Below are 57,671 nucleotides of genomic sequence, written 5' to 3' on the forward strand. Positions count from 1 at the left end.
TTTCTTCAAGATTGCGCACAATAGTCGAAAGCGTGTTGTAATGCGGTTGTTCTTCAGTGATTTCAGCCTGAATTTCTTTTACAAAAGCTTTTTTAAGCTTCCATAAAATATGCATTATTTCTTCTTCTTTGTTGGTTAACTTTTGCATTATTTTGGTTTTGGCTGTTAATTAATGGGTTAGATGTATTTATTTTTTTGTTTCTATAATAACAACACCGTCTTTCGCTTCTTCTCCGTATTTTTTTATGGCATTTTTCCCAGTCAATACTGTTACAGTTTCCATCTTTAACTTATTCATATCATCAATCGTAACTATATTTTTTGTTATAGTTCCATCAACAATTACTAATGGTGGTAAGTTATTAGAAACATTTGTGCCATTTCTTAAAATCATAATACTGCTATTTGACTTACCGTCACTATTTGTGCTTACGCTGACAGATGTATTAGTATTAGCGTTAACATTTACATTTATATTATCGCTAGTATTTGTGCTACTACTTGTAGTAACGCTTGTATGAGTATTATCAGTAGTTTTAACATCAGAGTTTATTTTAGAATTTTCAACACTTTTTACTTTAACTTTTCTTTCTTTATTGACAACTTTTATCTGATTTTCTAAATTTTCAGAAACAAAATCAATTTTTATAGATCCGTCATCTTCTGTTGTAACAATAATTTGGCAATCTTTAATGGCTTTGCTTCCATTAACCATAAAAGTTTGGTTTTGTTCAGAGCCTTTTTTTACTGCAACTCTAATAGCAGTAATTTCGTTATTTGAGTTTCTTTCAACATCAGAGATAGAAGCTACAACATCATATTTTTTCTTTAAATTTTCCGCAATTTCTTTTAATTCTTGATCTGTAGTTGTTTTGGTAATTTTATAAGTGTCTACAGATTTGCTTTCCTTTAGAACTTCTTTTTTGCTGACTTGCCTTTCTTTTGCAATTACTTCGACTTGAAATAACAAAACAAAAGCGGCAAGTGCTGGAATTACAACATAGTATTTCCAAGAATTCCTTTTTCGTGATTGATTCTTGTTTAACATAACAATTCGTTTTTTGATTAATGATTGATAAAAATGATTGGTGATTGCAATACAGCTTTCGTGAGTTGTGATTTTCAAAAGCGTGTATTGATACGCTCTTTTGTCTGATAATTTTTTTGCAGCTTCTTTGTCGGCAATGAATTCCAGATTTTGAGCGATTGCTTTTTTGTAAAGCCAGATAACTGGATTAAACCAAAACAGCAGACAAAAAATGCGGGCTACCAAAATATCTGCAGTATGATTTTGATCGCTGTGCACTTTTTCGTGCTCGATAATATTCTCTAATTCTGATGAAGTGTACATTGATGAGTTGTAAACTATATATTCAAAATAGGAGAAAGGAGCAATATTTTCGTTGGTATCAATAAATTTGAAATCAGCTTGTTGTTGGATTTTTTTTCCTTTTAAAACAGATTGCAGACTGTAAAAGTCTAAGGCAAATTTTATTAATAAGATAAAAAAACCGAGGCCATAAACTGCTAGAAGAACGTAATTCCAATTGATTTCAAAAGTTTCATTTGGAATGTTTTGAGAAAGAGGCACTTTAATTTGACTTAGATTAAAGTTCGAAACTGGAGTAGGGTTGACCAAAATTGTTTTGGTATAAAATAAAAACGGCAATAAAGCTGACGTTCCCAGACCTGCCAGTAAAAACCATCTATTGGTATTGAAAAATGTTTCTTTGCGAAGTAAAAAATGATAAACACAATAAAACATTACAACTAAACCTGCTGATTTTGCTATATATATGAAAAGTGCTTCCATAAATGACTATTTTTCTTCTTTCGGATTTTCTATCATAGCCAGGATTTCACGTAATTCTGCTGCCGAAATTTTTTCCTCTTTAGCAAAAAACGAAACCATATTTTTATAAGAACTATTGAAATAATTATCAATAGCGGTTTTCATATACTTTTTGCTGTACGCCTCTAAAGTGATTACTGGATAGTATTGATGCGTATTTCCAAAAGCATTGTGCGCTACAAAACCTTTTTCCTCAAGATTGCGAACAATAGTCGAAAGTGTATTGTAATGCGGCTGGTCTTCAGTAATTTCTGCCTGAATCTCTTTTACAAAAGCTTTTTTAAGCTTCCATAAAATCTGCATAATTTCTTCTTCTTTATTTGTTAACTTTTGCATGTCTCCTAATTTTAATTCAAACCTACAACTATTTTTGTAGTTACGCAACTATAAATATAGTTATTTAACTATTTTTTAAGTTTGAATTACCATTTAGGCGCGTGAAATTATTTCAATTTAAAATTAATAAATTGAATTTAAACGAGTTAAGTAAAAATAAACTTTATGATTTTTTTTTGGTATGTACCAATTTATTAAGCCAAAAACAGCAAAGTAATGCTAGTAAACCCAGTGTCCCCATAATCAACCAATTGATTTGGTAGTTATAATGCGCAATAATTTCCAGTCCCGTTTTAGAACTGACAATATGAGCCAGACTGAAACTCATGGTGTAAAAACCCATATATTGGCCTTCTTGACCTTTTGGTGCGCGACTTAATGCTACTGCATTCACAAACGGGAAAGAGAAAATCTCTCCAAATGTGAGTAATACAATGCTGATTACAAGAATTCCAACCCAGGAATCAAACAGTAAAATAAAGTAGCCAGCGGCAATAAAAAAACAACCGTAAGCAATATTTTTAATTTTATTTACTCCTTTTCGCTCCAGAGTACTTACAATGGGCATTTCTAATAGAAATACTAATAAACCATTTATAGATAAAAGCATACCAGTTTGAAATTCGCTAAGTCCAAACTTTTCATTATGATATAAAGGCAAAGTTGAAAATATTTGCAGAAAAACCATAAATGTAACAAAACTGATAAAAAGCAGTAACCAAAAAGGTTTGTCTTTATAGATGGATTTTGGCAAATCTGATAAAACGATATTTTCTTTATTTATTGATGTTTTCTTTTTTTCCTTAATATAAAATGCGAAAATTGAAATGGCAATCATACAAGTAATACCGTCAACCCAAAATAGGCCTTGATATCCCATTCCTATAATTATTAATCCGCCTAATGCAGGACCAGCAGTGAAGCCAAGATTTACTGCTAAGCGTACTAAAGACAATGCACGAACTCTGTTTTCTGGTTTTGCGTATACACTTAGTGACACAAACATGGCAGGACGAAACATATCTGAAATTGCCATTATTATAAACATGGCAAAACATAATCCCCAAAATGTTGTGACAAATTGTAATAAGATAAAGAGAATTCCGCTAGTAAAAAGACTGAAAATCATGATTTTATAAAATCCAATTTTATCACTCAATTTTCCTCCCAGCCAGGAACCTAACATAGAACCTAATCCAAAGGAAACCATAATCCAGCCCACTTCGCCATAAGTAAATTGTAAATCCTCTTTTAAATATTTAGATAAAAAGGGCAAAACCATTGTTCCTGCTCTATTGATAAAAGTAATTAATGCAAGAATCCAAACTTCGTCAGTGAAACCCTTAAAATTATTAATGTAGCGACCTAAGGCAGTTTTAAGCATTGTAGAATTATTCTTATTTGCAACAAAGTTAGGAAACTTTGTCACGTATTGCGGTTGTTGCTTTGTTACTTTTAAACTATTTTTGCATAAAATTTCTAACTATGAAAAAAGCGATTATTCTTATTGTCTGGATGATTTTTAGTTTTGGCTATAGCCAAAAAAAGTTTAGTTACGGTCAAGTTGCAAATTTCCAGACGACGATCAATTCTGAATATGCTGACGCTAAGACTAGTCCATTGATGGAAGAGGATTTGAAGACTTTTAAATCTTTAGATTTTTATCCGATTAATGGGAAATATTTTGTGGTTGCAAAATTTGAAAAAGCAAAAAATGAGAAAGTTTTCGAAATGAAAACTACAGGAACCCGAACTCCAAAATATATAAAATACGGAACGCTGTCTTTTACTTTAGAAGGAAAAGCACTGAAATTGAATGTTTACAGAAGTATTGATCTTTCGAAACAAGAACAATATAAGGACCATTTATTTTTGCCTTTTTCAGATTTAACGTGTGGAAAAGAAAGCTATATCGGCGGAAGATATATTGATTTGAAAATCCCGAAAGGAAACACAATTGCAATCGATTTTAATCAGGCATATAATCCGTATTGTGCTTACAATCACAAATATTCTTGCCCGCTTGTTCCTCTAGAGAACGATTTAAATATAGAGATTAAAGCGGGAGTGAAAACGTTTCATTAATGGATTTCTTTAACTTTCATACACATCAGTTTACGAATCAATCCAATGTTTTGGAATTGGTAAATCAATATCCTCATGAATTTGATACTTCAATTCCGTTTTATTCTATCGGGATTCATCCTTGGTACATTTCAGAAGAAAGACTAGAAACAGATTTGAAAATTATTGAAGAAAAACTACAAACAGAAAATTGTTTGGCAATTGGCGAATGCGGATTAGATAAACGAATTGAACAACCTTTTGAAATTCAGATTTCAGTTTTTGAAAAACAATTGGCTTTGGCCGAAAAATATAAAAAGCCAGTCGTAATTCATTGCGTTGCGGCTTTTCAAGAAGTGATAGAAATCAAAAAGAAATTGAAAATTTCGGTTCCAATGATTATTCACGGATTTTCAAAAAACAGTCAGCTTGCGAATCAGTTAATTGCAGCAGGATTTTATATTTCATTTGGCAAATATTTGTTAAGAAATCCAGAATTAAAAACTGTTTTTCAGAATGTTCCAAATGAAAAATTTCTGTTAGAAACGGATACAATTGAAGAAAATATTCAACAGGTTTATGGTTTGGCATCAGAATATAAAGGGTTAGATATAAAAGAATTACAAAGTATTATTTTAAGTAATTATAGAGATATATTTGAGAAGTAATAAGTTAAATCTCAAATAAGAAAACAAAAAAATAAACAAAAGATTATATATGGCAGAGTGGACAGAAAGAGCCGAGCTTTTATTTACAAAAGAAGGATTAGAGAATTTGCAGAATGCAAATGTATTAGTAGTTGGATTAGGCGGAGTTGGATCATTTGCAGCTGAATTTTTAGCGAGAGCAGGAGTAGGCAGTATGACAATTGTTGACGGCGATGTGGTTGATATTACAAATATTAACAGACAATTGCCAGCTTTGCATTCTACTGTAGGTGAACCAAAAATTACAATTGTTGGTGATCGTTTGATGGATATTAATCCAGAATTGAAATTAACTCGTGTAAAAGAATTTTTATCGCCAGAACGTGCTTTTGAAATCGTTTCCCCAGAATTTGATTATGTTTTAGATTGCATCGATAGTATTACTCCAAAATTGAATTTGATTATTGCGGCAAAACGCAAAAGAGTTAAAATCATAAGCAGCATGGGTGCAGGAGGAAAGATGTTGGCATCTAAAGTAAAAGTTGCAGATATTTCGAAAACAATCAACTGTTATTTTTCAAAAACAATCCGTAAGCGATTAAAAGCAGCCAAAATCAATAAATTAAAAGTGGTTTTCTCATCTGAAATTCAAGATGAAAAAAGCTTAAAACTAACTGACGGAAAAAATTTCAAAAAATCTTTCTACGGAACAAACAGCTACATGCCAGGATTATTTGGACTTCATGCAGCTGAAACAGTAATTCGTTATTTGATTGCAAATAAAAAAGAATAAAAAAGGTACTAAGATGCTAAGTTTCTAAGGTTCTAAGATTAAAAAAACAGAACTTTAAAAGATTAGCCTCTTAAAAACCTTAGAACCTTAGTCCCTCAGAACCTTAGCACCTTTAAAAAAAATGATTAAAACAGTAATTTTTGATATGGACGGCGTGATTGTCGATACAGAACCCGTTCATCGTTATGCATATTACAAACAATTTTCGGAATTAAATATTGAAGTTCCAGAGGAAATGTACACTTCATTTACAGGATTTTCAACCCGAAATACGTTTCAGACGCTGAAAGGACATTTCCCTGTAATTGAACATGAAGTAGAAGATTTGATTCAAAGAAAAAGAAATATTTTTAATGATGCTTTTGATACAAAAGAAGATTTATTTTTATTGGAGGGAGTTGAAGATTTGATTAAAGATTTATATGCTAACGGAATTCAGATTATTTTGGCTTCATCTGCATCAAAAGTTACAATCGAGCGTGTTTTTACAAGATTCAACTTGCATCAATATTTTTCGCATATCGTGAGCGGCGAAGATTTTCCACAATCAAAACCAAATCCGGCAATTTTTATTCATGCAGCTTCTTTGTCAATTGCTCCAAAAGAGCAATGTATTATTATTGAAGACAGTACAAATGGCGTAAAAGCAGCAAAAGCAGCTGGGATTTATTGTGTTGGTTACAGAAGCGAGAACTCTAATTTGCAAGATCTTTCAGATGCCGATTTAATAATTAATCATTTCAACGAATTAAACGCACAAAAAATATCACAGATAGCTGTCTGAATTAAGTTAAATTTAACATTTGTTAGCTGATTGAATTTGTAAATTTGAACAAAAACAAATAAAACTCTAAAATGAAAAAAATACTTATTGCATTTGCTATTTTATTAGCGCCTTTTGCTTCTGAAGCACAGATAAGAACACCACAAGCAAGTCCAAAAGCATACATCAAACAAACTGTTGGTTTAACTGATGTTGAAGTGACATACTCAAGACCAGGTGCAAGAGGAAGAGCAGTTTTTGGAAATTTAGTTCCGTTTGGGAAATTATGGAGAACAGGAGCTAACGAAAATACGATTATCAATTTTAGTGATGATGTTGTAATTGATGGAAAAACTTTGAAAAAAGGAAAATACTCAATTTATACGATTCCTAAAATTGAAAGCTGGGAGATTATTTTTTACTTGTCTACAGATAATTGGGGATTGCCAGAAAATTGGAGTGATGCTTATGTTGCCTTGAGAACTACAGTAAAAGAAGAAGCATTGCCAACTCCGGTTGAAACTTTTACAATTGGTATTAATGGTTTAGATCCAAATTTCGCTTATTTGGAAATGGCTTGGGAAAATTCTCATGTAGCGCTTAAATTTGAAGTTCCAACTGCAAAAGCTGCAACTGCAAGTATCGAAAAAACTTTGGCGGGACCAACATCAAACGATTATTATGCAGCAGCTCAATATTTATTTTCATCAAATGGAAATATCGAAACAGCAAGAACTTATGTTGACAAATCGTTGGATATGGTAACAGAGAAACCTTATTTTATCTTAAGACTTAAATCAATTATTCAGGCAAAACAAGGTGATAAAAAAGGAGCAATTGAGACAGCAAAAGCTTCATTGGCAGCAGCTGAAACAGCTAACAATCAAGATTACGTAAAAATGAACAAAGACAGTATCGCTGAGTGGAGCAGATAATTTGTTTAAAATTCTAAATATTAAAAATCCAAAGCTTTTGTTTTGGATTTTTTTTTGCGCTTTATTTAACCGCAAAGAACGCAAAGTATAGTTCTTAATAATAGCGCAAAGAACGCAAAGCGTTATGAAATACTCTTTGCGTTCTTTGCGTAAATCTTTGCGTACTTTGCGGTTACATTCTCATTTCAACCTAAAATCTAAAACCTGAAACTTGAAACCTGAAACAAAAACAACTTAATTCATACTAGGCGGTTCAGGAATTTTGATATTTCTTTTTGGTTTCTTTACAATCAGCAAATAAAACGTAATTCCACCAAGAATTATAAGAAGCGCTATTTCAAGCTGTCCCAAACTATTATTATCATTATACATAGCATTTGCACTTGCTAATTTTGCTTTCCCTTCTTTAATCTGAATTTGGGATAAAGATTCTAATGTTTTCAAAGCCTGTTCGCTCGCATAGGCGATTTTGCTCCAATTTTTATTTTCAACCTGATTATTTATTTCTTTACATGAAGCAAGGAAAGCATCAAAATGCTCTTTTTCCTTGTTTGTTAAAACTGTTTTTGCATAGAGATCATCAATATTGTGAATAATATCAAGTGTATGAATAATTTCATCTTTTTTAATAGTATCACTCAAATCCAGTTTTTCAGCTTCCGCTTTTATAAAATGCAGTTCTTTAGAATATTGAAAAATATAATGTGCCACAACCAATCGATCATTGTAAATCGCATTAATATTTTCATTCACTTTTTTAGAATTTTGAAGCGTGTTGAAATTGTTCAAAATAATAATCAGCATCACAATCAGCAAAATAAATGCAGCTTTAGCTTTGTTGCTATATTTTTTCAAATCTTTCATAATGATGTATTATAAAGAAACAACCCTTTGTTTACCATTTTATTATCTATAAGTTCAATACTTTTAACAGCTCCCAAAGGCGTTATTTTTATGGTTTTGCTTCCTTTAGCAGTATAAAAATAATAAAGACTGTTGGTGTTGATTAAAAAGATTTCTTCAGATTCGCCACTACTATAATTGATTTTATAATTGTACTTCTCTTTATGGTCTCTAATTTTTTTTGAAGTACCATAACCGCCTGCTAGCCCGTAACCAAAGAAAAATGAACAAAGTATCACGGCAAGCATTTTTACTGAAATACTATTAAGATAACTTTTAGTTTCTGCCGGAGATAGACCTTTAATATTTTTTAGTTCAAATGTTCTTATGATAAATTTCCTATCTCTATATTTTGCTATCAACGACGGTAAATTATAGTGAAATATAAATAGTGAAAGTATAAAAATTAAAACTATTGGATTTGAAGTAAAAGTAGCAATCGGACTAATTAATATGTCCATGATTGTAGAATATTTCAATATATTTATTCCTAATTGATAATGAAAAAAGCACTCTTTTACAATTCCCATTATAACAAGAAAAAGGTAACCAAAGGGAAGCAATTTTTGAATATCGTCTGAAATTTTCATTCGCAGTTTTTTAGTTTGTTTTTTGATGGCTTTTAAACTTACTAAAATAACATTTTTTACTTACAAATGCAGAAGAATTGAATTAGGAATAAAGTGTTTGTAATTTTTAGAAGCTATTTCCTGCTGTCCGCTATATCTTTTTTATGGCAGAAAAAGCCATAAAAAAGGATGCCGCTTCCATCAGGGCTAGGGCATCCTCGTTCTAAGAAGTATAAATTATTTGTTTTAAGCCTTAGTTTTTTTAGCAAGTAATAAAAATGCAATAAAAACAATATTCAAAACAGGAATAAAATTAAAAATAAGAAATGCAGGATTTGTATTTAAATCTCTCAATCTTCTAGCTGTAACGGCCTGCATCGGAACGAATGTAAATAAAACAATAAAACAGCTGTAGAAGAAATGCAAAATAGTTTCATTATTTAGATCAATCGTTTGATATAAATGCAAAGCAAACATCTGCATCAGAATTGTAAAAAATGCATAAATTCCATATTCAACTCTTCCTGATTTTTCTAAAAAGGAAGAATAAAAGAAAAGCATATTTCTAAAATATTTCATCTAGATTTTATTCCAAAATTACATTATCAGAATTCGGTTTTCCTTTAAAAAATAAAAATTGAAGGATAAGTGATAATGCAACGGTAAGATTTGCTCCAATAAAATTCAGCCATAAGTATCCTAGTTTTTCCTGATCGCTCGGATAAATGTAAATCATAAAATAATAAATGATAAAAATAGTCACCTGACTTATGATTGCGCTGTAAAACATTGGCTTTGCCTGAACTCGTTTTAAGTAAAATCCAACAAGGAAAATTCCTAAAACAGTTCCGTAAAAAATAGAACCAATAATATTTACAAGCTGAATCAAATTCTCAAACAAAGTTCCTACACAAGCAAAAAGAATAGCTACAACTCCCCAAAAAAGCGTGAAAAACTTCGTTGCCATCAAAAAATGTTTTTCTGATTTTTCACCTTTTACATTTCGTTTGTAAATATCAATTGCCGTTGTCGATGCCAAAGCATTTAATCCCGAAGCAGTTGACGACATTGCTGCAGAAATAATAACGGCAAGCAATAAACCAATAAGTCCTTTTGGTAAATAATGCAAAATGAAATGGAAGAAAACATAATCCTTATCATTTGTTTCACTATTGCTATCTGCTTTCGAAATGATTTCTTTTGCTTTATCGCGCAAATCTTTTTCTTTGTTGGATAAGGCAACCAATTCTTTTCGTAAAATAGGATTGTCATAATCCTGATTCAGCTGATCGATATATAATAGGTTTATTACTTTTTTATCTTCAGAAAGTTTATCTAATTTCTTTTCAAGCGTATGATATTCTTCTTTAAAAGCCGATTTTTCAATGACAATTTTATTGTTCGGATTAAAATTTAACGGGACCGGATTGAATTGGAAAAAAACAAAAACCATAACTCCGGTCAGTAAAATAAAAAACTGCATCGGAACTTTTAAAAGTCCGTTCATGATTAATCCCATCTGACTCTCCTTAACCGATTTTCCAGATAAATAACGACCAACCTGTGATTGATCTGTACCAAAATAAGAGAGTGCAAGGAAAAATCCACCGGTAATTCCGCTCCAAAAAGTATATTTTTCTTCTGGATCAAAAGAGAAATTTACAATATTCATTTTGTCATTTGCGCCTGCAATGTGCATGGCACTTGTAAAAGTCATATCGTTTGGCAAATAATGCAAAATCAGAAAAAAAGTAATAAACATTCCCGAAATAATCACAAACATCTGCTGTTTCTGTGTAACGTTCACTGCTTTTGTTCCTCCGGAAAACGTATAAATAATTACCATTACACCAATTATGATATTCATTACGGTTAGATTCCATCCCAATAAGGCCGATAAAATAATAGCTGGTGCATAAATCGTAAGTCCGGTTCCTAAACCTCTTTGCACTAAAAATAAGATTGCCGCAAGCGAACGTGTTTTTACATCAAATCGTTTTTCAAGAAATTCGTAAGCGGTAAAAACTTTATTTTTATGATAAAGCGGAATAAAAGTCACACAAATGACAATCATAGCGATTGGCAATCCAAAGTAAAACTGCACAAATCCCATTCCGTCATGATACGCTTGTCCTGGCGTTGATAGGAACGTAATTGCACTTGCTTGAGTTGCCATTACTGAAAGTCCAACAGTGTACCACGGCGTTTCGTTGTTTCCTAAAATGAAATCTTCAACATTCTTGCTTCCTTTGGTTTTCCATGAACCATATCCAACAATGAATAAAAGTGTAACAATAAGTACGATCCAGTCAAATAGTTGCATAGGTTATGAGTATAATTGCATGATTAAGAGAAAAATAAGAATATAAATAGCATTAGCCACCAAAACATAGGTGTAGCTTTTTTTCCATTTTTTTGTTTTTTTGGCTTCCATTTTACGAATGTATTATTGCTTTAATTCTTGTTTAGGAGCTTCTATTGGCTGTTTCAGCGAAATGATATTAGATAACAATCGGTAAGCGCCGGCTACGCCTTCTGGTAATTCTCTAAAAAAGCTTAACCCAGTGTAAATATAGTATCCTTTTCCGTATGGCGCTACTAACAATGCACCATCTTTTGGAGATTCACCTTTATCATGCGATGAAATAATAGGAGTGAAGGCAGCGTCATATTGATCTGGATAATACAAACCTTGTTCCTGAGTCCAACCCTGAAAATCCTTTTCAGTAATTTTATTTGGAGTATTCAAAACAGGATGATTTGGTGCTAAAAATGTGATTTTAGCATTTTCCTCAGTTACGCGATCATTTGAAACTTTTAACGGATACGGCGCAATTTGGTCGGTAACCATTTTGCCATATGTATTGTATTGTACAATCATGTTTTTGCCATTTTTTACAAAATCAAAAAGTATTTTTTGTTTGTGTGCCAAAGCATTTACAGTATTGTAAGCGCGAATTCCGGTAATAACTGTACTAAATGAATCCAAACGTTCTGGTGTAATTTCTTCTGGTTTTAGAATAGTAACTTTATATCCCATTTGCGCTAAACTTTCTGGGACTTCGTCGCCAGCGCCCATAATATAAGCAATAACATCGCCAGAAGTTTTTAAGTCGATTCTGATACATTTTGATTCAGCTGATTTTAAAACCATTTGTTTAGTAATATGACTGTAATCAATAATTGTTTCATCTTTGTCAAAACGCTTATTATCTGTGATTGCAACTGCTTTTGCAACAGCTTCTTCTGGATTTACAGGAGGCGTAACTTCAAAATAAAAAGTTTGTTCACTTCCTTTTTTATCTAAAGAAAACGGAATCTGTTTTGGTGAAATTACCCAGCTTTTTGGCAATTCTAATTGAAGATTTCCTTTTATTCCATCTTTTCCGGCACGAACTTTTACCGGAATCATTTTGCTTTTGGTATCTTTAAAAATCAATACTTTTTCAAGGATTGAAGTCGTAACTTCAGGTACGATATCTAGGAAATTATACATTTCGCCTTTAACGCCGTCATTGTATTTGTAAACAACAGTACGCTCAAACGGAATTTCAACACCATTTATTTTTACATTAAAAACAACTTTTACTTCTCTGATAATATCTGGGATGCCAATGTTTTCCTGATTTGAAACCGTGTACATTCCAACAGTTGCTTTCTCTTTTAACCAATATGGTTGGGTATATTCTATATTTTCAGGAAGCTGTAATTGAAGACTGATTTTTTGATCATTGTTATTCTTCAAAATACTATTCTGAGCCGTTGTTTTATTGTCTGGTAATGTTGTTACACTAACTAATTGCATTTCAACAGCACATCTGTTAATAGCTTCAAGGTTTAATTTAATAGTACTTCCCGGAGTAGCTTCTTGTTCGGAGGCAACTGCTTCTAAATATAAACCTGAGCAAGATGCTATAATGCTTTTAATTGCATTGGCTTTTAATGGTTTCCAATGATCATCTTCTAAAGCTTCAATCATTGTGTATGCTTTTATCAAATCAGGAATACTTGCCGACGGATTGCTGAAATCGTATTTTGAAATGATTTTTGAAATTAATTCACCAATTGGCTTTCCGTTTTTAACTCGGTTCCATGAAGTATCGATTCCATCAAATAAATTGTCTCTTTCTTTAGGAGTTTCGCCATTAATAAGTTCCAGATATTCAGTTTCTTCACCACGTGCGCCTGTACTTCCAAAACCTTGTGATTGATGACGGCTTCGGCTCAACGCAGCAATTTCCTGATTTGATTTCCCAATTCCGGTGTAATAAACCCCAGTTTCTAGTTTGGTGAATTTTGATTTATTGGCAGCGTCAAATTTTTCCTGGCTTCCGTAAAACCACCAAGATGGATTAAAAAACTGGCGTTTTACCTGCCAAGGCGTAACAAATTTTAATTGTTCCGGGTATATTTTTGGATCATTTGTCAATTTATAACTTTCAACACTCAACATTGCTGATGACGTATGATGTCCATGCGTTGTTCCAGGCGAACGATGATCAAAACGGTTTATAATTACGTCGGGTTGAAATTTTCTAATGGTCCAAACAACATCGGCAAGAACTTTGTCTTTATCCCAGATTTCTAAAGTTTCACTTGGATTTTTTGAAAAACCGAAATCATTCGCACGAGAAAAAAACTGTTCGCCACCGTCAATTTTTCGGGCTTCAATTAATTCCTGAGTTCTTATTACACCTAACAATTCACGCAATTGTGGACCAATTAAGTTTTGCCCGCCATCACCGCGTGTCAAAGACAAATACCCAGTTCTTGCATTCATTTCGTTTGCCATATAAGAAATCAAACGAGTGTTTTCGTCATCAGGATGTGCGGCAACATATAAGACCGAACCTAAAAAATTTAATTTCTTGATTTGATTATAAATTTCTACAGAACTTGGTTTTTGTGGCTGTTGTGCAAAAGAAATTGAAATCCCGGTTAAAAAAAATGAAAGAATTAGTAATTGAATTTTTCGCATAGCGTGGTTTGATGTTTTTGAAAGTGCTTCAAAAATAGTAATTATATTTTTGAAGACTATTTAAATGAATTGTTAATGTTTGGTTATTGATTTCCTTTTTTAAGAAAAACTACTCCACAAAAAAAATGCCATCAGATTGTCTCCGACAGCATTTTTTTTTAAGAATTGATTTAATAAATTAAATCAGGTGGTATTTCTTAGGATTACAGAAAATTATTTCAATTTGTTTTCTGTGTCTTTGTACGTTCCAGTAATGGTAACGCCACTATTTTTAGTCACTTTTCCGTAAATCGTAATCGACGAATTGTTTCCAATAAAATTAATTTTTGCACCGCTGTTCAATCTTAGGTCGCCCCAGATTACTACAGAACCTTCAATTTGTAATAAAGCATTGCTGTTGATAATAAGTTCTGTTGGGTTTGATTGCTGGTATTTTCCTTGCGCCAAAGTTCCAGTCATATTAAAAGTTCCGCCGCTGTTTAAAATTAAAGTATTTTGTACAGAAATTGATCCACAGTGTGTTAACACGCCACCAGAATTTACAATTATAGAATTGATAGCTGTTGAACCATTATATGATTTTACTTCGTTTGAATTCAAAATCAAATCTTTACCTTGATTGTAAACTCCGTAAGAAGAACAATTTGCGAAAGTTGCATTTGGTTTTTCCATCTTAATGATTTTCAAACCACCTTTTCCGCTAGCAACATAAATATAGTCTCCGCTAGATTTTACATAGTTTGATGAACCTGTAATTCCAACAGTTCCAACTAAACTAAGAGGAGTTCCAGATTTGTAAACATTTAATCCTGCAGCACCGTTTGCAACAAAAGCATATCCGTCGTTTACAGAAACCGCATTGGTTACATTATCTCCTCCTGCAGAAGCCAATCCAATTGTTTGCAATTTTGATCCGCTGTTGATATCATAAACTCCTAATCCATTGTATCCTTCAGAAACTAATAATTTTGTTCCGTCAAAATCGATTGTTCTTTTTGCAGCGCTCACATCAGTGCTTGTTGCAAAAGATTTTTGAAGCGCAAGAGTTGATTCACTATAAATATTTACACCTTTCTTTCCGCTTAAAGTAACAATTTTGTCGCCAGTAAGAGCTACAGTACGTAAATCTTCTACAGCCACTTTTGAAGTTACTGCTTTTGTAGAATTGTTAATTTTAAACAAACTTCCTGTATCTCCAGTTACAGCAAAATAAGAAGATGAATTTGCCGCGACATCAGTTGTTGCATGGCTTTCAAGTTTTGTTACTGTATATTTATCTGTCAGCATTCCAGAGCTTAATTGCATATTGATTACAATTGCTGGATTTGTCAAAGTTGCATCTTTGTCAATATCTTTTGCTCCGGCAATAATTAAATTTCCGTTAGAGTAAGTAAGAGAAGTAATATCTGTATTAGCAATTAATGCAGATGTAAGCAATTTTGGCTTGTAAGGATCTGTAACATCAATAACATCAATCGCTCCAGAATAAGCTTCACCCATCATTGTATAGGCTACATAAGCATAATTTCCATTTACAGCAACATGATTTGCTTGCAAAGTTCTACCATTACTATCTGTTGGAGGATTAATTTCTGCAATTTGAACCATTGGCAAATCAGTTGTTGACTGAGTTGCTAGTCCTTTTGCAGTTGAAGTGTTAGTGATTGAGATAACTCCAGAATTAGTGTAATCAAGTCTTTGATTCAAAGAAGTGGCATCAGAATTAATAGTAATACCATTTCCAGCAGATTGGTCACTAGAATTATCATCATTGTTGTCACACGAAATAAAAAGTGACATAGTTAAAAAGGCGAATAGATAGAGATTGTTTCTCATAAACAACTGAAATTTAAAATATTGTGCAAATATAAGTTACAATTATAATAGGATAAGACAATTATTATAAATATAATTGATTTTGAGATTATTTTTAAATATTACGCAACAAATTAACAAATTCAGATTCTACTATGCACGCATAAAAAAAGAGTATCAATATTTTTGATACTCTTTTGTGTTGAAAATTAGATATTTAGCAATTATCTTCTTCCGTGTCCACGATGATCATCATGGTCATCATGGTCGTGACGATCATGTTTATCATGGTGTTTGTCATAATGTTTGTCATAATGTTTGTAGTCTCTGTGATCGTGACGATCATTATATCCATAAACCGGTCTTGGTTTGTATGGTCTTTGAGGTGCTCCATGATACCCTCTGTAATATTTCACTCTATGACGATCAAAATAGGTGTATGGAGTTCTTCCGTGGTAATCAGTTAAAACTACTTTATAACCTCCGTATAAATCATAATTTCTGTATTGTCTTGGCAAATAAGTGGTTCTAACCCATCTTCCGCCTCCAAAATAAATAAACTGTGAAGCTCTAACATCATAATAAGCTTCAATGTCTGGCAAATAATAATATTCCATTTCAGAATATCCTGCAGGTCCCCAAGCTGGTGGTGTTCCTATATTTACATTAATTGATACTTGGGCTTGCGTGGCATTTGCAACCAAAAGGAATAATCCGGCGATTGCTATTTTTAACGTTTTCATTTTTTCTAAAGTTTTAATGTTACTCTTGCTAAGTAATATTCATATACTGTGCCAAAAATAAAAACCAAATGTATTTCGTCGGATAAAATTAGCAGTTCACCGAGTGTGAAAGCGCTATGTACATTGTAATGTTTTGATTTTCAAAATGTTTTGCAAACTTTAAAAAAAGATAAAAAAAGCAAAAAAAAACTTTTTATTTATAATCTACAATTCTTGGTTTTGACAGCTCAAAATTCATTAATCCAAAATCTGTTGTTTCAAAAGTATTGGTTTTGAAAACATTATCTCCTTCAAATGGAATAGTAGGGTAGTATGACAAGGACAATTGAAAAGAACTGAATACTAAATAATCATTACTTACTATTACACCGAGCGTAAATTTTGAATAGGCTTTGTTTCTACCCATCGCATTATTCGGACTTCCTAAAACGGCTATTGAATAGTTAAAAAATGGATTTAAACGAAAACCCAAAAGCGCATTTGGCGAATAAGTCTGGGTCTGCAATGATAAAATCATTTTGTTGGTTCCGTAAATGGCGCTGTTGAAACCCGCCAAACCATTATCTTCATTTATATTCAATTTATCTCCAATTATGTCTTCACGGTTGATACCAATTACCATTTTTGGATTCACAAATTGTCTTAATTTCCAAGTTCCAATGCTGTAAAGCTTCGTAAAATAATTGGTTTCTACTGAAAATGCGGTTTCATAGGTTTTTGAATCATGAAAGAAGGTTCCGCCTTCAAAATTAGCACTCAAAAATCCTAACCTATAATAATTACCAAATGAAAACTGACCGCCAACATAAGGCCTCCACATTTGATTTTTATATTGATAGCCTAAAGTAACGCCATAAATTCGGCCAATAGGAACGTCTTCGGTCTGGCCATTTCTAAAAATATAATTGTCTTTGATGAATTTTCGCGTATTGATTCCAATTCCGGATAAAATAAGTTTTTGATCAGAATAGAAATGTGCTGGATCGTATAAATCTGTTGGCGTTTCGCTATAATTTACATTCAGAAACCGGCCAGAAACAATAAGATTGGTAATTCCTTTGTCTTCGTCTTCAAAAACTTTAGAAGCTTTTCCTGCCCAAAAATCCTGAAAATTATATTTGAAAGGCTGATAAGCATAAGACATATCAGGAGCCTGTAAAGTATCTTTCCTGAAGTTCTGTCCAACATAAATTCCGCCAGCCCATTTGGTTAAAGGCGAATAAAACAATCGCTCGATATTGATGCTTTTGGTGTAATTGTTATCAAGATCCATTTTATAATTCAACGTTGTTCCGATATAAGTATTTTTAATATTTGGAACCGTATAAGTAACATCATTACCATTTGCGCCATCGCTAAAACGATTAGTAAAGCGATATTCGAGCTGCTGGCCAGATCCAAAGAAATCTTTTTCCTTAAATCCAATAGAAACTTGATTACTGGAAATTGAAAATCGCGGAATAGTACTCCAGGAATCCAAAACTCTGATAGTAACATCGACAGAATCTGATGCCGCTCCGGCTAATTGATGTGTGATTCGAACTGCCGTTACATACTTTTGTGATCGAATTAAACGTTCGGTTTCTTGTACTTTATAACTGTCATAAACACTATTCCTTTTGAATAAAAGTAAATTGTAAATGGCGATTTTTTTGGTTTTTAAATGAAGTCGGTTTCCTGTTCGTTCTCCCCAATTTTTTGGCGCTTGCGTTGTATCTACAACAGAATGTCCAAATGGATCTAACGTAACGATGTTTATTTTCCGAATGATTTTGCCATCATAATTTGATGTGTCGCTCGGTATTAGGAGTTCTTCTTTCTTTTTTGGTTTATTGGTTCTAAAAAAGAGTTTGTGCATGGCTTTTGTGAAATTGTTCTTTTCCGAATAATTTCGGATTTTGTCATAAACCTGAGTTGAATCTTTTTTTACTGTAGGATCTTTTTTTGTTTTATCTGACTGTCCGTGAATGCTTTGTAAACAAAAGCAAAACAAAATAAAAACGACTATTTTTTTGTTTAGAAACATTCAGATTCTTTTCTCTTATTTAAACACGATTTATAATATGAATATAGGCTAAATATCAGTGCTAATTTTAAAATTAACTGTTTTTTAGCTTTCAATTTTAGCTTTTCGAACCCTCCAGGTAAATTTTCTTGGAACATGATTGCCCATCAAATAACCCCAGGCTTCCATTGATTCTATTCGGTCAAAAATTATTTTTAACATTGCCAAAAGTGGAATTGCTAAAAACATTCCCGAAATCCCTGCAGCCGCACCACCAATGATAATTCCGATGATGGAAACAAAAGCATTAATTTCAACTTTAGAATTTATAATTAACGGAACTAATAAGTTGTTGTCAATTAGCTGAACAATAATATTCACGATTAAAATTCCCAATATAATTGACGTTTCTCCAGTTCCTGTTAATGAGGCCAAAACTGTTATTATTCCTGCAATAAATATTCCGATGTAGGGAATAAGATTTAAAATTCCGGTTATCAATCCCAATAAAATGAAATATTTTACTCCAATGATCCAAAGCCCCAAACTTGTTAAAACGGCTACTGTAGTCATTTCTAATAAAAGCCCGACAATGTAATTATTTATAGAAACTTTAATTTGCGATAAAATATCTTTTAAAGCCGAATGGTTTTCTTTGTTAATCAATTTGGCTAAAAAAAGAATAAAATGATCTTTATAAATTAAAAATAGAAAAGTATAAATTGGAATTATAGTGCAGTCTAAAAGTAAATCGGTTATGGAAATCAGTGCCGAACCTATTGTTGCATTTCCATTTTTGACCGAATCTTTAGTTACATTATCTATGTATTTTTTTTGTTCTCCAATGCTGACATTAAAATTATCTTTAATGAATTTATGAATATCGGCAATAAAGGCATTTGCATTTTTTTTGATGGTTTCAAAATCATTAGCCATATCTGTTACTTCATAAGAGATAAAAACTAAAATCCCAATAATAAAAGCAGCAAACGTCAAAACACAAATAATCGCAGCAAGATGTCTTGGAAATTTTAATCTTACATTAAAAAAAGTAAAAATCGGCAGTAATAAAACAGCAAATAAAAAAGCCATTAGCACTGGTGTAATGACATCTTTTGCAATGCAGAAAATATAGGCAAACGAAATTAAACTGATTAATATGCAGGCAAGTTTTGCATAAAAAGGTAATTTTATAGGCTGAGTCATTTTTGTGAATTTTGAATAAACGTAAATTGGCTAAACAAATATTACACTTAAAATCAGTAATTCTGTTTTAGGTTTTTTAATTTACGTTATAAAATTCCCATTCAAAATTTAGTCAAAAAACTCTTTTTCTTCGTATTGTACCGGCATTATTGAAATTCCTTTTTGAAGCAAAAGATTATTTGGAAAAATAATTCGCTCGCCTTCTTTGGTTTTTAAATTCACATGAAAAGCGCTGATGTCTTCAATTTCAGCTTCAATAGGAAAATCTTTATCATGGATTTTTATAGTATCTCCGATTCTAAAAGGAAATGAAAAAAACAAAATCATTCCAGAAGTTATATTACTCAAAATAGACCACTGCGCAAACATAGCCACGCCAATTACAGTTGCGATAGAAGAAACAGTGATAAAAATATCCTTAGTGTCGACGCCCCAAATTACAATTAGACTAATAGTTACCAATATATTCATTAAAATATGAACATATTTAATAACCAAATTGGTTCTGTGTTCTAATAATTGACTGCTGCTGGCATAGCGTCTGATTAGTTTCGCAACGATTATTCTTAAAGCAACTAAAATTAATAGGAGAATAAGGGTAGCAAATATTTCCTGGCTATATTCTTTAAAAGAAAACATAAGATAATTTTTATACTAAAGTACTCAAATATTCGTAAACTTTAGCAGTCGGGAGCCCCATAACATTGGTGTAAGAACCTTCAACTTTTGCAACAGCCATAAAACCAAACCATTCCTGAATACCATAAGCTCCAGCTTTATCATAAGGTTTGTAATTTTCAATATAATACAAAATGGCTTCGTCTGATAAATCGTTAAATGTCACTTTTGTTACATCGTTTATCACGGTAGAAGTATTTTCTGTTCTAAAACAAACAGATGTAAATACTTCATGTGTTGCATTAGACATCGATTTAATCATTTCAAAAGCTTCTTCGGCATTTTTAGGTTTTCCTAAAGCTTTATTTTGATGCCAAACGATTGTGTCGCTAGTGATCAATATTTCATTTTCTTTTAATTCACCATCAAATGCACTGGCTTTCAATGCTGCCAGATAATCTGTAATTTCAGCAGCTTCTAATTCAGGCGGATAGACTTCTTCAATATCTTTTAATCGGATTTCAAAATCAAGATCCAAATCCTTAAAAAATTGTTGTCTTCTTGGTGATCCTGAAGCCAGAATCAAAGTATATTTTTTTAGTTTTTCTTTAAGCATTGTACTTGATGTTTAATGTAATTACAAGAATTGATAAAATTCCGAAAAGCAAAATTAGCTTTAAAACGGTACTCAAATGATGGAATTCTTTTTGAGTTTTTGCTGTAAAAATTTTTACAATAAAATATAATAGGGGAGCAAGAACAAAGGCGAAACTATATAAAGTGGCAATATAAAGTTTGTTCTGCATGAAATAAGTATTAATATAAAGCAAAGACAATATAAATGGAATTATAGCAAATCCTAAAGCGATTTTTGCAGCTCTGCTAATTCCAATTGCAATTGGTAAAGTATTCATTCCTTGATTGTAATCGCCATTTACATCTTCAATATCTTTAACTATTTCTCTAATAAAATTGATCATAAAAGCAAAAAGTGCATAATCAATCAAAATCGAAAAAAGACTTGCCATTTGCGCCTGATTCTCAGCGTTTGTTGCAGGAAATAAATCAAATATTCCAATTATAATGACGCTTAAAGCCAATAAAAGAGCTACAATAAAGTTCCCTAAAATCATGATTTGCTTTAAACTTGTAGAATAAAAATAAAGCAAAGACGCAATCAAAATAAAAACTGTTGCAAAACTCGGTCTCAAAATGACATTTGATAAATAAAAACCAATAGCAACGCCAGTAATATTTAATCCAATATAAATATTATAGGCTCTGGCTTCAGAAATTCCTTTGCCAATAATAACGTTATTTGGCTTGTTGATTGAATCTGTTGCTACATCAAAAATATCGTTGATTACATAACCTGCAGCCGCTAATAAAACAGTGCTTAAAATCAATAATCCGTATTGCCAATCGGCTAGAGCCAATGGAATATTTTGCTGTTTTAAAAAAGCATAACGAAATAAAACCTGCATAAAAGCAAGCATCAATAAGTTTTGATATCGAACGAGTTTTAAGTATTTCATTTTTTCAAAGGTTCTAAGTAGCTTGGGGCTAAGTTGCTAAGTTTTTTATATAATTAATAATTATTTAATCGTGTTTTCCATTAAAATATTCCATCCATTTTCCTTGTACTTTCATTACTTGCTCAATAACGTCACGTGCTGCACCGCGTCCGCCTTTTACGTGCGAGATATATCGGCAAATGTTTTTGATTTCTGGGCTTGCGTCTTGTGGGCAAGTTGGTAATCCTACTAATTTCATTACATGAAAATCAGGAATATCATCTCCCATGTAAAGCACTTGTTCTGGTTTAATAGTATTACTATTTGTATAATCCTTAAAAGTCTGAACTTTATCAGGAGTTCCCAAATGAACATCTTTAACACCTAAATTGTTTAAACGAATACGAACGCCTTCATTGCTTCCGCCAGAAATAATACAGACATTATAACCGCTTTCAATCGCAGCTTTCATTGCATAACCGTCACGAATGTTCATTGTTCGAAGCATTTCGCCTTCATTGGTTACAAAAACCGAACTGTCTGTAAGTACGCCATCAACATCAAAAACAAATGTTGTGATGTCATTCATTATTTCTTTATAACTTTTTGCCATTATTTTGAATAGATTGTGTGAGTATATTATAAATATTTTTTTGATTTTCGTTGGTTAAAAACGCTAAATGCGTTTTTATAGTATTAGAATCGTTTCGCTTTGCTGGTCCGGTTTGTGCATCGATTGGATCCAATGTATTGATTTTTTCAGCAGTTTCCTGAATCAAAGGTTTTAATACTTCAAAAGGAACACGGTGTTCATCACAGATTTCTTGTCCAATTTGATACAAATGATTTGTAAAGTTATTTACAAAAACGGCTGCGACATGCAATGCTTTTCGTTGTTCCGAATCAATTGCAAAAACAGCATTTGAAATGGTTTTTGCAGTTTTTTCCAACAAATCAAAATCGGCACTATTTTCTGCTTCCAAACACATTGGAATTACTGAAAAATCTACGGCTTTGTTTTTAGAAAAAGACTGAAGCGGATAAAAAACACCTCGTCTGTTTTTGGATTCTAAAGTATCAAGCGGCGCGGCACCAGAAGTATGAACTACAAGTTGATTTTGAAAAGATAATTGTTGTGAGACTTCACCAATTGCATTATCAGAAACTGCGATGATATATAAATCTACTGGTTTTAAGTCAGTTAAATCAGTTGTGATTTTGTCTTCATTAATAAGAGAAACTAAAACTTCTTTTTTTCTCGAAAATACCTGCACAATTTCGACAGTTTCACTTTTTGTGAAAGCCTTAATTAAATGTTGTGCAACATTTCCAGAACCAATTATCGATAGTCGAATCATAGCACAAAATTAACATTATTTTTTTGAAATGCAGTTTGGTTTAATTTGGTTTAAAGCCAATTTCAAATTTCAATTATCAATTTAATTCTGACAAAATTAAAAACCCGCTTTTTTGTAATTATAAAAAGCGGGTTTAATGAGTTGGTTTTAATCTTTTTAAAATTTCACAGAACCTTTTGGAACTGTTTGGTCAACAGTGATTTTTTTAGATAAATCAAAATTTGGGTTTGAAATAAATTCTATATTCTGGCTTACTTCGCCATTAATTGAGATTGCTTTATCTGATTTTGAATTGAATTCGATATTCTTGAAAGACATGTTTTTTCCGTTATAAATTTCGAAAATTTCTGGTTTCTGAATATCTAATTTAACATTGCTGATTTTAATTCCGTTTGCATCAATTATTGAAAAACCATTTTCAGCTTTTGCAGTTAAATTTGAAATTTCGATATTTTCAAGATTCATTTCTGGTAATCCTTGTAAAAATACTGCTTGATAAGCACCAGCGATTGTAATGTTTTTAATTGAAATATTCTTGAATTGTGGTGTTTCTACATTCACAGGCATCATTTTGTTGGCTACTTTAGTTCCGCCTTCAGCTAATGTTTCAGCAATAGATTTCCCTCCATAATATAAATCGAAAGAAATCGCCTGAGAAGGAATATCAGTCATATAAATATCCGAAATAAAGATATTTTCAACAATTCCACCACGTCCGCGAGTACTTTTAAAACGTAATCCAACATCGGTACCCATAAAAGTACAATTTGAAACATGAAGGTTTTTAACGCCTCCTGACATTTCGCTTCCTACTGTAACACCACCGTGACCATGATATACAATATTATTTTTAACAATGATATTTTCACACGGAACACCGCGATCGCGTCCATCTTTATCTTTTCCAGATTTAATGCAAATGGCATCATCGCCAACATCAAAACTTGAATTTTCGATTAAAACATTTTTACAAGATTCAACATCAAGTCCGTCGCCATTTTGAGAATACCAAGGATTTCTAACAGTCAAATTTCTAATAATCAAATCTTCAACCATTAAAGGATGAATATTCCAGGCTGGCGAATTTTGAAAAACCGGACCATCAAAAAGAACTCTTTTACTGTTTTGAATACTTACCATTACAGGACGAAGAAAATCATGGATTTCTTCAAATTGTTCTTTCGTTTTTAAATCAAGACGTACATTCTGATCAGCTCCAACAGAAGCTTTCATAAAGGTTTCAGATGGATACCAACTTTCTTTTTTCTCATTTAAAACTCCGCCAGAAGCTACAAATTTTTTCCATTGGCTTTCTGTTAATTTGCTCTTTTTTACTTGTCTCCAAACTTCTCCAGAACCGTCCCAAACGCCATTTCCTGTAAAAGCTACGTTTTCAAGATTTTTACCATAAATAGGAGAGATGCAGCGCCACGTATTTAAACCTTCAAAACTGGTTTCAATAATTGGATACAAACTTTTATCTGTCGAAAATTTAATCAAAGCACCAGTTTCTGCATGAAGTTCAATATTACTTTTCAAAATAATCGGACCTGTAAGCCAGATTCCTGGTGGAATAATTAATTTTCCGCCTCCTTTTTTTGCAAGAGCATCTATAGCATCGGCGAAAGCCTTTGAATTTAAAACATAACCGCCACTTACTGCACCAAAATCTTTTAAGTTGATTGTGTTTTTAGGAATTACAGGTTCTTTTACTTTTTGCATTTTGAATTCAATATCAGGGTAAATAACATTTGATTTTGAATTCTGCGCATGAGTTTTGGAAGACCATCCAGAAACAAAAAGTGCGAGAAAAAGGACAATTTTGATAGTTTTGGTTTTCATTTTTAATTATTTTGTAAAGAGATAGTTAATAGTCGAATATGCAATTAAATGTTCTTTTTTTGAGAAAAACTAGAATAGTAACTTCAAAAAAAAGATAAATTTAAAATGTAATCGATTACACAAATCTATGAAAAATTATCAATATTCAAAGAAATTATCAAATAGTTTTGTTTTGTAGTAATTAACTTTCATGAAAGCTTTGTTTCGGTAAAAAAGCATACCATATTTTAGTTTTTATTAACAAATGACAAATATTGGAACTCAACATTTTTAAGTACTTTTGTGGCACTTTTATACAATGTAATTCCTCAAAAATGGATAAAAAAATATTCTCTTTTTTGTTTTCTACACGCTTAATGGCCGTTCTTTTTTTAACATTCGCAATTGCAATGGGTGTTGGAACTTTTATCGAAAGTAAATACAACACAGATACTGCCCGAATTTTAATCTATAATACATGGTGGTTTGAAGCTATAATGGCAATTTTCATGCTAAATTTCTTCGGAAACATCAAACGTTATCAATTACTTAAAAAAGAAAAATGGGCAACTTTTTTACTTCACATTGCCTTTGTTTTTATCATTTTAGGAGCTTTCATTACGCGCTATATCAGTTATGAAGGAATGATGCCAATTCGTGAAGGTGCGGCAGAAAATCAAATTTATTCGGATAAGACATTTATAACGGTTTTTGCTGACGGAGAATATAAAGGTGAGCCGAGAAGAAGAGTTTTTGAAAAAAATCTTCTAATGTCGCCAGTTACAAATAATGATTTCACACTTTCTGGAAAATTTGATGAAACTCCTTTTGAAGTTAGTTACGTGAACTACATCATGGGAGCGAAAGAAACGATAAAACCAGATCCTAAAGGAACTCTTTATTTAAAATTAGTTGAAGCTGGAGCTGGCGGACGTGAAGAACATTACTTGAAAGAAGGTGAAGTTCAAAATATTCACAACGTTTTATTTGCGTTAAATAAACATACTGACGGCGCTATCAATATTAATACAACTGGAGATAAATACACGATTCAAACACCATTTGAAGGTGAATTTATGCGAATGGCTGACAAATTGAAAGGGACAGTTACAAAAGATAATGTACAGCCTTTAATGATGCGTTCGCTTTACAGTATTGGCGATATCCGAATTGTTTTTCCAGATCCTGCTGTAAAAGGAGTTGTTGATTATGAATCAAGTAATGATTTTAAAGCAAAATCACATACAGATGCTTTAGTTGTGAAAATTAAAGCTGACGGTCAGGAAAAAGAAGTTCGTTTGATGGGGTCTAAAGGAAGTGTTGGTGAGCCTCAAACTGTTAAAATTGGTAAAATTGAATACAGCTTATTTTACGGAAGCAAAGCTTATATTTTACCTTTTAAAGTAAAATTGAATGATTTTATTGCTGATAAATATCCAGGAACAGAAAAAAGTTATTCTGCTTTTAAAAGTAAAGTGACCGTTCAGGATTCTACAGAAACTTTTGATGCCGATATTTTTATGAATCACGTTTTAGATCATAAAGGATATCGTTTTTTCCAATCTTCATTTGATCCAGATGAAAAAGGAACAGTATTATCTGTAAACCATGATTTCTGGGGAACCAATATTACCTATTTTGGATATTATCTGCTGTACATCGGTTTAATGGCTATTATGTTTACAAAGCATTCTCGTTTTGGAGATCTAAAACGTAAACTTGAAAGCGTTAAAAAGAAAAAAGAAAAACTAATTACTATTCTGGTTTTAATGATTGGTTTGAGCGGTTTTGCGCAACAAAATCCTCATGTTCATTCGCATGATCACGATCATAATCACACTGCAGATCCAAACGATCATGCTAATCATGTTGTAGCACCGCCGAGTCAAAAACAGTTAGATTCGTTGTTGACAATCTACAAAGCTCCAGAAGCGCATGCAGCTAAATTTGGTCGTTTGATTATTCAGGACGCGGGAGGAAGAATGAAACCAATTAATACTTTTTCATCTGAATTGCTTCGAAAAGTAAGTCATAGTGATAAGTACAACGGAATGAATTCTGATCAGGTATTTTTATCTATGACGCAATATGCTCAGGTTTGGATACAGATCCCGATTATTTATATTAAGATGGGTAATGATAGTATTCGTAAAATTATCGGAATTGATTCGAAAGATCAATATGCTCCATTTGTGAAATTTTTCGATGAAAACGGAAATTATAAATTGTCACCTTATTTAGATGCAGCTTATAAAGCAGGAAACCCGAATCAGTTTGAAAAAGATTATATTGAAACGGATAAAAAAGTAAACTTGATGGAATCTGCTTTAAGCGGAAGCATTTTAAAAATTTTCCCTGTTCCAAATGATCCAAATAATAAATGGGTTTCTTTCTTAGAACGTGAAAACAGTGCTTTTAAAGGAATGGATTCTACGTATGTAAAACAAATTCTTCCGTTATATTTTAGCGCTTTAAACAACGGTTCTATTTCTAAAAACTGGGATACAGCTGATCAATTGGTAGAAAGTATTAATGGTTTCCAAAAGAAATTTGGCGCAAAAGTTCGTCCAAGCGAGCAAAAAATTGATGCTGAGATTGCTTATAATAAATATGATGTTCTTCAAAAATTGCCTTATTGGTATATTACCGCAGCACTATTGATGTTTGTTTTTACTATTGTGAATATTTTCTTTGAGAAAAAATGGCTTCGTATTACAGTAAATGCTTTCCATGTTATAGTTGGATTGTTATTTGTGATTCATACAATAGCATTAATAGCACGTTGGTATATTTCGGGTCATGCACCTTGGAGTAATGCGTACGAAGCTATTGTGTATGTGGCTTGGTCAACAATGTTCTTCGGATTGGCTTTTGATAGAAAATCAAAATTAACAGTTGCTTCATCTGCTTTTGTTACTTCGATGATTTTAATGGCTGCCTACATGAACTGGATTGATCCGGAAATTGCAAACTTACAACCGGTTCTTAACTCATATTGGTTAATGATTCACGTTGCTGTTATTGTAGCGAGTTATGGTCCGACTGCATTAGGAATGATTTTAGGTTTTGTATCATTAGTATTGATTTTCTTTACAACGGAGAAAAACAAAGCTAAAATGGAATTAAACATTAAAGAGATTACTTATATCAACGAAATGTCCATAACTATTGGTTTGATTATGTTGACTATTGGAAACTTCTTAGGAGGACAATGGGCAAACGAAAGCTGGGGTCGTTACTGGGGATGGGATCCAAAAGAAACTTGGGCTTTAATCTCGATTATGGTTTATGCGTTTGTAATTCACGCTCGTTTTGTGCCTGCTTTACGCGGAAAATGGTTCTTTAATTTAATGACGATGTTTGCCTTTATTTCGATTTTGTTCACGTATTATGGAGTAAATTTCCATTTAGTTGGTCTGCATTCATACGCAAGCGGAGAGGCGCATTCTCTAAATTGGATTTATTATTCAATGGCAACAATTGCAGTAATTGGTGCTGTAACGTATCCGAAGTATCGTAAATACTATAAAACTAAAAAAGTAAAGAAGAAATAATTTATTGGGGTAATTATTTAATTCAAATAAAAAAGGTTCAGTGTCTACTGAACCTTTTTTTTATATCAGAATAAATATTTAAACAGGTAATTTACCCATAATTGCAAGTACAATCGCCGCGACGATAAAAAAGCATATTAAAAAGATAATATGGCTTAATATGCTCAAAAAGAAAGCTTTTATTTTTGAAATTTTATTAAAAAACTGAATGTTAGTCCAGAATATCAATATTAATCCGATGAAATAAGTTGCTGATGAAAATTTTTGAATTTCTGATGTGCCGTTTAAATAAAGCAATATTGGGAATGTCAGAATTTGTACAAAAAGTCTTTGAGATGCTTTAAAAGTATTTAAGACAAAAAATTCAACAAAATTATAGCCCTGTTTTCTAAAAACAATATAAGTTCCAATTGTGTAAATGGGAATTGTAGCAATCGTTACCCACGAAAAATGCGTTGCGACCCATTCATTAAATTCATGATAATCTAAAGTTTTATCAACTGAATCCGGAAATGTATTGATGTCAAAATAATGATAAAGAACTCCATAAAGTGTTGCCAAAACGACAACCAATGAAAGTGGTTTGAAATGTCTGACGCGTTTTCCTTCAATAAATTCACGTACAGAATGTCCTGGTCTTGTAAAAAGCTGTTTTAATGAATACGTAATTCCTTTGTCAAAATGCAATAAACCATGCTGAATATCGTGCCATAAAAAATGAATATTTATTTTATGAGTTGCCGAAGGCTGTCCGCAATTACTGCAATAATGCCCTTTAAAAACATGATGACAATTTTTACAGATTATTTCCATTATGATAATTTAATTAGATTGTACTTTCTTAAAACCATTTGGGAACATAATCGCCAGTAAAACCACAATGAGAAGAAAGTTATATTCAACGCCGTTTCTTCCTCCGCCAACAACAAACCATCCTTCTTGAAAATGGACTAAAACAATTCCCATTATTAAAACAAAAATCGTTACAAAACCTGCGAGCTTGACATATTTATTAAGTAGTAGAAGTACAGCCGCAATAACATGAGATAATTTAATACTCCAAGCCAGAAAAACGCCAAAAGGAGCAAAACCAATTTGGTTCAAATATAAATTTCCAAAATCATTAATGCCATTATTAAACATTCCGAAAACAGAATGCGTAAGAAGAATAATTGAAACTGCAATTCTTAAGAGTAAATTTCCGTTCATGATGTGGTATTTGCTTATTAATCAATTAAAAATAATAAAAAAGCGCATATCATTTCAATATGCGCTTTTTGTTTTTATACAACGTTTAATTTTAAACTTTTCCTAAAGTGTACAATTGTGTCATTGTCGGTGTTAAACTTCCGCCAGCAGGCTCGAGCGTAATCCCGAATGCCTCAGCTTCGTTTGTACGATCTACAGCAAAGATTTTATTTGAATTTCCTTCAAAATCGCTCAGTAAACCAATGCTTGTTGGAGTCAGAACCGGACTTAGTTTTAATGCCCAAACTTGGTAAACCATTCCTTTTGGAGGTTTTGGCAAACCAGCCGCATCAATGTAAGTCGTTTTAGTGTCTTTATTCCAATACACTTTTGCAAAAGAGGTTGGAGAAACTGCCTGACCGCCAAGTGTTACACCAGTATTTTTGATGTCTCTTACAATGGTTAAACTTTTTTCAGTTTCTTTATTCTGTTGGCTTAAAAAAGCATAATCTCTTTCAATTTTGTTTTTTTCAGTTCCAACAGTAGAAATTGCTTCTTTCGTTTTTGTCAATTCTAAAGTCTGATATCCTAAACCTAACAATAAAAGTACCGCGGCAGCCCAACCAACATATTGCGACCAGTTTGATGCTGGCTTAATATCGACTACTTTGCCATGTTTAAGTTCTAGTCTTGCTTTGATTTTTTCAAAATTAGCTACAGAATGGAAAGGAGCGAAGCTTGATGATAAAGCAACAATAGCTTTTTCAATCGCAATAATTTCAGCATCGACCTCTGGATTCTTTTTAGCTAATTCGGTAATTTCTATGTTTTCCTTTTCGGTTAATAAACCATATACGTATAGTTCTAATAACCCTGATTCAATATATTCTTGTGCTTCCATTATATTTTTAGATAATTTCTTAAATCATTAATACAGTTTCTGTTTTGTGTTTTGATAGTCCCCAATGGCATTGCCAATTCTTCTGAAGCTTCTTGTTGGGTATATCCTTTAAAGAATAACAAATTAATTATTTCAATACATTTTGGTTTTAGTTTCTTTACGAATTCTTGAATTCCAATTGCATCAAGTTTATTGCTTAATTTATTACTGTCATCTAACAGATTTACGAAATTATCGGATGAAAGGTTTTTTTGAGAGTTATTAAAATTTTTGGATCTTAGTGTATCGATAGAAGTATTTCTAGCAATATTAAGGATCCAGGTGTAAAATCGGCCTTTGCTTTCGTTATACGAATCTATGTTTTTCCAGATTTTAACAAAAACTTCCTGTAAAACATCTTCAGCCTCTTCGCGATTTTTGATTAGTACATTAATGACCGAAAACAAACTTTTCGAGTACATATCGTACAAATGGGTAAAAGCTCTTTCGTCTTTTTTGTAAATTAAAACTAATAATTCTTCTTGACTCATAGATTGGGATTTTAAAGCTTAAACAATAATTAATATCACATTATTTTATTACCTGAGATAAAGATACTTTATTTTTTTGTGAAAATTATAATTTTTTTAACAGGCAAAAACCTAAGAAACATAAGGGTTTGGAAAAAAAATCAACTTTTTTTTAATTTTTTTTCGATTTTTTAAAACCAAAATTCATCCAATTACGTAAATGCTATTATATAAGAAAATTAAGATGCAGAATAATAGCAAAAACCTTGATTTAACAGGGGAAATCTAAAACTTAGCTATCTGAAAGTTCTAAAATCATTAAAGAAAAATAAATTTTATTAAAGTTGAAAACGTAAATAAAATCTCAATAAATAAAAAATATGATGATGAATAAGACAAATATTTTAAAAATATTGATTGTGGCTCTTACGAATGTTTTGTCAGTGATGCATTTTGGAAATACTGATGATAAAAATGATATTAAAAAACTGAATTTTTCAATTTCTGAATTACAAGTTCAATAATATAACAATTAATAGTTGGTGTCCTCGGACTTCCAAATAGAAAATTTATTTATAAGCAAGTATTTTCAATTATAAACGAGTAAAATTATCCACTGTACACGCCATTGAAGAAAATCAGATGAAAATGCGAATTAGGGTTTAAAATTAATTTTCACCATAACCGAGAGGCATCAACTATAATTTGAAATACTATAAAATACAATACGAGCCCGAATAAAGATTAAAGCTCTTTTACAAGGTCTCACTTTAATTTATGAAAACGCAATAAGGCATAATAATTAATTCATGGTTTGATTTGTTTGTATGGGGGGAAGCCTAACGTCTGATTAACGTTAGGCTTCATTTTTTTAACGAATCTTTAATATAAAATAAAATTGCCAAAGCCTTTTTGTAAATCAGATTTTAACTAATTTTATAAAAAATTAAACAATGAAAAAAATAGTATTTATAGCTTGCAGTGTTGCTTTTTTATTCGCTTCACAAGTTCAGGCTCAAACGAGTAATAAAAAATCGAAAACAGAGAAAGCTATGGCAAAAGAAACCATTTATCAGTTTAAGGTTGAAGATTTATCAGGAAAAACTTTTGATTTTGCTTCTTTAAAAGGAAAAAAAGTGATGATTGTTAATACAGCATCAAAATGTGGTTTAACACCTCAGTACAAAGATCTTGAGGCAGTTTATAAAGAATACAAAGACAAAAATTTTGTAATTGTAGGTTTTCCGGCAAATAATTTTGCAGGGCAGGAACCTGGTACAAATGAAGAAATTGCTACTTTTTGTCAGTTGAATTATGGTGTAACTTTTCCAATGATGGATAAAGTTTCTGTAAAAGGTGATGATATGTGCGAAGTTTACAAATTCCTGACTCAAAAATCAAAAAATGGTTTGCAAGATTCTGAAGTTGAATGGAATTTTCAAAAATATTTAATTAATGAAAAAGGAGAATTAGTTAAAGTAATCAAACCTAAAACTTTAGTTACAGATCCTGAAGTTATCAATTGGATTAAAAGCTAATCATAAGACCGAAACCAAAAAATCCACAAATTTGAAGAAATTCAAGTTTGTGGATTTTTTTTTGTGAGGGACAAAGCAACAAAGCAACAAAGTAACAAAGGATCAAAGGTTTTCTCCAAGGTCTTGTCATTTCTCTCACTAGACTTCAAAATCAAATAGAAAAACCGCGCTAATCCGCGCTTTCGCGATAGCGAATCCGTTAAATCCGTGTACCATCTACACCAATATTAACTGCATAAAAACCAAATCCAGCCAGTGATTAAATTTATAACCCACTTCACGGATTGTTCCCGTTGCAACAAAACCAAATCGCTCGTGAAAAGCAATACTTCCGGCATTATCTGCATCAATTGCGCCAATCATAACATGATAACCTTGTTCTTTTGCCAAACGAATTAATTCAGTCAATAATTTTGATCCAATTCCTTTTCCGATCACATTATCAACCACATAAACAGAATGTTCGACCGTATATTGATAACCAATTTTTTCTCTAAACTGACCGTAACTTCCAAAACCTACAACTTCACCATTTAAATCGGCAACAACAATAGGAAGATTTTTAGCTTTTTTATCTTCAAACCATTTGGTCTGCACTTCAAGAGTTTGAATATCATAACTATAATTTGCCGTTGTGTGCAAAATCGAATGATTTACAATCGCTAGAATTTTTTCTAAATCATTTTCTGTTGCTGGCCTTAATTGTACTTCCATGTTAAATGTATTGGTAATTTTATTCGGTTATTTTGTGTTTAATTCAGCTAATAAAGTGTCAACTTCTTTTGGGTTCCAAGTCATTTCGGTGCAAATAACCTTGGCATCTTTGGCATATTGCAACGCCATTTTTTTGTCTTTAATTTTATTATAAAGTCGGGCAAGTAATAAATTTCCGTCATATGAATCATTGATTTCCAATGAATGTTTTACCCAGAAAATTGATTTTTTTAAACTTTTAGCATCATTAATGTGTTTTAAATAGGTTTGTCCGATATCTTTCAGGAAACTAGCATCGTTCCAAACTAATTTTTGTGTGTTTTCCAAAGTTGTTTTTTTGTAAAACTGCCATTTTTCAGTTCTTTCAGCTAATGTCAGGTCAAATTTAAAAACCAAAGAATCAGTTTTTTGAAGACGTATTGATTTTGCGACTTCTCTTTGTTTATAATAATTTACGGTATCTAAATTATTAACATAAGGGCGAAGCAATTCGGTTACTATACTTTCAATTTTGCGGTCTACACGATTTTGAGATGCAACAGCAGCAAATTCTTTTTGATGTTTTAAAACGAATTGAAATTCTCTCGATTTAATATCGGTAACGCCATTAGCAATAATTCTCCAGTTTGTTTCGCTAATTAATTGAGCATCAGATTGTGTGTTTAGGTAAATATGCGTTGGAGGTGATAAATCTGTTCTGTCTTTTCCTTTTTTCAAAGTGTTTAAATAAGTAAAAAACTTATCAGAATTGCTTGGATCCGACATGAATTCCTTTTCTAAATAAGGCAATTGCATTCTTGAATTCAGTGCATATTTTACTTCCGTCATAAACTCTGGCGTTTTCATTTCGCCTTTTAGTGCATATAAAAGCGTTTCATTGGCATCCAAAAACAAAAAAGTTGGAAGTGATTTGGTATTGTATTTGTTTTTCAGCGCAATTCCTTCTTCTTTTTCAATGTTTTTCCAGATGCAGATATAGTTTTCTTTTAAAAAAGACATCACATTTGGATCGCTAAAAACTTCTTTTTTCATTTGATTGCAATGTGGGCACCAATCTGCATACAGCATTATAAAAAGTGGTTTCCCTTCTTTTTTTGCATTTTCCAATGCAGTTTTATACGGCGTATCATCCGGAATAAACTGATTTTGGGATTTTACAGTTTGCAACGAAAGAAAAAGTACTACAATATATAGGAAACGCATATGAAGTATATTTTTATTACAAATTCACTTTTACAAATATATTCCCTTTTTCTAAAAAGCGCCTTAATATCTTCCTATTTATAAGTTAAATCAAATACGAAGTTTGTAACTTTGTAATAGTAAAAGAAAATGCTGAATTTTAGTTTTTCTTTAAAAAAGTAATACGCTACAGGAATGATTTACCCCAAAATACCGCTTGCACAAAGCATTATCGAAATTTGTTCAGCAAAAGGAATCACTAATATTATTATTTCTCCAGGTTCAAGAAACGCGCCTTTGACGATAGGATTTGCCCAAAATCCGAATTTTAAGTGTTATAGCATTGCCGACGAGCGTTGTGCAGCATTTTTTGCGTTAGGAATTGCACAACAGACTAAAAAGCCAACAGCAATTGTTTGTACTTCAGGATCTGCTTTATTGAATTATTATCCGGCTGTGGCTGAAGCTTTTTACAGCCAAATTCCATTAATTGTTATTTCTGCAGATCGTCCTCAAAACAAAATTGACATTGGAGACGGACAAACGATTCGTCAGCAAAATGTTTTTGAAAATCATTCGGTTTTTAATGCCAATTTAACCGAAGAAGCTTCTGCTGAAAATGATTTGAAAATCAATAAAGCTATTGAAACTTCGATACTTCAAAAAGGTCCGGTCCATATCAATGTGCCTTTTGAAGAGCCTTTATACGAAACTGTTGAGACGCTTTCTGTTCAGCCAAAAATAACAACTTTGGAAGAACAAGTCCCAACCAAAATTATTGATAATAGCGAAGAAACTGCTTCCATTTGGAATTCGGCTAAAAGAAAACTAATTCTTATTGGAGGAATAAATGAAGTAAACTCTATAGAACAGGAAATTTTGGAAAACTTTGCCAACGATCCATCAATTGTTGTCCTTACAGAAACTACTTCGAACTTGCATCATCCGAGTTTTATTAATAGCATAGATACTTTAATTACACCATTTGACGATTGTGATTTTAAAGAGTTGGAAGCAGAAGTTTTAATCACTTTTGGAGGTATGATTGTATCAAAACGTATTAAAGCTTTTTTACGCAAGTATAAACCTGCACATCACTGGCATATAGATACTTTGCGTGCATATGATACATTTAATGCTTTAAGTAAACATTTTGTAATGGAGCCAAATGATTTTTTTAAAGATCTGCTTCCAAAAACAGAATTTGTAGCTAGTAATTACTTTAAGAAAATCGATAAAATTTATAGTCTTAGAAATAAAAGAAAAGAAGAATATTTAAAGAAAATTCCATTTTCAGATTTTAAAGTTTTTGAAAAAATAATTGAATCGCTTCCTAAGAACATCCAATTACAAATTAGTAATAGTTCGGCAATTCGTTATGCACAATTAATTGAAATTGATCCATCAATTGAAGTTTTTTGTAATCGCGGTACCAGCGGAATTGACGGAAGCACATCAACAGCAATTGGTGCGGCTGTGGCAAATGCAAAACAGAACGTTTTTGTTACAGGTGATATCAGCTTTTTATATGACAGCAATGCTTTGTGGAATTCTTATATTCCGAAAAACTTCAAAATCATTTTAATTAATAATGGAGGAGGAGGAATCTTCAGAATTTTGCCTGGACACGAAGAAAAACCTGTTTTTAATACTTATTTTGAAACTTCGCACCATTTGACAGCAGAACATTTGGCGAAAATGTATCAATTCAATTATTTAAAAGCTTCAGATAATGAATCGCTGGGAAAAGGCATTTCTGATTTATATGCTGATAATGATTCACCGGTTATTTTAGAAATTTTTACACCAACAGCTCAAAACGATGTTATTTTAAAACAGTATTTTAAAGAACTGAATTAAAAATTTGTAAGTTAAATTTTGTTAAAATTTACAAAATAAACATTTTTAATTTTAAATTTGGCTGCATTAATTGTAACCAATATTTAAAATTATGAGCGCTAGAGAAGAATTAATTAAGAAGTATGCCGCAGATTTAAAAGATAAATGCGGTGTAACACCAAACATGGATTTGTTGACTAAAGTTACGATTGGCTGTGGTCCATCAATTTACAATGGAGATGCATCTACAGTTGCTGCGTCGCAACCGTCAGAATTAGAGACTGTAAAAAAGAATTTTTTGATTAAAAAATTAGGATTAGCAAACACTCCGGCTTTAGATGAAGGACTTCATGCCGTATTAGAAAAATATGGCCACGCAAACAAGCATAAATACAGAGCGGTTGTATATTATTTATTGACACTTCACTTTAAAAAAGAAAGTGTTTACAAATAATTACTAAAAGAAAAAGCGCCAATTTGGCGCTTTTATTTTTCTATTCTGTTATTTAATCGGAATTGGAAAAACGGGCAAACTCGCATGCCCTAAAGCATCTACAGTCTGCACAGCAAAAAAGTAATTATCTTTAGAATAAGGAATTTCTGCCTGTGTGTCTTTCACAAAAAATGTTTTTTCCCAATGTGATGAAGAAGTTTCTCTCATTAGAATCTGATAACCGTATTGCGCTTTTCCTTCTGGAGCTGACCAAATCAGAGTAGATGAATTTGAAAGTTTTTTAACTTCAATTCCAACATTTTCCGGCGCTTTTGGTGATGAAGCAAGATTAGCCAAGGTTGCCAAATTAGCACAAGTATTTTTTCTTAAATAATCAAAATCCATAAATTCAGGCAAGTCACCATATTGAATATTGTTCTCTGTTCTTAAATCCTGATGCTGATGATCGAAATTTTCATTCATTTCACAAAAACGAACTGCTGTAAAACCGTTTTGGCTAAATGGTGTATGGTCGCCACCTCTTAAAAAACGATCATTTCTGTACACTAATTTTACTTTCAACTGATCTACATATTGTTCCGTAACCGTTTTAATGTATCGAGCCAAAAGTCTTGAAGGACTATCATTGTCACGGCTTATGGCTTTACGCATTTTAGCTTCTTCCTCCGTTTCTAAATACGGAATTGTTTCACTAAAAATACGAACTTGAGTATTATCTCTTAAATTAGTTCCGCTTGATAAACTGTTGCCAATCATATCATTATTAAGCATTGCTACAATATTCCAGTTTTGTTCTTTCGCTTTTTCAGCAAGATGACGCGCTCCAATTAAACCTTGTTCTTCGCCAGTTACTGCAACAAATATAATAGTAGCCGGAAAAGATCGCTTGCTCATTACTTTTGCCAACTCAATAACTGCAGCAACACCAGAACCATCATCATTTGCTCCCGGCGCATTCGACTTTATATTCATAACATCTGTAACGCGAGAATCTAAATGTCCGCTAATAATCAGAACACGATTATCTGTTGGATCAGTTCCTTTTAAAGTAGCCATTACATTTCCAATCTGACTGTCGACATTAATTCTTTTTCCATCCGCTTTAACGGTGAAATAATCAATTTCTGAAGTTAATCTTCCGTTTGATTCCAAAGCAAATTTGTCAAATTCTGATTTTACCCATTGCTGTGCAGCACCAATTCCTTTCGTTTTGTTTTTAGGATCACTTAAAGTATGTCGGGTTCCAAAAGAAACTAATTTATGAATTGTTGCTTCAAGATTTTCGGCTTTGATTTCACTAATCATTTTCTTTATTTCAGGATCTTCAGAGACTTGAGAAACAGAAATCTGAGTGAATAATAAAAAGGCAAAAGCAGAATAAATAATGGTCTTTTTCATTGATTTGGGATTAATTATAGGTTTCCAAATTTAACCAAAAGGAATAAACTACAATATAATGTATGCTTCTTTTTTTATCCAAAACATTTTTCGGTTTACCATTCTCAAACTTCGTACATTTGCAGCATAGAAATTTAAGAATATGCTTGAAATAGGAAAATACAATACACTTACTATATTACGTGATACTAAAGTGGGTTTGTTTTTAGGAAATCCTGAAAAAGATCCTGATGGAATTCACGATGTTTTACTTCCAAATAAATATGTTCCGAATGAATTTGAAATAGGCGAAGAACTTGTTGTTTTTGTTTATTTGGATCATGAACAGCGACCAGTTGCAACAACACTTGAACCTTATATTTTGTTGAATGAATTTGCACTTTTGAGAGTAAATTACATTAATCAGGTTGGTGCTTTTATGGATTGGGGAATGGAAAAAGACATTCTTGTTCCGTTTAAAGAGCAGGCACGCCCAATGGAAAAAGGAAAACGTTACTTGGTATATTTATATTTAGACGAAAAAACAAAACGTTTAGTAGCCTCAAGTAAAACGAATCAGTTTCTAAACAATGATCATTTGACGGTTGAAAAAGGAGAAGAGGTTGATTTGATTGTTTCGCATATAACTGAAATCGGAATTAACGTAATTATCAATGAACAGCACAAAGGTCTTTTATACAAAGATGAAGTTTACGATGATTCAATTCGAACTGGAGACAGAATGCGCGGTTATATCAAAAACATTCGCCCAGATAATAAAATAGATGTTGCTTTGCAAGTTCAAGGTTATCAGAGTATTGAGCCAAATGCTGAGAAAATTCTAGATGAATTAAGAGCCAATCGCGGTTTTTTACGTTTAAATGATAATTCGCATCCAGAAGATATTAAAACTGTTTTAAAAATGAGTAAAAAGACTTTTAAAAAGGCTGTAGGAACTTTATACAAGGAAAAACTTATTGAAATAAAAGAAGACGGAATTTATCTTGTAAAAGAAAATTAAAATTCCAACAATTTAATACAACAAGAAAGGCCGCTCATTACAAGCAGCCTTTCTCTTTTTATTCTAGTTTTAAAAAAAATTGTAATTAAAAAAAAACAGAAATAAAATAATTCGAATCCATTTAAAAAATAATAGCTTTATTAATTTTAGAAATTACTTTTCATCATGGGTATGTCTTTTAAACAATCAATACATTCATTTTTATTAGCAAAAGCTCGATTTCACGGCTAATCCATTTGGTTTGATAAAATAACTTTTAGAAAGTTTCAGTTAGTATTTTTTTCCTCTTTTCGTAATCAATTTTCTATACTAATTACATTCAACAATTCTATTGTTTAACCGTAGGTGCTACTATCTCCTTTTTGAAGTTTTAACAAACGCATAAATCATTTGCTCACTGTTTAAGGTTTTTTTACTAATTAGAACCGTAAAAAAATGAGCGACAAATTTTTTAAATTTTCTCAAAAAAATCATTTTTTAGGTTAATAAATCAGTGAAAGAAAATCAATCTAATATCAACAAAATAAATTGTATCTCGTTGATTTCTAGGGTGTAAAATTACTTATTATTTTTTAAAACTAATGTTAAAAAGTGTTATTTTTTGTAAGTAAATACCAATTGTTAACATTGAGTGCTGTTTTGTGGTAAGACTTAAATCAAATTGAGTAGGTAAAAATGTAAAAATGCTTTATTTTTACACTATAATTATTAAAACAAACAGATAAAAATGGATTGGATTACTGCCAGAGAATTTGAAGATATAACCTATAAAAAATGTAATGGAGTTGCCAGAATTGCTTTCAACAGACCAAATGTGAGAAATGCTTTTCGTCCAAAAACAACTTCAGAATTATATCAGGCCTTTTATGATGCACAGGAAGACACTTCAATTGGAGTTGTTTTGCTTTCAGCAGAAGGTCCGTCAACTAAAGATGGAGTTTATTCTTTTTGCAGCGGAGGCGACCAAAATGCACGCGGACATCAAGGTTACGTGGGAGATGATGGACAACATCGTTTGAATATTCTTGAAGTACAGCGTTTAATTCGTTTTATGCCCAAAGTAGTTATTGCTGTAGTTCCGGGTTGGGCTGTAGGAGGCGGACATAGTTTGCACGTGGTTTGCGATATGACGCTGGCAAGTAAGGAACATGCCATTTTTAAACAAACAGACGCAGATGTAACTAGTTTTGACGGTGGTTACGGTTCTGCTTATTTAGCTAAAATGGTAGGACAGAAAAAAGCACGTGAAATTTTCTTTTTAGGAAGAAATTATTCAGCTCAGGAAGCTTTCGAAATGGGAATGGTAAATGCTGTTATTCCGCATGATGAGCTTGAAGCAACAGCTTATGAATGGGCGCAGGAAATTCTGCAAAAATCACCAACTTCTATCAAAATGCTGAAATTCGCCATGAACTTAACAGACGACGGAATGGTTGGCCAGCAGGTTTTTGCCGGAGAAGCAACTCGTCTGGCCTATATGACAGAAGAAGCTAAAGAAGGAAGAAATGCATTTTTAGAAAAAAGAAAACCAAACTTTGGCGAAAATAAATGGTTGCCATAAATTAATAAATTGTTTTAGGTTTCATGTTCTGTAGAAAACTTGAAATTTGAAACCTGAAATTTGAAACCAAATAAACTAAAATATAAATGAAACATTGGATTGAAGCCGCAAGATTGCGCACATTGCCTTTATCAGTTTCTGGAATTATCGTTGGAAGTATTTATGCTTTATCAAACCCAACAGAAACAATTAATACGCCAACAGAAGTATTTAGCTGGAAAATTTTTGGTTTTGCACTTTTAACAACATTAGGTTTGCAGGTTTTATCCAATTTTGCCAATGATTATGGTGATGGAGTAAAAGGTACAGATAACGCTGACAGAGTAGGGCCACAACGCGCTATTCAGAGTGGGAAAATCACGCCTCAGGCAATGAAAAAAGCAATAATAATTACTTCATTATTAACGCTTTTATCGGCTATAATATTGATTTATTTTGCATTTGGAAAAGATAACTTTGGGTATTCGATTTTCTTTTTATTATTAGGAATTGCAGCAATTGTTTCGGCAATTCGTTATACAGTTGGAAATTCAGCTTACGGTTACAAAGGATTTGGAGACGTTTTTGTTTTTGTATTCTTCGGATTGGTAAGTACTTTGGGTGTTAATTTTTTATATTCGAAAGAAGTTGATCCGCTGTTGATTCTTCCAGCAATTTCAATTGGTTTGCTTAGCGTTGGTGTTTTAAACCTGAATAATATGCGTGATGAAGAATCAGATAGAAAATCAGGAAAAAACACAATCGTAGTTCAAATTGGCGGAGCAAAAGCTAAAATTTATCATTTTACATTGATCATCACAGCTATGATTTTGGTAGTTGTTTTTGCTATTTTGAGCGATTATAATTTTGACCAATACTTATTTTCACTAGCCTATATTCCTTTAACAAAGCATTTAATTACGGTTTCTAAAAACCAGGATCCTAAGCTTTTAGATCCAGAGTTAAAAAAAGTAGCGCTAAGCACTTTCTTGCTTTCATTATTATTGACAATCTGCATGATTTCACTGATTTCAGATATTATCGTTAACCTTTTTCTTGGAGGAAGATAACCAAGTTCAATTAAAAAAATAAGATCATGAAAATAACATTTTACGGACACGCTTCTTTAGGCATCGAAGTTGGAGGAAAACATATTATTGTTGACCCTTTTATTACCGGAAATCCAGCTGCTGCAGCAATCGACCTTAGAGATTTAAAGGCCGATTATATTTTACTTACACACGCACACGCTGATCATGTTTTAGATGTTCAGGCTATTGCAAAACTTACAAATGCTGTAATTGTATCAAATGCAGAAATTGCGAGTTATTATGCAAAATTGGGTTTTAATTCACATCCGATGAATCATGGCGGAAGCTGGAAATTCGACTTTGGGAAAGTTAAATACGTAAATGCTATTCATTCAAGTACTTTTCCTGACGGCACTAACGGAGGAAATCCTGGAGGATTTGTAATTGAAGGCGAGCATAAAAATATTTACATCGCGGGAGACACTGCCCTTACAATGGATATGAAGTTGATTCCTATGCGAACAGAATTAGATTTGGCAATTCTTCCAATCGGAAATAACTTCACAATGGATGTCGAAGATGCTATTATCGCTTCAGATTTTGTAGAATGTGATAAAGTTCTAGGGTATCATTTTGATACTTTTGGTTATATCGAAATCAACCACGAAGAAGCAATCAAAAAGTTTTTCGATAAAGGAAAAGATTTGATGTTGTTAGGAATCGGAGAATCAATCGAATTATAATTATCAATTTAAATATAGCCGAAAGGAGGAGCTAATCCCGCTTTCGGCTATATCTTTTTTTAGGCAATGAAAAATTGCCCAAAAAAGGATACCGCCTCTATCGGGGCTAGGGCACTCGGTTTCATAAGAAATATTTTGGCATAATTTTTACTAAGATTATTGGAATCCATGAAATTAACTACAAATAAAAAAGTAGAGAAATTGATGTAATTCTTAGCAAAAAACAATCATTCAACATGACTTTCAAAAAAATAATTCTATCACTATTAATTACTTTTTCTTTTAGCGCTTTTGCACAAAAAGATGGTTATTGGGATAAAGAACGCGCAACAACAAAAGAGATTATTGTTTCTGCACGTGATCGAATCACAATAAAAACAGAAGATCTTCCCGTTGGAACTACTGAAATTGTATACAGAATCACACTTTTGGATGAAAATCAACAAATGGCAAACAGTTTAGTTTCGGTATTAAAAGCAATTCCAGATCCAACCGGTGTTAGTCAGGGTTCAGCTGGGGCAGTATTTATAATGTCCAAGATTTCAGGAGATGATACTTGTACTTACGCCTTATTTACATCTGCAGAAAATGCAAAAAAATACATTGACGACGGAAAAACAGACAAAGCTTGTTATGCTCAAGAAGAACCTTTAAGCAAGGATGCGAAAAGATTATCGCTAGATAAATCTACTTGTTTAGGGCAAAATGTAAGCACAATATGGTTTGGATTTCATAGCAAAAACTGGCTATTAAATCAAAAAGTTGTTTTAGAAGTCGTGCCTTGGGTTGATACAAAATTAAATCGTGGCTGGAATCAGGATAATAAAAATGAAATCATTAGTTTGTGCAAAACATCAACAATGGCACAAAAAATGGCTAATTCTGATGATTTTTGCGTTTGTATTTTAGATAAAATCATGAAGCAATATCGCTATAGTGAATTCCAAAAGCTGCTTCCAATAGAAAAAAATAAAGTTTATAAAGACTTTGGAAGCGCTTGTTATAAAGATGCTGATATTTCTAAAAATGTTTTTAGTGACCTTAGAAAACAGGCTTCTTTATTGATTAAACAACAAAAATACAATGAAGCAATTCCTAAATTAAATACTATAATTGGTGAAGGAAAAGCCACCGCATTAGATTACAGCTCAATTGGTTATTGCTATATTTTGACAAAACAATATGAGAAAGCACAAAAGTTTTTACAAGAAGGTGAAAAACTCGATAATACTGAATTACTTGTAAAATTAAACCTGGCACATTTGTATTTGGTGAACAATAATTATAGTGATGCAAAAGCAATCTATAAAAAATATCAGGATCAAAATGTCACAGATAGTTTAAGCTGGAAAGATAAAACAAAATCAGATTTTGCTATTTTCGAAAAAGCAGGTCTGCCATCAAAAGATTTCGAAAAAATTCTAAAACTTTATAATTAAAGATTCTAAGCCCCTGAGATGCTAAGATGCTAAGTTTTTTTCAGCATCTTTAATCTTAGCATCTCAGTAGCTTAGCAACTTAGCAACTTAAAAAAATGACCGCTACTTACCACAAATACATGCTCGAGTTTAAACGCCCATCCGGGACGTCGCGAGGGATTATGACCGAAAAAGAAACCTGGTTTATCGTTTTAGAAGAAAACGGTAAAAAAGGAATAGGCGAGTGTGGTATTTTACGTGGCTTAAGCGCCGATGACCGCGATGATTATGAAGAAAAACTGCAGTGGGTTTGCCAAAATATTCATTTGGGTGAAACAGCACTTTGGGAAGCTTTATTAGAATTTCCTTCTATTCAATTTGGAGTGGAAATGGCTTTTTTATCTTTAAAAAGTGAAAATCCGTATTTATTGTTTCCTTCCGATTTTACCAATAATTCAAAATCAATTGAGATAAACGGTTTGGTTTGGATGGGCGAAGCATCTTTCATGAAAGAGCAAATCGAAGACAAATTAGCGGATGGTTTTAAATGTATAAAACTTAAAATTGGTGCAATAGATTTTCAACGAGAATTAGATTTATTGCAATTCATTAGAACTCATTTTTCAGCTGAACAAATTGAAATCAGAGTTGATGTCAATGGTGCTTTTCCATTAAATGAAGCTTTAGATAAATTAAGTCAACTCAATCAATTTCAATTACATAGTATTGAACAACCTATCAAGAAAGGTAACATTCAGGCGATGCATGATTTATGCAAAGCAACACCATTTCCAATTGCTTTAGACGAAGAATTGATAGGTGTATTTTCATTTGAAGATAAAGAGAAACTATTGCAAGAAATCAAACCGCAATATATCATTTTGAAACCAAGTTTTATCGGAGGTTTCAGAGGAACAAAAGAATGGATTGATTTAGCAGATAAATATGGAATTGGTTGGTGGATCACATCAGCGTTAGAAAGTAATATTGGCCTAAATGCGATAGCACAATGGACTTTTATTCAAAATTCAAAAATGCCTCAGGGATTAGGAACAGGCGCGCTTTACACCAATAATTTTGATTGTCCACTTGAAGTTTCAAAAGGGCAATTGTGGTACAATGTTTCAAAAAAATGGGATTTTTTTGAAACAGATACAAAGTAACAGAGTTGCAAAAAAATAAAACCTTTGTCCCTTTGTTACTTTGCAGCTTTGTTCTTTTTTCTCACTCTTTTCCTCCCAACAAATTAGCTTGCCAGTCTTTCAGTTCTTGCCATTTTCCTTGATGAGCCATTAATGCTTGTTTTGGCCAGGTACTTGGATTGTGCATGGCAAAATTTTCGCCTGCTGCGTCTAGAATATTCTGCAGTTTTTCAGTAGATGCTTTTGATAAATCTTGCCATGTCGCAATTCCTGCTTCATTAAATAAAGCTTCAATTTTAGGGCCAATTCCTTCAACAATTTTCAAGTCATTTTCTTTTACTTTTTTACCTAAAATATTTATAGCGATTTCTTTGTCAAATATAAATTGTGATATAGATGATTGTGGTGTTGGATTATTTTTTTCTTTTGAAGCTAATTCAACATCAAGAGCATTTATTTTTTGATTTAAATTCTTTACCGTGGACTTGCATACATCTAAATCTTCTTGCAAAGATACGGCGAGCAAAACATCTTTTTTTGAGCTCATTTTTCCTAGTAGGTAACCGAAAATCCCAAAGATCAAACCTACTAACGCCGGTATTATAAAACACATTATATCCATGATCTGTTATTTTTAAAATGATAAGATTGGCCGTCGGAATTTATCTGCTTAAACTTTCTTAAGAAGTTTTAGAAACGTCTGAAAAATCAAAGTATTTGATAAATCAACAACAGTGTTAGGGTCTATCAAATTTAGCGAAAAATAAAAGTGTAATATATTAACAATCAGTTAATTTGCTGATTATGTTTTGATTTTGGTTAAATGAAAAAACAAGCTAATACTTTCTTATTGCAATTTCGGGACTGAATTAAATTGAGTAACTTGCAGTAAAATTAATTGAAGAATCAAAATGGTTGAAATTGAAAGAAAGTTTCTTGTGAAATCGGAAGATTTTAAAGAACAGGCTTTTACTCAAAATAAAATTGCTCAGGGGTATTTAAGCTCGATTCCTGAAAGAACAGTTCGTGTGCGAATTAAAGGAGAAAGAGGATTTTTGACAATAAAAGGTATTGGACATCAAGGAGGAATGACTCGTTTTGAGTGGGAAAATGAAATTCCGCTGGAAGAAGCGCAGGAATTGTTGAAATTATGCGAAAAAGGGAAAATCGAAAAAACTCGTTTTGAAATTAAATCTGGAAATCATGTTTTTGAAGTTGATGAATTTTATGGTGAAAACGAAGGCTTGATTATGGCCGAAATCGAATTGGAATCAGAAACAGAAACTTTTGAAAAACCAGATTGGCTGGGAGAAGAAGTTACCAATGACGAAAGATATTACAACGCTTATTTGAGCAAAAATCCATTTAAAGACTGGGAAAAATAATTTATTTATGACAGATTATGATTTGATTATTGTTGGAGGCGGGCCAATTGGTCTTGCTTGCGCAATTGAAGCTCAAAAGAAAAACTTACGATATTTGATTATTGAAAAAGGCGCAATTGTAAACAGTATTTTCAATTATCCGCTTTACATGACATTTTTTTCAACCGCTGAAAGATTAGAAATTGGTGACATTCCGTTCAATTGTCTGGCACCAAAACCTGGACGTCAGGAAGCTTTGGAATATTACAGAAATATTCATCGTTATTTTAATTTCAACATAAATTTGTTTGAAGAAGTAACTGGGATTCAGAAAAATGAAAATGCTGTTTTTGAAATTACAACAAACAAGAATTCTTATAAATCTAATAATGTAATTATCGCGACAGGATTTTATGATATTCCAATTACAATGAATGTAAAAGGGGAGGAGTTGCCAAAAGTTCGCCATTATTATAAAGAAGCGCATGAATACGCTTTTAGAAATGTTTTGGTAGTTGGCGCCAATAATTCATCTGTTGACGCAGCATTGGAATGTTGGCGTAAAGGTGCAAATGTAACGATGGTCATTCGTAAAAATGAAATCAACTGCAGAGTGAAATATTGGGTTAAACCCGACATTGAAAACCGAATTGAAGAAGGAAGCATCAAAGCTTATTTTGCATCGAATATTACTGAAATAAAAGAAAACGAAGTTGAAATTGAAACTCCAGAAGGAAAAGTGACAATTGAAAATGACTTTGTTTTGGCATTAACCGGCTACAAACCCGATTTGAATTTTCTTGAAAACATTGGGATTCAGCTTTCAGATGATGAATTAAAAATTCCATCTTATAATTCGGAAACTATGGAAACAAATGTTGAAGGATTATTTCTCGCAGGTGTTGTTTGTGGTGGAATGCAGACACACAAATGGTTTATTGAAAACTCTAGAATCCATGCTAAAATGATTGTGGATCACATTACTTCAAAATAAAAAAGTTTGTCACATTGAACGGAGTCGAGAACTTCATAAAACATTTCGACTTCGCTCAATGTGACAAACTAATAAAATAATTTATTGGAAATTTGTGACTTACAAAAACTTAAGAGCTACAAGATAACATTGAACAGCCTACTTTAGATCTTGCCCAATCTGGTCGTTTTGAAAACCATTTTTCATGTTCTGGTTGTTCATCATATGGTTTTTGTAAAAGAATATAAAGTTCATCAATTAATGAATAATCCTCTTTTTCAGCAGCGTCAATAGCAAGTTGCGCCATATAATTTCGAAGTACATATTTCGGATTAATTAAATTCATTTTTTGAGAACGCTCTTCATCTGAAAAAGTTTCAGCTTTCAGTCTTTCCAAATAATCAGCAAACCATTTTGTCCAAATTTCTAAAATTTCTCCTGAAACTTCTTCTTCTTTGTAAAATGCATATTTAATTTTTTCAATTCCTTCTGGAGCAAAATCTGATTTTTCAACCGAACTTAAATTTCTAAAAAAGATTGTCATATCCGTTTCTGTCAATTGCAAAGTGTTTTCTAAGTCTGCAATTAATTGATCGTCAGTTTCAGTTGAAGTAAACAATCCTAATTTGTTTAAAAACATTGTTTTATAATCAGAATTAAAATCATTTATGAATGATTCCAATATTTTTTCTAATGGTGCTGCTTCATTAATCAATGGATAAAGTGCGTTGGCTAACTGAAATAAATTCCATTGCGCAACGCTAGGTTGATTGCCAAAACGATATCTTCTGTTTTGACTATCGGTTGTGTTTGGTGTCCAGCTTGGATCATAATTTTCAAGCCAGCCGTAAGGACCATAATCAATCGTGATTCCGTGAATCGACATATTATCGGTATTCATAACACCATGCACAAAACCAACACGCTGCCAATGCAAAATCATTTCACGCGTTGTATCGGCAACTTTTTTGAAAAATTGCAAATATTGTTCTTTTGGCTCACCGCTTATTTCCGGAAAATAATGTTTGATTGTGAATTCTACAAACTGCTTTAAATTTTTCAGCTCATTTCGAGAAGTAAGCATTTCAAAACTTCCAAATCGGATAAAAGATGGCGCAACGCGACAAACGACAGCACCTTTTTCATAAGCCGGATTTCCGTTATATAAAATATCACGTAAAACCTGATTGCCTGAAAGAATCAGAGAAAGCGATCGGGTAGTGGGAACGCCAAGATTATACATTGCTTCGGCACATAAATATTCTCTTATTGAAGAACGCAAAACAGCTAAACCATCAGCAGTTCTGGAATATGGAGTTTTTCCGGCACCTTTCAACTGAAGCGTATAAAACTGATTGTTGTTTTCGATTTCAGTCAAATTGATGGCACGACCGTCGCCCAATTGTCCAGCCCAATTTCCAAATTGATGTCCCGCGTAGCACATCGCATACGGCTGCGTTTCAGGAAGAATTTCATTTCCTGAAAAAACATTTAAAAAGCTTTCAGACTGAATTTCATCTTCAGAAATTCCAACCAATTCTGCTACTTCTTTTGAAGCATGAATTAGTTTTGGATTTGAAGGTTTTGTTGGATTTACAAACGAAAACAAAGTGTTTTTTACCTGACGAACTTCATTTGTTACATCAGGATCTGCAGGTAATTCGGCTGTAAATCGATTATTTATTTTAAGATTTTTCATTGTTGATTTATTTTGCCACAGATTGCAAGGATTAAAGTGATTTAGTTTAAAAATAAGAAATCCTAATAAGCTGTGGCTAAAAATTAAATTAATCTGTCGGCATACATTTTTTTCAGTTTCTGCACTTTTGGATCAATTACAATCTGACAGTAACGCGCATCCTGATTGTTGTTGTAATAATTTTGATGATCTTCTTCTGCTTCATAAAATACTTCAAAAGAAGTCAATTCAGTTACAATTGAATCTTCGTAAAAAGGCTTTACTTCCTGAAAAACTTTTTCTGCAATTTCTTTTTGTTCCAAATCATGATACAAGACAATCGAACGATATTGAGTTCCAACATCTGCACCTTGACGATTCAGCGTTGTAGGATCGTGGCTTGTCATAAATATAAAAATCAAATCGTGATATGAAATTATGTCAGGATCAAAAGTGACTTGTATTACTTCAGCATGTCCGGTTCTGCCAGTACATACTTCTCGATAGGGTGGATTCTTAATAAAACCACCAGAATATCCTGATTTTAAAGATTTTACTCCATTTAATCGCTGAATCACAGCTTCAATACACCAAAAACATCCTCCACCAAAAGTGGCTGTTGCTAAATTTCCCATAGAATTTGTATTGTTTAAGTTTCTATTGTCCCATTAATCCGATAGAATATTATGATAAATTACTAAAATAATGCGTATTTAGTTAAATATACTAAACGGTTATGTAATATTTGAAGTTTACAATTGATAAATTCGCAATTTTATAAAAAAGCCTTTATATTTGCATTCAAACTCTCACTGTAATGAATAGCAAAAATAGTACCATCACTCTAGAAACTTATTTTCAGGATTTTCGTAAAAATATTGTTGGCATAAATCAAGAATTTACTTCGCCTTATGGCAAAAAACAAATCATTTATACGGATTGGACTGCCAGCGGAAGGTTATATCGACCTATAGAAGAGAAACTTTTGAACCAATTTGGGCCTTTTGTTGCGAATACTCATACTGAAACTACTGTGTCAGGTACTGCCATGACAAAAGCATATCATCATGCCAGACATATTATCAAGCGTCATGCTAATGCTAATCAGGATGATGTTTTAATTACCGATGGCACTGGAATGACTGGCGTTATCAATAAATTTCAGCGTATTTTAGGATTGAAAATTCCTGAAAACCTTAAAAGCTGCACGACTGTTCCGGCTGAGAAAAAACCGATTGTTTTTATCTCACATATGGAGCACCATTCCAACCAAACGTCTTGGTTAGAGACAATTGCCGACGTTGAAATTATTCCGTCATGCGAAAAAGGGCTTTTCAGTCTTGAGCATTTAGAAGAACTTTTAGAAAAATACAAAGACAGAACAATTAAAATTGCTTCGATTACTTCATGCTCAAATGTTACGGGATTAAAAACTCCTTTTCATGAAGCAGCAAAATTGATGCACCAATATCATGGTGTGTGTTTTGTAGATTTTGCCTGTTCAGGACCTTATGTAGAAATAGATATGCATCCTGCAGATCCTGAAGCGTATTTAGATGCTATTTTCTTTTCACCGCACAAATTTTTGGGCGGACCTGGAACTTCAGGTGTTTTGATTTTCAACAAAAAATTATACAATAACATGATTCCTGATTGTCCTGGCGGAGGAACGGTAAGCTGGACAAATCCTTGGGGCGAACATAAATATATTGATAATATCGAAGATCGTGAAGACGGTGGAACTCCAGGATTTTTGCAAGTTATAAAAACAGCTCTTGCAATTGAACTGAAGGAAGAAATGGGAATTGAAAACATTTTGCAACGCGAACATGAAATTGTTGATTATGTTTTTAACGAATTAGAACCAGTTGATAATATCAAGATTTTAGCTGGACAGCATAAAGACAGGCTAGGTGTTGTTTCATTTTTTATTGAAAATCTTCATTTCAATTTAGGTGTAAAATTACTTAATGACCGTTTCGGAATTCAAACTCGTGGGGGATGTAGCTGTGCAGGAACTTATGGACATTTTTTATTACATGTTGATCAGGAAACTTCTAACAAATTGGTTAATGAAATCACGATTGGTGATTTGATTAAAAAACCGGGATGGATCAGAATGTCAATTCATCCGACTACGACAGATGAGGAAATTGCATATGTATGCACAAGCATTAAAGAATTAGCTGAAAACCATGAAACTTGGGCTTTGGATTATTCTTATAATAAAAATACAAACGAATTTATCCATAAAAATGCTACGTCGTTTGAAGATGAATTAGTAGAAAGCTGGTTTAAATCTTAAGAATTTTTAACGGCAATCCCGATAGCTATCGGGAGCTACGAATTACGCGAATTACGCAAAGTTTAATAAAGTAAACCCGATAGGTTTTTAAAACCTGTCGGGTTTTATTGTATAAATGAGTTTGTTGTTTCTCATGAAAATGAAATTTCTCGTTTAGCCCCGATAGAAGTGAAAATCCTTTTGTACTGGGGTTCAGTACAAAAGATTGTAACGGATAGCGGGACTTGACTTGAATTGAAAACAGATTTTTCTGCTCCTTAAAATTAGGATTACATTATCAATCGGACTCCGCCGAGATCTGAAACTCGGTACGAAAATTTATTTCCAGGCGAGGCAATGAACATGAAATTTTTTGGGATATTCCATTTTTTAGAAAGTTCGTCAATCATTTCGGGGCCAAACTCTCCTTTTATTTCTAGATATTCGATGTCGATATCGTCGTACGCTCGGTCTAAAACTTCAAGATCTTTTTTCAAAGCATTATTGCTTGCTTCGTCTTTTTTGACATGAACAATTTTAAGTTTTTTGGTTGTTTCATTATTTTCAACATATTGCAAAACTTTGTTCAAAATTGCAATATCATCGCCTTTAGTAAAAAAAACAAATTCCTGCGAATTAATTTTTAGGCTTAAATTTTGGAGATAACGATTGCTCAAAATGACCATACGCCGCAATGGCTGATAAAAATATTCGAGCGCTTCAATCAAAAGCTTAATCAGAATTACGCGATTGAGCATGATTCCGATAAAAATCAAGGAAGGAATCATGTATTTTAAAAACGTATAAAACGAATGAATATTTAATTCCATGTTTCCAATAAAGGCTGCAATTACAAAAATAACTGCTGTTACAACTGCAATTCCGCGGGCGCGTTCAGGCCTAGGAAGTTTTCGGCGTTTGAATTTCAATAATAAATTCCCGATTCCGAAGAGTGCCATTACTGCCAAAAATGAAAATGTATAAACTCCAGCGAGTGATTCTAAATGTCCTTTTGTAGCAAAAAGCACTGAAATACAAAGAATTAAAAAACTAATTACGATTCGGTAATGAGAACCCCTTTTATTTTGTTTTAGGAAATAGTTGGGTAGAATTCTATCTAATGTCATTCGGTTTAATAGTCCCGAAACACCTACAAATGAAGTTAGTACAGCTCCGCATAAAACTAGAACAGCGTCGATAGAAATTAACCACGCCAACCACGAACCGCCGGTAGTTTCACCTAAATGTGCCAAGAGTGATTCTTTGTTTTCGCCAACTTCGGTAAGCGGAATTACACTAATCAATAAAATGGCAATTACTGGATTAAAGAAGCTGACAATGGCCCACATATTACGAAGTGTTTTTGGAAAAATTCCCTGTTCTTGTTCTTCGACAAAATTTGCTGAACTTTCAAAACCTGAAATCCCGAGCATTGCGGCAGAAAATCCTAGAAAAAGAGCTGTTTTAATACTTCCTGTTGCAAGAGGAGTTTGCCAATTTACATGGAAAGTTTCTAGTCCATTATAAAGCAAAAACCAAACGGACGCCAAAACTAGTAAAGTCAAAGTTGTAATATGCGTAACAAAAATGATGACGGCAACGAACGCTGATTCACCAATTCCTAAAATTGCCAGACAAGTAAATAAAATTAAGATAACAACTGTTGCAATGGTAATGTTTAGGCCTTCAAAAATTCCATGCAAGTAATGCATACCTTCGGAAGCCGAAATTACGGCAGTTGCCATATAAGATAAAACGGTTAAGGTCGCTGCAACTGATGCCAACCGCTTTGTTGAAGTATTTAGCAATACATTGTAAGCACCTCCGTTTAAAGGAATTGCGCCAACGACTTCGCCATAAATTTTTCGAAATAAAAATAAAACAACCGCTACAATTAGGAGAGAAATCCATGCATATTGTCCGGCATATAAGATAGTGAGCGCTGAAACATAAAGGCAAGAAGAACTAATATCGTTGCCACAAATGGCTGTTGCCTGTAATTGATTTAATTTTTTGTGTATAACTTCTTTCATGATTATTCAAGATTATAACATGATTAACTTTATAATAAATGGCAACAAAATAATTAAAATCTTTATATGCTCGCGGTTTCTGTAATTTTAAGAAACTTTATTAATATCCAGTTAATCTGAATTTTGAATATTCAGGTTAAGAAGGTTATTTGGCTTGCTGAAACTTTTTAAGCGATAGGAGAGCCTGTTCTTGAATTTTTTTATGAAAAAATCCTGTCCAACCCAACAAAAGTCCAGTAATACCAAAGGCTTGTTTTGACCATTTCCAAACGTCAAAATTATCAGTGTGCTTAATAATAAGTCCGTCTTGAAACACAAACTCTGCGGAAATAGTATTAACTACATTTCTATTGGTTTTACTAAAATTGTAAGTTGCTACCCATCGCGCAGATCCTGTAAAGTCATCGGCTTTGATATTTGAAAATTCAATTTTAATATTGCCTTTGCTTTTTAAAAGCAGCATTTCCCACATTTTTGAAACTTGCTCTTCTTTTAATAATCCAAAAGCAGGATCAATAAAATGAACTTTTGGATGGTAGCATTCGCTCATTGTTTTGGCATCGGCGTTGGCAAAAGCGGTATAGAATTTTGCAATTAAATTTTCGTTGGCGTTCATGTAGATTTTAATTAAAGTATAAATATAAGATTTATTATTCTAAGTCTTTTCTTTATAAAACGCTAATTTCTTTAGCAGTATCGAAAGTCTTTTTCGATTTATCGTAGGCCGTTGAAAAATAAGAGCTTCTGTTAACAGCTGTAAAATATCCGGTTTGATTGCCAAATGAATTTGAACTACCCGCAATTATAAAGCGAATTGCCTGAATATCTGTTTTTTTTAGTTTGATCATTTCTGCCGGAGTGAAGTAATAATAGGCAGTTGTTTTTCCGTCGGCACTTTCTTTTATATTTTTATCGACGCAAGGAATTACATCACCATTTGCTAAATCAACATAAACGCCACCCGAAATTCGGGCCTGATTATTTGCTGTCGCAATAGTTAATTTTAAAACACCACCTTTTTCTGTTTTTGCAACCTGAACATTAGTTTCGCCGGAGAAAGCATATTTTTCGCAAATAAAAATATAATTCTGTGTTGCCGGATAAGGTTTTGAACCTTTTATACTGATAGTTTCCTGTGCATTGGCAAGGCTTGCCATTAAAAATAAGAAGAAAAGCGGTAATTTTAAATTCATATATTTCCTTTATTATTCGTTTATTTTCGCATCAAATTTTTCATCCCAATCCATTGATTTTATGGCAGAAATCAAATTGTTTTCATCAACAAAAATCCTTAGTTCCTTGTTGGCTACTTTTTTGGAATACAAAGCATGATAGCGGTAAATAACTTCTTGCTTGGTTTTATAAACGCCGTCTAATTTCAAATCAATAAAATTACCATAATACTGTCTAAATTTTGTACAGGTTTTAGTCAGTCGTTCTTCAGTCGTGTTTTCCATAACTGATTTTGTAACTTCTGTTTCATTAAATGGTTTAAACTTAGACGTATTGCAGGTTTCTAAGACACGTTTGCCTAATTCGTACGCTTTTTTTTGCTGGTTCGAATTAATTTCTGAAACTGCGACTTTCTTAATTTTCAAATCGTCAGTATCTCTACTGACTGTTTTTGATTTGCATCCAATAAGCAACAACAAACATATAATCAATCCTGCTTTCTTCATAACTATTTATGTTATTTTTAATAATAAGTTAGGGTCGGGACAATTTTCTATATAAAAATTGAGATCATTTGAATTGCAGACTCCAGGATAATCTCCCCAAAAATCTTCGATATCTTTGATAATCTGAAAATGAACATGAGGTGCGTAATCACCATTTACAGCTGCATTTCCGAGAGTTGCAATTTGTTCTCCTTTTTTAAAAGGTTTCCCGACACTTAATCCCTCTAAACTTTCTAACGATAAATGTCCATATAAAGTATAAAATTTTTCATTTTGAATTTCATGTTCCAAAATAATAGTCGGGCCATAATCGCCCAGTCCAACATTATTTTTAAAACTATGAACTTTTCCATCCAGTGCTGCCAAAACAGTTGTTCCAACTTTTGTCCATAAATCAAGACCAATATGAATATTGCGTTCTGGAATAGAATCATTTCTAAAAATAGTACTCCTTTTATATAATGTACGACCTTCAATATAACCGCCAAAAGCAACTTCAGCGTTGTTTCTTGACAAATAATCTGAAATAAAAATTTCAAATTCGGCAGCATTCTCCGGCCGGATATCCATTAATTCTTCATTGTTGGCAGATAAATCCAAAGGTAAATACTTTGAAAAATCAATACTAGAATCGATAATTTTAGTAGGCGGCAAGGCGTTTAAAATGGCAGAAAGGGGTTTCATAAAAATAAAAATTAAGCTACTTTTTTTATAATAATTAACTCATTGTGAACCTCAATGCGGGGTAGCATTTTTGAGGAAAACAATTTAGTGTTTATTTCTGAAATGTACTTCCTATTTCTTACATTATGTGCTTCGTCTAAAATCATGGTATTGAAAAGCACAAAACCGTGATCTTTTAACAGAGAACAAACTCGTTCACTAAAAAAACGTTCAAACAGGAAATTTGGCATTTTGATATCTTCAAAAATATCAATTATGATTAAATCGTATTGATCTTTTGTTTTTAAAACAAACTCAAATGCATCATCAATAATCAATTCAAGCTGTTCAATTTTACTTAAATTAAAATATTGATTCGCAATCTGAATCATTTCAGGATCAATTTCAACTCCGGTTATTTTTCCTTTATAATCAATTTCGTCTACTAAAGTTTTTATAACGCTGCCACCAGCAACTCCCAAAACCAAAATATGATTCATTTTTAAAATAGTATCGTAACCAATATTTCGCAAGCCATACCTTAATATGCGTTGTAGGCTTCCATAAGAATAATTTGTGTTTTCAGAATCTAAAACCAATTCTCCATTTGCCCAAGTAACTTCAATTGTTTTGCTTCGAGCCGATTTTTTTTTGAATATTTTAATTGGAATTATATAGCTGAATAATTTTTGAATCATTTTATAAGGCTTTTACTCAAAAATACATTTTAAATCTGTTATTTTTGCAGAAATAATAAAATTTTAATGAAAAAACAGCTATACAAATTCATCTTTTACAAGCTAATGGGCTGGAAAATCAAGGGATTCGAAAATGCAGAGGTTAAAAAATGCATTTTGATGGTTATGCCTCATACCAGTAATCACGATTTTTACATTGGACTTTTTACTCGCGGAATTTCTGGACTGCAAATGAATTGGGTTGGAAAAAAGGAATTATTCAAATTTCCTTTTGGTTATTATTTTAGAAATGTTGGAGGCGAACCACTTGATCGTTCCGGCGGATTGAATAAAGTTGATTCGATAGCGGCAATTTTTGACCGCAAGGAAACTTTTCGTTTGGCCGTTGCTCCAGAAGGAACCCGAAAAGGTGTTACAGAAGTCAAAACTGGTTTTTATTATATTGCACTTAAAGCAAATGTTCCAATTGTTCCCGTTGCTTTTGACTGGGGAAAGAAAGAGGTTAATTTAGGAAAGCCTTTTTACCCTACGGGAAATTATGAAGCTGATTGGGAAATTTTAAAACAACATTATAAAGGAGTAGTTGGAAAAATTCCTGAAAACGGGTTGCAAGTTTAAAATTTGAATGTTTTTTCAAACACGTGAGAATCGCTTAAATGAAAAATAATTTTAAAAATTTTCAAATACGCGATTTTTTTGAATCATGGTACATAGGTCTTGAATTTACCGTTTTTATAAAAAAAGATGATTTTTTCGACTTCATCTTCATCCAGATTAAAAATTGTATTTTTTATTGAAGATGTACTTTTGGTTTCTACTTTTTCTTTTTCTGGATTGATTTCAGAAAATAAATCGATCGTATTGAAATTTTCATTTGATGAAGTAGGGGCGATAGTTTTTTCAATTTCTGAAATTGCTCCAAATTGTAAAGTTGATTCTTCATTACTTTTTGGGAAATTTCCTTTTCCATTCAGCAGCCAATATATATCTACATCTGGAAAAACTTCAATAATTTTCATGACAAAATCAAGGCTTGGTTTATTTCTGCCAGATAGGAGATGAGACATACTTGAGCGTTGAACTCCAATTTTATCAGCAAATGAAGAAGCGTTTATCCCATAATAATCCAATATAATTTCAAGTCTTTTTACAAAATCGTCGATGTTTACCATTGTAAATTATTTTTAAAAATCATCTAGTTTACAAATGTAATAAAAAAGGATTATAT

General features: G+C 32.3%; 56 protein-coding genes (1 of these 56 cut by a window edge). 20 read left to right on the forward strand and 36 right to left on the reverse strand.

The window, feature by feature from the left end; all coding sequences use genetic code 11:
• From ACNFIH_RS00585 to ACNFIH_RS00600, 4 genes are all read right to left on the reverse strand, one after another.
• Nucleotides 1-148: the beginning of a BlaI/MecI/CopY family transcriptional regulator gene (locus tag ACNFIH_RS00585; RefSeq protein WP_132990905.1), read on the reverse strand. The gene continues 221 nt to the left of window position 1, outside the view; the window shows 148 of its 369 coding nt (coding positions 1-148); the start codon lies at nt 146-148; the stop codon falls past the left edge of the window.
• A gap of 39 nt (nt 149-187) precedes the next feature.
• A complete protein-coding gene (locus tag ACNFIH_RS00590) occupies nt 188-1,813 on the reverse strand; it encodes a M56 family metallopeptidase (RefSeq protein WP_426485032.1) in 1,626 nt (541 codons plus the stop codon).
• Between the two features lie 6 nt (nt 1,814-1,819).
• Nucleotides 1,820-2,188, reverse strand: a complete 369-nt coding sequence (locus tag ACNFIH_RS00595; protein WP_426485033.1) for a BlaI/MecI/CopY family transcriptional regulator — start codon at nt 2,186-2,188, stop codon at nt 1,820-1,822.
• A gap of 163 nt (nt 2,189-2,351) precedes the next feature.
• Complete coding sequence (locus ACNFIH_RS00600; protein ID WP_426485034.1) at nt 2,352-3,572, reverse strand: MDR family MFS transporter; 1,221 nt, start codon at nt 3,570-3,572, stop codon at nt 2,352-2,354.
• Nucleotides 3,573-3,673: 101 nt separating this feature from the next.
• Here ACNFIH_RS00600 and ACNFIH_RS00605 point away from each other — a divergent pair, with 101 nt between their 5' ends.
• From ACNFIH_RS00605 to ACNFIH_RS00625, 5 genes are all read left to right on the forward strand, one after another.
• Complete coding sequence (locus ACNFIH_RS00605) at nt 3,674-4,273, forward strand: DUF1684 domain-containing protein (RefSeq protein ID WP_426485035.1); 600 nt, start codon at nt 3,674-3,676, stop codon at nt 4,271-4,273.
• Nucleotides 4,273-4,920, forward strand: a complete 648-nt coding sequence (locus ACNFIH_RS00610; RefSeq protein WP_426485036.1) for a TatD family hydrolase — start codon at nt 4,273-4,275, stop codon at nt 4,918-4,920. The genes ACNFIH_RS00605 and ACNFIH_RS00610 overlap by 1 nt, the downstream gene beginning before the upstream one ends.
• 49 nt (nt 4,921-4,969) lie before the next feature.
• Nucleotides 4,970-5,692, forward strand: a complete 723-nt coding sequence (locus ACNFIH_RS00615) for a tRNA threonylcarbamoyladenosine dehydratase (protein WP_426485037.1) — start codon at nt 4,970-4,972, stop codon at nt 5,690-5,692.
• Between the two features lie 121 nt (nt 5,693-5,813).
• On the forward strand, nt 5,814-6,476 hold the full coding sequence (locus tag ACNFIH_RS00620; protein WP_426485038.1) for an HAD family hydrolase: 663 nt from the start codon (nt 5,814-5,816) through the stop codon (nt 6,474-6,476).
• A gap of 71 nt (nt 6,477-6,547) precedes the next feature.
• Nucleotides 6,548-7,390 carry a DUF2911 domain-containing protein gene (locus ACNFIH_RS00625; RefSeq protein WP_426485039.1) on the forward strand — a complete coding sequence of 281 codons (843 nt, stop codon included), beginning with the start codon at nt 6,548-6,550 and terminating at the stop codon, nt 7,388-7,390.
• A 234-nt stretch (nt 7,391-7,624) separates the two neighbouring features.
• On the opposite strand, the gene ACNFIH_RS00630 is transcribed toward ACNFIH_RS00625, so the two are convergent.
• The 15 genes from ACNFIH_RS00630 to ACNFIH_RS00700 form a co-directional block, all read right to left on the reverse strand.
• On the reverse strand, nt 7,625-8,254 hold the full coding sequence (locus ACNFIH_RS00630) for an MCP four helix bundle domain-containing protein (RefSeq protein ID WP_035643595.1): 630 nt from the start codon (nt 8,252-8,254) through the stop codon (nt 7,625-7,627).
• A complete protein-coding gene (locus ACNFIH_RS00635) occupies nt 8,251-8,883 on the reverse strand; it encodes a hypothetical protein (RefSeq protein WP_426485040.1) in 633 nt (210 codons plus the stop codon). The genes ACNFIH_RS00630 and ACNFIH_RS00635 overlap by 4 nt, the downstream gene beginning before the upstream one ends.
• A 225-nt stretch (nt 8,884-9,108) precedes the next feature.
• Nucleotides 9,109-9,441 (reverse strand): DUF805 domain-containing protein, encoded by a 333-nt coding sequence (locus tag ACNFIH_RS00640; RefSeq protein WP_426485041.1) that lies wholly within the window; start codon nt 9,439-9,441, stop codon nt 9,109-9,111.
• Nucleotides 9,442-9,448: 7 nt separating this feature from the next.
• Nucleotides 9,449-11,185, reverse strand: a complete 1,737-nt coding sequence (locus tag ACNFIH_RS00645; protein ID WP_426485042.1) for a sodium:solute symporter family transporter — start codon at nt 11,183-11,185, stop codon at nt 9,449-9,451.
• A gap of 123 nt (nt 11,186-11,308) precedes the next feature.
• The gene (locus tag ACNFIH_RS00650; protein WP_426485043.1) at nt 11,309-13,840 is read right to left on the reverse strand and encodes a PIG-L family deacetylase; all 2,532 of its coding nucleotides are present in this window, start codon (nt 13,838-13,840) and stop codon (nt 11,309-11,311) included.
• 213 nt (nt 13,841-14,053) lie between these two features.
• Complete coding sequence (locus ACNFIH_RS00655; RefSeq protein WP_426485044.1) at nt 14,054-15,676, reverse strand: hypothetical protein; 1,623 nt, start codon at nt 15,674-15,676, stop codon at nt 14,054-14,056.
• Between the two features lie 203 nt (nt 15,677-15,879).
• Nucleotides 15,880-16,398, reverse strand: coding sequence for a hypothetical protein (locus tag ACNFIH_RS00660; RefSeq protein ID WP_035643609.1), 519 nt, complete (start codon nt 16,396-16,398; stop codon nt 15,880-15,882).
• 193 nt (nt 16,399-16,591) lie between these two features.
• Nucleotides 16,592-18,424 (reverse strand): hypothetical protein, encoded by a 1,833-nt coding sequence (locus ACNFIH_RS00665; RefSeq protein ID WP_426485045.1) that lies wholly within the window; start codon nt 18,422-18,424, stop codon nt 16,592-16,594.
• An 84-nt stretch (nt 18,425-18,508) separates the two neighbouring features.
• Nucleotides 18,509-19,609, reverse strand: coding sequence for an AI-2E family transporter (locus ACNFIH_RS00670; RefSeq protein ID WP_426485046.1), 1,101 nt, complete (start codon nt 19,607-19,609; stop codon nt 18,509-18,511).
• A gap of 108 nt (nt 19,610-19,717) precedes the next feature.
• Nucleotides 19,718-20,248 (reverse strand): mechanosensitive ion channel domain-containing protein, encoded by a 531-nt coding sequence (locus tag ACNFIH_RS00675; protein ID WP_142448731.1) that lies wholly within the window; start codon nt 20,246-20,248, stop codon nt 19,718-19,720.
• 10 nt (nt 20,249-20,258) lie between these two features.
• Entirely contained in the window at nt 20,259-20,843 is a 585-nt protein-coding gene (locus ACNFIH_RS00680; protein WP_426485047.1) for a Maf-like protein, read from the reverse strand.
• Nucleotides 20,836-21,762 carry a geranylgeranylglycerol-phosphate geranylgeranyltransferase gene (locus ACNFIH_RS00685; RefSeq protein ID WP_426485048.1) on the reverse strand — a complete coding sequence of 309 codons (927 nt, stop codon included), beginning with the start codon at nt 21,760-21,762 and terminating at the stop codon, nt 20,836-20,838. The genes ACNFIH_RS00680 and ACNFIH_RS00685 overlap by 8 nt, the downstream gene beginning before the upstream one ends.
• Before the next feature lie 64 nt (nt 21,763-21,826).
• Nucleotides 21,827-22,354 (reverse strand): KdsC family phosphatase, encoded by a 528-nt coding sequence (locus ACNFIH_RS00690; protein WP_426485049.1) that lies wholly within the window; start codon nt 22,352-22,354, stop codon nt 21,827-21,829.
• Nucleotides 22,338-23,099, reverse strand: coding sequence for a Rossmann-like and DUF2520 domain-containing protein (locus tag ACNFIH_RS00695; RefSeq protein ID WP_426485050.1), 762 nt, complete (start codon nt 23,097-23,099; stop codon nt 22,338-22,340). Before ACNFIH_RS00695 ends, ACNFIH_RS00690 begins: the two co-directional genes overlap by 17 nt.
• A gap of 156 nt (nt 23,100-23,255) precedes the next feature.
• Complete coding sequence (locus tag ACNFIH_RS00700) at nt 23,256-24,941, reverse strand: glycoside hydrolase family 28 protein (protein WP_426485051.1); 1,686 nt, start codon at nt 24,939-24,941, stop codon at nt 23,256-23,258.
• 314 nt (nt 24,942-25,255) lie between these two features.
• Here ACNFIH_RS00700 and ccsA point away from each other — a divergent pair, with 314 nt between their 5' ends.
• Complete coding sequence (gene ccsA, locus ACNFIH_RS00705; RefSeq protein WP_426485052.1) at nt 25,256-28,474, forward strand: cytochrome c biogenesis protein CcsA; 3,219 nt, start codon at nt 25,256-25,258, stop codon at nt 28,472-28,474.
• A gap of 78 nt (nt 28,475-28,552) precedes the next feature.
• On the opposite strand, the gene ACNFIH_RS00710 is transcribed toward ccsA, so the two are convergent.
• The 4 genes from ACNFIH_RS00710 to ACNFIH_RS00725 all read right to left on the reverse strand — a co-directional run bounded on the left by ACNFIH_RS00710 (nt 28,553) and on the right by ACNFIH_RS00725 (nt 31,093).
• Entirely contained in the window at nt 28,553-29,287 is a 735-nt protein-coding gene (locus ACNFIH_RS00710; RefSeq protein WP_142448738.1) for a DUF3667 domain-containing protein, read from the reverse strand.
• A 9-nt stretch (nt 29,288-29,296) separates the two neighbouring features.
• Nucleotides 29,297-29,683, reverse strand: coding sequence for a DoxX family protein (locus tag ACNFIH_RS00715; protein WP_426485053.1), 387 nt, complete (start codon nt 29,681-29,683; stop codon nt 29,297-29,299).
• Nucleotides 29,684-29,774: 91 nt separating this feature from the next.
• Complete coding sequence (locus ACNFIH_RS00720; protein WP_035643636.1) at nt 29,775-30,563, reverse strand: anti-sigma factor; 789 nt, start codon at nt 30,561-30,563, stop codon at nt 29,775-29,777.
• On the reverse strand, nt 30,563-31,093 hold the full coding sequence (locus tag ACNFIH_RS00725; protein WP_035643638.1) for an RNA polymerase sigma factor: 531 nt from the start codon (nt 31,091-31,093) through the stop codon (nt 30,563-30,565). The genes ACNFIH_RS00720 and ACNFIH_RS00725 overlap by 1 nt, the downstream gene beginning before the upstream one ends.
• A gap of 365 nt (nt 31,094-31,458) precedes the next feature.
• Here ACNFIH_RS00725 and ACNFIH_RS00730 point away from each other — a divergent pair, with 365 nt between their 5' ends.
• Nucleotides 31,459-31,596: a hypothetical protein gene (locus tag ACNFIH_RS00730; protein ID WP_426485054.1), complete on the forward strand. Its 138-nt coding sequence runs from the start codon at nt 31,459-31,461 to the stop codon at nt 31,594-31,596.
• Nucleotides 31,597-32,025: 429 nt separating this feature from the next.
• Entirely contained in the window at nt 32,026-32,610 is a 585-nt protein-coding gene (locus tag ACNFIH_RS00735; RefSeq protein WP_426485055.1) for a glutathione peroxidase, read from the forward strand.
• A gap of 216 nt (nt 32,611-32,826) precedes the next feature.
• Here ACNFIH_RS00735 and ACNFIH_RS00740 read toward each other — a convergent pair whose 3' ends face one another.
• Both ACNFIH_RS00740 and ACNFIH_RS00745 read right to left on the reverse strand, forming a co-directional pair.
• Entirely contained in the window at nt 32,827-33,324 is a 498-nt protein-coding gene (locus tag ACNFIH_RS00740) for an N-acetyltransferase family protein (RefSeq protein WP_426485056.1), read from the reverse strand.
• 27 nt (nt 33,325-33,351) lie between these two features.
• Nucleotides 33,352-34,527, reverse strand: coding sequence for a thioredoxin family protein (locus tag ACNFIH_RS00745; protein ID WP_426485057.1), 1,176 nt, complete (start codon nt 34,525-34,527; stop codon nt 33,352-33,354).
• 174 nt (nt 34,528-34,701) lie between these two features.
• On the opposite strand from ACNFIH_RS00745, the gene menD reads away from it, so the two are divergent.
• Together menD and ACNFIH_RS00755 are read left to right on the forward strand one after the other, a co-directional pair.
• The gene (gene menD / locus ACNFIH_RS00750) at nt 34,702-36,366 is read left to right on the forward strand and encodes a 2-succinyl-5-enolpyruvyl-6-hydroxy-3-cyclohexene-1-carboxylic-acid synthase (RefSeq protein ID WP_426485058.1); all 1,665 of its coding nucleotides are present in this window, start codon (nt 34,702-34,704) and stop codon (nt 36,364-36,366) included.
• 91 nt (nt 36,367-36,457) lie between these two features.
• Nucleotides 36,458-36,799 (forward strand): DUF2853 family protein, encoded by a 342-nt coding sequence (locus ACNFIH_RS00755; protein ID WP_426485059.1) that lies wholly within the window; start codon nt 36,458-36,460, stop codon nt 36,797-36,799.
• A 48-nt stretch (nt 36,800-36,847) separates the two neighbouring features.
• On the opposite strand, the gene ACNFIH_RS00760 is transcribed toward ACNFIH_RS00755, so the two are convergent.
• Complete coding sequence (locus ACNFIH_RS00760; RefSeq protein WP_426485060.1) at nt 36,848-38,197, reverse strand: M28 family metallopeptidase; 1,350 nt, start codon at nt 38,195-38,197, stop codon at nt 36,848-36,850.
• 142 nt (nt 38,198-38,339) lie between these two features.
• On the opposite strand from ACNFIH_RS00760, the gene ACNFIH_RS00765 reads away from it, so the two are divergent.
• From ACNFIH_RS00765 to ACNFIH_RS00790, 6 genes are all read left to right on the forward strand, one after another.
• Nucleotides 38,340-39,197, forward strand: a complete 858-nt coding sequence (locus ACNFIH_RS00765) for a CvfB family protein (RefSeq protein WP_426485061.1) — start codon at nt 38,340-38,342, stop codon at nt 39,195-39,197.
• A gap of 727 nt (nt 39,198-39,924) precedes the next feature.
• Nucleotides 39,925-40,758: a 1,4-dihydroxy-2-naphthoyl-CoA synthase gene (locus ACNFIH_RS00770; protein ID WP_012024845.1), complete on the forward strand. Its 834-nt coding sequence runs from the start codon at nt 39,925-39,927 to the stop codon at nt 40,756-40,758.
• 86 nt (nt 40,759-40,844) lie between these two features.
• Nucleotides 40,845-41,807, forward strand: a complete 963-nt coding sequence (gene menA / locus ACNFIH_RS00775; protein WP_426485062.1) for a 1,4-dihydroxy-2-naphthoate octaprenyltransferase — start codon at nt 40,845-40,847, stop codon at nt 41,805-41,807.
• A 26-nt stretch (nt 41,808-41,833) separates the two neighbouring features.
• Nucleotides 41,834-42,511 carry a metal-dependent hydrolase gene (locus ACNFIH_RS00780; protein WP_035643662.1) on the forward strand — a complete coding sequence of 226 codons (678 nt, stop codon included), beginning with the start codon at nt 41,834-41,836 and terminating at the stop codon, nt 42,509-42,511.
• A 236-nt stretch (nt 42,512-42,747) separates the two neighbouring features.
• Nucleotides 42,748-43,950: a tetratricopeptide repeat protein gene (locus tag ACNFIH_RS00785; RefSeq protein ID WP_426485063.1), complete on the forward strand. Its 1,203-nt coding sequence runs from the start codon at nt 42,748-42,750 to the stop codon at nt 43,948-43,950.
• A gap of 95 nt (nt 43,951-44,045) precedes the next feature.
• Complete coding sequence (locus ACNFIH_RS00790; RefSeq protein WP_426485064.1) at nt 44,046-45,092, forward strand: o-succinylbenzoate synthase; 1,047 nt, start codon at nt 44,046-44,048, stop codon at nt 45,090-45,092.
• A 61-nt stretch (nt 45,093-45,153) separates the two neighbouring features.
• On the opposite strand, the gene ACNFIH_RS00795 is transcribed toward ACNFIH_RS00790, so the two are convergent.
• Nucleotides 45,154-45,618, reverse strand: coding sequence for a hypothetical protein (locus tag ACNFIH_RS00795; protein ID WP_426485065.1), 465 nt, complete (start codon nt 45,616-45,618; stop codon nt 45,154-45,156).
• Between the two features lie 364 nt (nt 45,619-45,982).
• Here ACNFIH_RS00795 and ACNFIH_RS00800 point away from each other — a divergent pair, with 364 nt between their 5' ends.
• Nucleotides 45,983-46,456 (forward strand): CYTH domain-containing protein, encoded by a 474-nt coding sequence (locus ACNFIH_RS00800; RefSeq protein WP_426485066.1) that lies wholly within the window; start codon nt 45,983-45,985, stop codon nt 46,454-46,456.
• Between the two features lie 7 nt (nt 46,457-46,463).
• Nucleotides 46,464-47,429 (forward strand): YpdA family putative bacillithiol disulfide reductase, encoded by a 966-nt coding sequence (locus tag ACNFIH_RS00805; RefSeq protein ID WP_426485067.1) that lies wholly within the window; start codon nt 46,464-46,466, stop codon nt 47,427-47,429.
• 109 nt (nt 47,430-47,538) lie between these two features.
• Here the strand turns inward: ACNFIH_RS00805 and ACNFIH_RS00810 are convergent, their stop codons facing one another.
• Together ACNFIH_RS00810 and msrA are read right to left on the reverse strand one after the other, a co-directional pair.
• Nucleotides 47,539-49,107, reverse strand: a complete 1,569-nt coding sequence (locus ACNFIH_RS00810) for a protein adenylyltransferase SelO (protein WP_426485068.1) — start codon at nt 49,105-49,107, stop codon at nt 47,539-47,541.
• Between the two features lie 83 nt (nt 49,108-49,190).
• The gene (msrA, locus tag ACNFIH_RS00815) at nt 49,191-49,721 is read right to left on the reverse strand and encodes a peptide-methionine (S)-S-oxide reductase MsrA (protein ID WP_426485069.1); all 531 of its coding nucleotides are present in this window, start codon (nt 49,719-49,721) and stop codon (nt 49,191-49,193) included.
• 182 nt (nt 49,722-49,903) lie between these two features.
• Here msrA and ACNFIH_RS00820 point away from each other — a divergent pair, with 182 nt between their 5' ends.
• Nucleotides 49,904-51,391 (forward strand): aminotransferase class V-fold PLP-dependent enzyme, encoded by a 1,488-nt coding sequence (locus tag ACNFIH_RS00820; protein WP_426485070.1) that lies wholly within the window; start codon nt 49,904-49,906, stop codon nt 51,389-51,391.
• Nucleotides 51,392-51,660: 269 nt separating this feature from the next.
• On the opposite strand, the gene ACNFIH_RS00825 is transcribed toward ACNFIH_RS00820, so the two are convergent.
• The 6 genes from ACNFIH_RS00825 to ACNFIH_RS00850 all read right to left on the reverse strand — a co-directional run bounded on the left by ACNFIH_RS00825 (nt 51,661) and on the right by ACNFIH_RS00850 (nt 56,443).
• Complete coding sequence (locus ACNFIH_RS00825) at nt 51,661-53,403, reverse strand: APC family permease (protein WP_426485071.1); 1,743 nt, start codon at nt 53,401-53,403, stop codon at nt 51,661-51,663.
• Nucleotides 53,404-53,548: 145 nt separating this feature from the next.
• The gene (locus ACNFIH_RS00830) at nt 53,549-54,019 is read right to left on the reverse strand and encodes a nuclear transport factor 2 family protein (protein WP_426485072.1); all 471 of its coding nucleotides are present in this window, start codon (nt 54,017-54,019) and stop codon (nt 53,549-53,551) included.
• 52 nt (nt 54,020-54,071) lie between these two features.
• Nucleotides 54,072-54,596, reverse strand: coding sequence for a hypothetical protein (locus ACNFIH_RS00835; protein WP_426485073.1), 525 nt, complete (start codon nt 54,594-54,596; stop codon nt 54,072-54,074).
• Nucleotides 54,597-54,608: 12 nt separating this feature from the next.
• Nucleotides 54,609-55,082, reverse strand: coding sequence for a hypothetical protein (locus tag ACNFIH_RS00840; protein ID WP_426485074.1), 474 nt, complete (start codon nt 55,080-55,082; stop codon nt 54,609-54,611).
• 6 nt (nt 55,083-55,088) lie between these two features.
• Nucleotides 55,089-55,766 carry a peptidoglycan DD-metalloendopeptidase family protein gene (locus ACNFIH_RS00845; RefSeq protein ID WP_426485075.1) on the reverse strand — a complete coding sequence of 226 codons (678 nt, stop codon included), beginning with the start codon at nt 55,764-55,766 and terminating at the stop codon, nt 55,089-55,091.
• Between the two features lie 11 nt (nt 55,767-55,777).
• The gene (locus ACNFIH_RS00850; protein WP_426485076.1) at nt 55,778-56,443 is read right to left on the reverse strand and encodes a spermidine synthase; all 666 of its coding nucleotides are present in this window, start codon (nt 56,441-56,443) and stop codon (nt 55,778-55,780) included.
• A gap of 66 nt (nt 56,444-56,509) precedes the next feature.
• Between ACNFIH_RS00850 and ACNFIH_RS00855 the strand changes: the two genes are divergently transcribed.
• Nucleotides 56,510-57,061, forward strand: coding sequence for a 1-acyl-sn-glycerol-3-phosphate acyltransferase (locus ACNFIH_RS00855; protein WP_426485077.1), 552 nt, complete (start codon nt 56,510-56,512; stop codon nt 57,059-57,061).
• An 83-nt stretch (nt 57,062-57,144) separates the two neighbouring features.
• On the opposite strand, the gene ACNFIH_RS00860 is transcribed toward ACNFIH_RS00855, so the two are convergent.
• Nucleotides 57,145-57,615, reverse strand: a complete 471-nt coding sequence (locus ACNFIH_RS00860) for a helix-turn-helix domain-containing protein (protein ID WP_426485078.1) — start codon at nt 57,613-57,615, stop codon at nt 57,145-57,147.
• Nucleotides 57,616-57,671: the final 56 nt, after the last annotated feature.

This window comes from Flavobacterium sp. 2 (genome assembly GCF_049949195.1).
Lineage (GTDB): Bacteria > Bacteroidota > Bacteroidia > Flavobacteriales > Flavobacteriaceae > Flavobacterium.

Coding starts and splice junctions, on each gene's coding strand:
- ACNFIH_RS00840 (WP_426485074.1), bottom strand. CDS start 55,082: ATGAAGAAAGCAGGATTGATTATATGTTTGTTGTTGCTTATTGGATGC.
- ACNFIH_RS00795 (WP_426485065.1), bottom strand. CDS start 45,618: ATGAGCTCAAAAAAAGATGTTTTGCTCGCCGTATCTTTGCAAGAAGAT.
- ACNFIH_RS00850 (WP_426485076.1), bottom strand. CDS start 56,443: ATGATTCAAAAATTATTCAGCTATATAATTCCAATTAAAATATTCAAA.
- ACNFIH_RS00855 (WP_426485077.1), top strand. CDS start 56,510: ATGAAAAAACAGCTATACAAATTCATCTTTTACAAGCTAATGGGCTGG.
- ACNFIH_RS00740 (WP_426485056.1), bottom strand. CDS start 33,324: ATGGAAGTACAATTAAGGCCAGCAACAGAAAATGATTTAGAAAAAATT.
- ccsA (WP_426485052.1), top strand. CDS start 25,256: ATGGATAAAAAAATATTCTCTTTTTTGTTTTCTACACGCTTAATGGCC.
- ACNFIH_RS00805 (WP_426485067.1), top strand. CDS start 46,464: ATGACAGATTATGATTTGATTATTGTTGGAGGCGGGCCAATTGGTCTT.
- ACNFIH_RS00830 (WP_426485072.1), bottom strand. CDS start 54,019: ATGAACGCCAACGAAAATTTAATTGCAAAATTCTATACCGCTTTTGCC.
- ACNFIH_RS00610 (WP_426485036.1), top strand. CDS start 4,273: ATGGATTTCTTTAACTTTCATACACATCAGTTTACGAATCAATCCAAT.
- ACNFIH_RS00845 (WP_426485075.1), bottom strand. CDS start 55,766: ATGAAACCCCTTTCTGCCATTTTAAACGCCTTGCCGCCTACTAAAATT.
- ACNFIH_RS00630 (WP_035643595.1), bottom strand. CDS start 8,254: ATGAAAGATTTGAAAAAATATAGCAACAAAGCTAAAGCTGCATTTATT.
- ACNFIH_RS00660 (WP_035643609.1), bottom strand. CDS start 16,398: ATGAAAACGTTAAAAATAGCAATCGCCGGATTATTCCTTTTGGTTGCA.
- ACNFIH_RS00605 (WP_426485035.1), top strand. CDS start 3,674: ATGAAAAAAGCGATTATTCTTATTGTCTGGATGATTTTTAGTTTTGGC.
- ACNFIH_RS00770 (WP_012024845.1), top strand. CDS start 39,925: ATGGATTGGATTACTGCCAGAGAATTTGAAGATATAACCTATAAAAAA.
- ACNFIH_RS00720 (WP_035643636.1), bottom strand. CDS start 30,563: ATGGAAGCACAAGAATATATTGAATCAGGGTTATTAGAACTATACGTA.
- menD (WP_426485058.1), top strand. CDS start 34,702: ATGATTTACCCCAAAATACCGCTTGCACAAAGCATTATCGAAATTTGT.
- ACNFIH_RS00595 (WP_426485033.1), bottom strand. CDS start 2,188: ATGCAAAAGTTAACAAATAAAGAAGAAGAAATTATGCAGATTTTATGG.
- menA (WP_426485062.1), top strand. CDS start 40,845: ATGAAACATTGGATTGAAGCCGCAAGATTGCGCACATTGCCTTTATCA.
- ACNFIH_RS00600 (WP_426485034.1), bottom strand. CDS start 3,572: ATGCTTAAAACTGCCTTAGGTCGCTACATTAATAATTTTAAGGGTTTC.
- ACNFIH_RS00735 (WP_426485055.1), top strand. CDS start 32,026: ATGAAAAAAATAGTATTTATAGCTTGCAGTGTTGCTTTTTTATTCGCT.
- ACNFIH_RS00675 (WP_142448731.1), bottom strand. CDS start 20,248: ATGTTTTCTTTTAAAGAATATAGCCAGGAAATATTTGCTACCCTTATT.
- ACNFIH_RS00645 (WP_426485042.1), bottom strand. CDS start 11,185: ATGCAACTATTTGACTGGATCGTACTTATTGTTACACTTTTATTCATT.
- ACNFIH_RS00835 (WP_426485073.1), bottom strand. CDS start 54,596: ATGAATTTAAAATTACCGCTTTTCTTCTTATTTTTAATGGCAAGCCTT.
- ACNFIH_RS00765 (WP_426485061.1), top strand. CDS start 38,340: ATGCTTGAAATAGGAAAATACAATACACTTACTATATTACGTGATACT.
- ACNFIH_RS00655 (WP_426485044.1), bottom strand. CDS start 15,676: ATGAGAAACAATCTCTATCTATTCGCCTTTTTAACTATGTCACTTTTT.
- ACNFIH_RS00635 (WP_426485040.1), bottom strand. CDS start 8,883: ATGAAAATTTCAGACGATATTCAAAAATTGCTTCCCTTTGGTTACCTT.
- ACNFIH_RS00625 (WP_426485039.1), top strand. CDS start 6,548: ATGAAAAAAATACTTATTGCATTTGCTATTTTATTAGCGCCTTTTGCT.
- ACNFIH_RS00680 (WP_426485047.1), bottom strand. CDS start 20,843: ATGCTTAAAGAAAAACTAAAAAAATATACTTTGATTCTGGCTTCAGGA.
- ACNFIH_RS00800 (WP_426485066.1), top strand. CDS start 45,983: ATGGTTGAAATTGAAAGAAAGTTTCTTGTGAAATCGGAAGATTTTAAA.
- ACNFIH_RS00760 (WP_426485060.1), bottom strand. CDS start 38,197: ATGAAAAAGACCATTATTTATTCTGCTTTTGCCTTTTTATTATTCACT.
- ACNFIH_RS00860 (WP_426485078.1), bottom strand. CDS start 57,615: ATGGTAAACATCGACGATTTTGTAAAAAGACTTGAAATTATATTGGAT.
- ACNFIH_RS00665 (WP_426485045.1), bottom strand. CDS start 18,424: ATGTTTCTAAACAAAAAAATAGTCGTTTTTATTTTGTTTTGCTTTTGT.
- ACNFIH_RS00715 (WP_426485053.1), bottom strand. CDS start 29,683: ATGAACGGAAATTTACTCTTAAGAATTGCAGTTTCAATTATTCTTCTT.
- ACNFIH_RS00730 (WP_426485054.1), top strand. CDS start 31,459: ATGAATAAGACAAATATTTTAAAAATATTGATTGTGGCTCTTACGAAT.
- ACNFIH_RS00780 (WP_035643662.1), top strand. CDS start 41,834: ATGAAAATAACATTTTACGGACACGCTTCTTTAGGCATCGAAGTTGGA.
- ACNFIH_RS00650 (WP_426485043.1), bottom strand. CDS start 13,840: ATGCGAAAAATTCAATTACTAATTCTTTCATTTTTTTTAACCGGGATT.
- msrA (WP_426485069.1), bottom strand. CDS start 49,721: ATGGGAAATTTAGCAACAGCCACTTTTGGTGGAGGATGTTTTTGGTGT.
- ACNFIH_RS00670 (WP_426485046.1), bottom strand. CDS start 19,609: ATGACTCAGCCTATAAAATTACCTTTTTATGCAAAACTTGCCTGCATA.
- ACNFIH_RS00695 (WP_426485050.1), bottom strand. CDS start 23,099: ATGATTCGACTATCGATAATTGGTTCTGGAAATGTTGCACAACATTTA.
- ACNFIH_RS00810 (WP_426485068.1), bottom strand. CDS start 49,107: ATGAAAAATCTTAAAATAAATAATCGATTTACAGCCGAATTACCTGCA.
- ACNFIH_RS00820 (WP_426485070.1), top strand. CDS start 49,904: ATGAATAGCAAAAATAGTACCATCACTCTAGAAACTTATTTTCAGGAT.
- ACNFIH_RS00690 (WP_426485049.1), bottom strand. CDS start 22,354: ATGGCAAAAAGTTATAAAGAAATAATGAATGACATCACAACATTTGTT.
- ACNFIH_RS00590 (WP_426485032.1), bottom strand. CDS start 1,813: ATGGAAGCACTTTTCATATATATAGCAAAATCAGCAGGTTTAGTTGTA.
- ACNFIH_RS00710 (WP_142448738.1), bottom strand. CDS start 29,287: ATGGAAATAATCTGTAAAAATTGTCATCATGTTTTTAAAGGGCATTAT.
- ACNFIH_RS00755 (WP_426485059.1), top strand. CDS start 36,458: ATGAGCGCTAGAGAAGAATTAATTAAGAAGTATGCCGCAGATTTAAAA.
- ACNFIH_RS00790 (WP_426485064.1), top strand. CDS start 44,046: ATGACCGCTACTTACCACAAATACATGCTCGAGTTTAAACGCCCATCC.
- ACNFIH_RS00620 (WP_426485038.1), top strand. CDS start 5,814: ATGATTAAAACAGTAATTTTTGATATGGACGGCGTGATTGTCGATACA.
- ACNFIH_RS00785 (WP_426485063.1), top strand. CDS start 42,748: ATGACTTTCAAAAAAATAATTCTATCACTATTAATTACTTTTTCTTTT.
- ACNFIH_RS00825 (WP_426485071.1), bottom strand. CDS start 53,403: ATGAAAGAAGTTATACACAAAAAATTAAATCAATTACAGGCAACAGCC.
- ACNFIH_RS00745 (WP_426485057.1), bottom strand. CDS start 34,527: ATGCGTTTCCTATATATTGTAGTACTTTTTCTTTCGTTGCAAACTGTA.
- ACNFIH_RS00700 (WP_426485051.1), bottom strand. CDS start 24,941: ATGAAAACCAAAACTATCAAAATTGTCCTTTTTCTCGCACTTTTTGTT.
- ACNFIH_RS00615 (WP_426485037.1), top strand. CDS start 4,970: ATGGCAGAGTGGACAGAAAGAGCCGAGCTTTTATTTACAAAAGAAGGA.
- ACNFIH_RS00725 (WP_035643638.1), bottom strand. CDS start 31,093: ATGAGTCAAGAAGAATTATTAGTTTTAATTTACAAAAAAGACGAAAGA.
- ACNFIH_RS00640 (WP_426485041.1), bottom strand. CDS start 9,441: ATGAAATATTTTAGAAATATGCTTTTCTTTTATTCTTCCTTTTTAGAA.
- ACNFIH_RS00685 (WP_426485048.1), bottom strand. CDS start 21,762: ATGAAATACTTAAAACTCGTTCGATATCAAAACTTATTGATGCTTGCT.